Annotated in this window: 56 protein-coding genes and 2 tRNA genes (1 of these 58 only partly in view); 34 read left to right on the top strand and 24 right to left on the bottom strand. The window is 61.5% G+C overall.

Annotated features, from left to right (window positions below):
- Positions 1-50 carry the beginning of a co-chaperone GroES gene (locus IEG05_RS18235; protein ID WP_003294630.1) on the bottom strand. The gene continues 244 nt to the left of window position 1, outside the view, so only the first 50 of its 294 coding nucleotides appear in the window; its start codon is at positions 48-50; its stop codon lies beyond the left edge, outside the window.
- Between the two features lie 28 nt (positions 51-78).
- Between IEG05_RS18235 and IEG05_RS18230 the strand changes: the two genes are divergently transcribed.
- Entirely contained in the window at positions 79-291 is a 213-nt protein-coding gene (locus IEG05_RS18230) for a hypothetical protein (RefSeq protein ID WP_191122489.1), read from the top strand.
- 5 nt (positions 292-296) lie between these two features.
- Here IEG05_RS18230 and IEG05_RS18225 read toward each other — a convergent pair whose 3' ends face one another.
- Positions 297-755 carry an FxsA family protein gene (locus tag IEG05_RS18225; protein ID WP_014819374.1) on the bottom strand — a complete coding sequence of 153 codons (459 nt, stop codon included), beginning with the start codon at positions 753-755 and terminating at the stop codon, positions 297-299.
- 131 nt (positions 756-886) lie between these two features.
- Positions 887-1,594 (bottom strand): HugZ family pyridoxamine 5'-phosphate oxidase, encoded by a 708-nt coding sequence (locus IEG05_RS18220; protein WP_191122488.1) that lies wholly within the window; start codon positions 1,592-1,594, stop codon positions 887-889.
- 100 nt (positions 1,595-1,694) lie between these two features.
- Here IEG05_RS18220 and IEG05_RS18215 point away from each other — a divergent pair, with 100 nt between their 5' ends.
- Complete coding sequence (locus IEG05_RS18215; RefSeq protein WP_191122487.1) at positions 1,695-2,453, top strand: SDR family oxidoreductase; 759 nt, start codon at positions 1,695-1,697, stop codon at positions 2,451-2,453.
- Positions 2,454-2,529: 76 nt separating this feature from the next.
- Here IEG05_RS18215 and IEG05_RS18210 read toward each other — a convergent pair whose 3' ends face one another.
- Positions 2,530-3,534 carry a DUF481 domain-containing protein gene (locus tag IEG05_RS18210; protein ID WP_191122486.1) on the bottom strand — a complete coding sequence of 335 codons (1,005 nt, stop codon included), beginning with the start codon at positions 3,532-3,534 and terminating at the stop codon, positions 2,530-2,532.
- A gap of 135 nt (positions 3,535-3,669) precedes the next feature.
- Between IEG05_RS18210 and IEG05_RS18205 the strand changes: the two genes are divergently transcribed.
- Together IEG05_RS18205 and IEG05_RS18200 are read left to right on the top strand one after the other, a co-directional pair.
- Positions 3,670-4,029 (top strand): MGMT family protein, encoded by a 360-nt coding sequence (locus IEG05_RS18205; RefSeq protein WP_191122485.1) that lies wholly within the window; start codon positions 3,670-3,672, stop codon positions 4,027-4,029.
- Positions 4,030-4,068: 39 nt separating this feature from the next.
- Positions 4,069-5,769: an AmpG family muropeptide MFS transporter gene (locus IEG05_RS18200; RefSeq protein ID WP_014819369.1), complete on the top strand. Its 1,701-nt coding sequence runs from the start codon at positions 4,069-4,071 to the stop codon at positions 5,767-5,769.
- 60 nt (positions 5,770-5,829) lie between these two features.
- On the opposite strand, the gene IEG05_RS18195 is transcribed toward IEG05_RS18200, so the two are convergent.
- A complete protein-coding gene (locus IEG05_RS18195; RefSeq protein WP_041013118.1) occupies positions 5,830-6,654 on the bottom strand; it encodes a mechanosensitive ion channel family protein in 825 nt (274 codons plus the stop codon).
- Positions 6,655-6,743: 89 nt separating this feature from the next.
- A complete protein-coding gene (locus IEG05_RS18190; protein ID WP_125021009.1) occupies positions 6,744-7,223 on the bottom strand; it encodes a YajQ family cyclic di-GMP-binding protein in 480 nt (159 codons plus the stop codon).
- 157 nt (positions 7,224-7,380) lie between these two features.
- On the opposite strand from IEG05_RS18190, the gene IEG05_RS18185 reads away from it, so the two are divergent.
- The 5 genes from IEG05_RS18185 to IEG05_RS18165 are packed head-to-tail and all read left to right on the top strand — an operon-like array spanning position 7,381 to position 12,950.
- The gene (locus IEG05_RS18185) at positions 7,381-8,346 is read left to right on the top strand and encodes a response regulator (protein ID WP_191122484.1); all 966 of its coding nucleotides are present in this window, start codon (positions 7,381-7,383) and stop codon (positions 8,344-8,346) included.
- 2 nt (positions 8,347-8,348) lie between these two features.
- Positions 8,349-9,260: a putative 2-dehydropantoate 2-reductase gene (locus IEG05_RS18180; protein ID WP_191122483.1), complete on the top strand. Its 912-nt coding sequence runs from the start codon at positions 8,349-8,351 to the stop codon at positions 9,258-9,260.
- A 46-nt stretch (positions 9,261-9,306) separates the two neighbouring features.
- Positions 9,307-11,322 carry a sensor histidine kinase gene (locus tag IEG05_RS18175; RefSeq protein ID WP_191122482.1) on the top strand — a complete coding sequence of 672 codons (2,016 nt, stop codon included), beginning with the start codon at positions 9,307-9,309 and terminating at the stop codon, positions 11,320-11,322.
- 16 nt (positions 11,323-11,338) lie between these two features.
- Positions 11,339-11,929, top strand: a complete 591-nt coding sequence (locus IEG05_RS18170; RefSeq protein WP_191122481.1) for a cob(I)yrinic acid a,c-diamide adenosyltransferase — start codon at positions 11,339-11,341, stop codon at positions 11,927-11,929.
- Positions 11,922-12,950: an ion transporter gene (locus IEG05_RS18165; RefSeq protein ID WP_191122480.1), complete on the top strand. Its 1,029-nt coding sequence runs from the start codon at positions 11,922-11,924 to the stop codon at positions 12,948-12,950. The genes IEG05_RS18170 and IEG05_RS18165 overlap by 8 nt, the downstream gene beginning before the upstream one ends.
- A 63-nt stretch (positions 12,951-13,013) precedes the next feature.
- Here IEG05_RS18165 and IEG05_RS18160 read toward each other — a convergent pair whose 3' ends face one another.
- From IEG05_RS18160 to secA, 8 genes are all read right to left on the bottom strand, one after another.
- Complete coding sequence (locus IEG05_RS18160) at positions 13,014-13,790, bottom strand: alpha/beta hydrolase family protein (protein WP_101274572.1); 777 nt, start codon at positions 13,788-13,790, stop codon at positions 13,014-13,016.
- Complete coding sequence (locus tag IEG05_RS18155; RefSeq protein WP_191122490.1) at positions 13,777-14,904, bottom strand: DUF3182 family protein; 1,128 nt, start codon at positions 14,902-14,904, stop codon at positions 13,777-13,779. Before IEG05_RS18155 ends, IEG05_RS18160 begins: the two co-directional genes overlap by 14 nt.
- Before the next feature lie 152 nt (positions 14,905-15,056).
- A complete protein-coding gene (gene ahpF, locus IEG05_RS18150; RefSeq protein WP_191122479.1) occupies positions 15,057-16,619 on the bottom strand; it encodes an alkyl hydroperoxide reductase subunit F in 1,563 nt (520 codons plus the stop codon).
- Positions 16,620-16,739: 120 nt separating this feature from the next.
- Positions 16,740-17,303, bottom strand: a complete 564-nt coding sequence (ahpC, locus tag IEG05_RS18145; protein ID WP_003284760.1) for an alkyl hydroperoxide reductase subunit C — start codon at positions 17,301-17,303, stop codon at positions 16,740-16,742.
- Between the two features lie 169 nt (positions 17,304-17,472).
- Entirely contained in the window at positions 17,473-18,414 is a 942-nt protein-coding gene (locus tag IEG05_RS18140) for a Nudix family hydrolase (RefSeq protein ID WP_191122478.1), read from the bottom strand.
- Positions 18,411-19,043: a glutathione S-transferase family protein gene (locus IEG05_RS18135; protein ID WP_191122477.1), complete on the bottom strand. Its 633-nt coding sequence runs from the start codon at positions 19,041-19,043 to the stop codon at positions 18,411-18,413. The genes IEG05_RS18140 and IEG05_RS18135 overlap by 4 nt, the downstream gene beginning before the upstream one ends.
- Positions 19,044-19,165: 122 nt before the next feature.
- Positions 19,166-20,383: a bifunctional glutamate N-acetyltransferase/amino-acid acetyltransferase ArgJ gene (gene argJ / locus IEG05_RS18130; protein WP_191122476.1), complete on the bottom strand. Its 1,218-nt coding sequence runs from the start codon at positions 20,381-20,383 to the stop codon at positions 19,166-19,168.
- A gap of 114 nt (positions 20,384-20,497) precedes the next feature.
- Positions 20,498-23,236 (bottom strand): preprotein translocase subunit SecA, encoded by a 2,739-nt coding sequence (gene secA / locus IEG05_RS18125; RefSeq protein WP_023444087.1) that lies wholly within the window; start codon positions 23,234-23,236, stop codon positions 20,498-20,500.
- Between the two features lie 282 nt (positions 23,237-23,518).
- On the opposite strand from secA, the gene IEG05_RS18120 reads away from it, so the two are divergent.
- The 4 genes from IEG05_RS18120 to IEG05_RS18105 all read left to right on the top strand — a co-directional run bounded on the left by IEG05_RS18120 (position 23,519) and on the right by IEG05_RS18105 (position 25,303).
- Positions 23,519-23,974, top strand: a complete 456-nt coding sequence (locus IEG05_RS18120) for a DciA family protein (RefSeq protein WP_023444086.1) — start codon at positions 23,519-23,521, stop codon at positions 23,972-23,974.
- Between the two features lie 122 nt (positions 23,975-24,096).
- Complete coding sequence (locus IEG05_RS18115) at positions 24,097-24,561, top strand: multidrug transporter (RefSeq protein WP_191122475.1); 465 nt, start codon at positions 24,097-24,099, stop codon at positions 24,559-24,561.
- A 96-nt stretch (positions 24,562-24,657) separates the two neighbouring features.
- Positions 24,658-24,912, top strand: coding sequence for a YebG family protein (locus IEG05_RS18110; RefSeq protein WP_191122474.1), 255 nt, complete (start codon positions 24,658-24,660; stop codon positions 24,910-24,912).
- Positions 24,913-25,033: 121 nt separating this feature from the next.
- Positions 25,034-25,303, top strand: a complete 270-nt coding sequence (locus IEG05_RS18105) for a DUF3509 domain-containing protein (protein WP_042922310.1) — start codon at positions 25,034-25,036, stop codon at positions 25,301-25,303.
- Between the two features lie 170 nt (positions 25,304-25,473).
- On the opposite strand, the gene IEG05_RS18100 is transcribed toward IEG05_RS18105, so the two are convergent.
- The 4 genes from IEG05_RS18100 to IEG05_RS18085 form a co-directional block, all read right to left on the bottom strand.
- A complete protein-coding gene (locus IEG05_RS18100; RefSeq protein ID WP_191122473.1) occupies positions 25,474-28,095 on the bottom strand; it encodes a LuxR C-terminal-related transcriptional regulator in 2,622 nt (873 codons plus the stop codon).
- A 251-nt stretch (positions 28,096-28,346) separates the two neighbouring features.
- Positions 28,347-29,708, bottom strand: coding sequence for a DUF1329 domain-containing protein (locus IEG05_RS18095; RefSeq protein WP_191122472.1), 1,362 nt, complete (start codon positions 29,706-29,708; stop codon positions 28,347-28,349).
- 97 nt (positions 29,709-29,805) lie between these two features.
- Complete coding sequence (locus IEG05_RS18090) at positions 29,806-31,677, bottom strand: DUF1302 domain-containing protein (RefSeq protein ID WP_046621097.1); 1,872 nt, start codon at positions 31,675-31,677, stop codon at positions 29,806-29,808.
- 530 nt (positions 31,678-32,207) lie between these two features.
- Positions 32,208-32,765, bottom strand: coding sequence for a hypoxanthine-guanine phosphoribosyltransferase (locus IEG05_RS18085; RefSeq protein WP_046621100.1), 558 nt, complete (start codon positions 32,763-32,765; stop codon positions 32,208-32,210).
- A 259-nt stretch (positions 32,766-33,024) separates the two neighbouring features.
- On the opposite strand from IEG05_RS18085, the gene upp reads away from it, so the two are divergent.
- The 3 genes from upp to IEG05_RS18070 all read left to right on the top strand — a co-directional run bounded on the left by upp (position 33,025) and on the right by IEG05_RS18070 (position 35,319).
- Complete coding sequence (gene upp / locus IEG05_RS18080) at positions 33,025-33,663, top strand: uracil phosphoribosyltransferase (RefSeq protein ID WP_013983760.1); 639 nt, start codon at positions 33,025-33,027, stop codon at positions 33,661-33,663.
- Between the two features lie 2 nt (positions 33,664-33,665).
- On the top strand, positions 33,666-34,925 hold the full coding sequence (locus IEG05_RS18075) for a uracil-xanthine permease family protein (RefSeq protein WP_046621102.1): 1,260 nt from the start codon (positions 33,666-33,668) through the stop codon (positions 34,923-34,925).
- 82 nt (positions 34,926-35,007) lie between these two features.
- A complete protein-coding gene (locus tag IEG05_RS18070) occupies positions 35,008-35,319 on the top strand; it encodes a YkgJ family cysteine cluster protein (RefSeq protein WP_003284787.1) in 312 nt (103 codons plus the stop codon).
- A gap of 57 nt (positions 35,320-35,376) precedes the next feature.
- On the opposite strand, the gene IEG05_RS18065 is transcribed toward IEG05_RS18070, so the two are convergent.
- From IEG05_RS18065 to hemA, 6 genes are all read right to left on the bottom strand, one after another.
- Positions 35,377-35,895, bottom strand: coding sequence for an acyloxyacyl hydrolase (locus IEG05_RS18065; protein ID WP_046622418.1), 519 nt, complete (start codon positions 35,893-35,895; stop codon positions 35,377-35,379).
- 81 nt (positions 35,896-35,976) lie between these two features.
- Positions 35,977-36,771 (bottom strand): glutamate racemase, encoded by a 795-nt coding sequence (gene murI / locus IEG05_RS18060; RefSeq protein ID WP_046622416.1) that lies wholly within the window; start codon positions 36,769-36,771, stop codon positions 35,977-35,979.
- Complete coding sequence (locus tag IEG05_RS18055; protein ID WP_046622414.1) at positions 36,764-37,519, bottom strand: molybdopterin-synthase adenylyltransferase MoeB; 756 nt, start codon at positions 37,517-37,519, stop codon at positions 36,764-36,766. The genes murI and IEG05_RS18055 overlap by 8 nt, the downstream gene beginning before the upstream one ends.
- Before the next feature lie 22 nt (positions 37,520-37,541).
- Positions 37,542-38,369 (bottom strand): peptide chain release factor N(5)-glutamine methyltransferase, encoded by an 828-nt coding sequence (gene prmC / locus IEG05_RS18050; RefSeq protein ID WP_046622410.1) that lies wholly within the window; start codon positions 38,367-38,369, stop codon positions 37,542-37,544.
- 34 nt (positions 38,370-38,403) lie between these two features.
- Positions 38,404-39,486, bottom strand: a complete 1,083-nt coding sequence (prfA, locus tag IEG05_RS18045; protein WP_191122471.1) for a peptide chain release factor 1 — start codon at positions 39,484-39,486, stop codon at positions 38,404-38,406.
- A complete protein-coding gene (gene hemA, locus IEG05_RS18040) occupies positions 39,483-40,751 on the bottom strand; it encodes a glutamyl-tRNA reductase (protein WP_014819346.1) in 1,269 nt (422 codons plus the stop codon). Before hemA ends, prfA begins: the two co-directional genes overlap by 4 nt.
- A gap of 200 nt (positions 40,752-40,951) precedes the next feature.
- Here hemA and IEG05_RS18035 point away from each other — a divergent pair, with 200 nt between their 5' ends.
- The 18 genes from IEG05_RS18035 to IEG05_RS17955 all read left to right on the top strand — a co-directional run bounded on the left by IEG05_RS18035 (position 40,952) and on the right by IEG05_RS17955 (position 56,192).
- On the top strand, positions 40,952-42,679 hold the full coding sequence (locus IEG05_RS18035) for a tetratricopeptide repeat protein (RefSeq protein ID WP_046622419.1): 1,728 nt from the start codon (positions 40,952-40,954) through the stop codon (positions 42,677-42,679).
- A 3-nt stretch (positions 42,680-42,682) separates the two neighbouring features.
- The gene (gene lolB, locus IEG05_RS18030) at positions 42,683-43,303 is read left to right on the top strand and encodes a lipoprotein insertase outer membrane protein LolB (protein ID WP_023446925.1); all 621 of its coding nucleotides are present in this window, start codon (positions 42,683-42,685) and stop codon (positions 43,301-43,303) included.
- Positions 43,304-44,164 carry a 4-(cytidine 5'-diphospho)-2-C-methyl-D-erythritol kinase gene (ispE, locus tag IEG05_RS18025; protein ID WP_046622408.1) on the top strand — a complete coding sequence of 287 codons (861 nt, stop codon included), beginning with the start codon at positions 43,304-43,306 and terminating at the stop codon, positions 44,162-44,164.
- A 19-nt stretch (positions 44,165-44,183) separates the two neighbouring features.
- Positions 44,184-44,258 (top strand) — tRNA-Gln (locus IEG05_RS18020).
- A gap of 52 nt (positions 44,259-44,310) precedes the next feature.
- Positions 44,311-44,385: transfer RNA gene (locus IEG05_RS18015), tRNA-Gln, on the top strand.
- 78 nt (positions 44,386-44,463) lie between these two features.
- Positions 44,464-45,405, top strand: a complete 942-nt coding sequence (locus IEG05_RS18010) for a ribose-phosphate pyrophosphokinase (RefSeq protein WP_046622406.1) — start codon at positions 44,464-44,466, stop codon at positions 45,403-45,405.
- A 120-nt stretch (positions 45,406-45,525) separates the two neighbouring features.
- The gene (locus IEG05_RS18005; RefSeq protein WP_046622404.1) at positions 45,526-46,143 is read left to right on the top strand and encodes a 50S ribosomal protein L25/general stress protein Ctc; all 618 of its coding nucleotides are present in this window, start codon (positions 45,526-45,528) and stop codon (positions 46,141-46,143) included.
- Positions 46,144-46,176: 33 nt separating this feature from the next.
- Positions 46,177-46,761, top strand: a complete 585-nt coding sequence (gene pth / locus IEG05_RS18000) for an aminoacyl-tRNA hydrolase (RefSeq protein WP_046622402.1) — start codon at positions 46,177-46,179, stop codon at positions 46,759-46,761.
- 25 nt (positions 46,762-46,786) lie between these two features.
- Positions 46,787-47,887 carry a redox-regulated ATPase YchF gene (gene ychF, locus IEG05_RS17995; RefSeq protein ID WP_046622401.1) on the top strand — a complete coding sequence of 367 codons (1,101 nt, stop codon included), beginning with the start codon at positions 46,787-46,789 and terminating at the stop codon, positions 47,885-47,887.
- Positions 47,888-48,104: 217 nt separating this feature from the next.
- A complete protein-coding gene (locus tag IEG05_RS17990; RefSeq protein ID WP_191122470.1) occupies positions 48,105-49,283 on the top strand; it encodes a tyrosine-type recombinase/integrase in 1,179 nt (392 codons plus the stop codon).
- Positions 49,280-50,089: a hypothetical protein gene (locus IEG05_RS17985; protein ID WP_086248011.1), complete on the top strand. Its 810-nt coding sequence runs from the start codon at positions 49,280-49,282 to the stop codon at positions 50,087-50,089. The genes IEG05_RS17990 and IEG05_RS17985 overlap by 4 nt, the downstream gene beginning before the upstream one ends.
- 141 nt (positions 50,090-50,230) lie before the next feature.
- Positions 50,231-50,452: a helix-turn-helix transcriptional regulator gene (locus IEG05_RS17980; RefSeq protein WP_023446972.1), complete on the top strand. Its 222-nt coding sequence runs from the start codon at positions 50,231-50,233 to the stop codon at positions 50,450-50,452.
- Positions 50,449-51,351 carry a hypothetical protein gene (locus tag IEG05_RS17975; RefSeq protein ID WP_191122469.1) on the top strand — a complete coding sequence of 301 codons (903 nt, stop codon included), beginning with the start codon at positions 50,449-50,451 and terminating at the stop codon, positions 51,349-51,351. The genes IEG05_RS17980 and IEG05_RS17975 overlap by 4 nt, the downstream gene beginning before the upstream one ends.
- Positions 51,348-52,409 (top strand): site-specific integrase, encoded by a 1,062-nt coding sequence (locus IEG05_RS17970; protein ID WP_191122468.1) that lies wholly within the window; start codon positions 51,348-51,350, stop codon positions 52,407-52,409. The genes IEG05_RS17975 and IEG05_RS17970 overlap by 4 nt, the downstream gene beginning before the upstream one ends.
- A 66-nt stretch (positions 52,410-52,475) precedes the next feature.
- Positions 52,476-52,664 carry a ribbon-helix-helix domain-containing protein gene (locus IEG05_RS17965; RefSeq protein WP_081628574.1) on the top strand — a complete coding sequence of 63 codons (189 nt, stop codon included), beginning with the start codon at positions 52,476-52,478 and terminating at the stop codon, positions 52,662-52,664.
- A gap of 2 nt (positions 52,665-52,666) precedes the next feature.
- Positions 52,667-55,216, top strand: a complete 2,550-nt coding sequence (locus IEG05_RS17960) for a DEAD/DEAH box helicase family protein (RefSeq protein WP_191122467.1) — start codon at positions 52,667-52,669, stop codon at positions 55,214-55,216.
- Positions 55,217-55,260: 44 nt separating this feature from the next.
- The gene (locus tag IEG05_RS23365; protein ID WP_224742883.1) at positions 55,261-55,500 is read left to right on the top strand and encodes a hypothetical protein; all 240 of its coding nucleotides are present in this window, start codon (positions 55,261-55,263) and stop codon (positions 55,498-55,500) included.
- Between the two features lie 26 nt (positions 55,501-55,526).
- Positions 55,527-56,192 (top strand): HsdM family class I SAM-dependent methyltransferase, encoded by a 666-nt coding sequence (locus IEG05_RS17955; RefSeq protein WP_224742882.1) that lies wholly within the window; start codon positions 55,527-55,529, stop codon positions 56,190-56,192.
- Positions 56,193-56,301: the final 109 nt, after the last annotated feature.

Below are 56,301 nucleotides of genomic sequence, written 5' to 3'. Positions count from 1 at the left end.
TCTTCGCTGCGACGAATCACGACGCGGTCATGCAGAGGACGAAGCTTCATTGTCGATCTCTCCTAGTAGAGTTGTTCCATGCCGATGACCTTCATCGGCGGGTTGGGCAAATCCGGCGGTGCCGGTTGCGGCCCGCAATGCGAGCCGCAGAAGACGGACTGTCGAACACGACAGCGACCTTGCGGTGTCCGCTACATGCGGGCGTTCAAGTGCATTTCAAGGGGCGCAGATGAAATTTTCATGGCCACAAACGAAACCGGCATGCCTGATGGCATGCCGGTTGTCGGCTGAGCAGCTTAGCGGTCGCGGTCATTGCGCTCCCACTCGCCTTCGATCACGTTCGGCCGCTGCGGGTTGGAGCGCGCCTGCAGATCGTCGGCAAAAGCACGCTGGCGACGCACCTGCGCCTCGATCCGCCGATTGATCTGGCGGAACAGGAAGTTGCGTGTCGGTGGGAAAAGCACAACCAGCGCCAGCACATCGCTGATGAAACCGGGCAGGAACAGCAAGCCACCGCCAATGGCCATCATCAGCCCCTGCAGCATCTCGCGCTCGGGCAGTTCACCGCGCGCCAGACGTTCGCGGGCGCGCCAGGCGGTGGCGAAACCCGCCAGGCGCAGCAGCAGAATGCCGGCGATGCCACTGAGCACCAGCAGCAGGATGGTCGCCAGCGCGCCAATGGAGCCGCCGACCTTGATCAGCACATACAGCTCGGCCAGCGGAAACAACAGAAACAGTACAAAGAAGATTCGCATCGATGGTCCTTGACGGAAGATCAGCTTCCAGTCCTCTGTAGATGGCGGCAGGAGGGGTCTAATTCAACCCGGGTGACAATCGGCCTGTAACCGGATTATGCGCGACACGGCTGAAGCGAAACTGAATCCCCTCAACCTCGCGCCATGGCAACCAGCGCCTGGCGCACCGCCATTGGCGTTTCGCATGGCTCCGGAAACGCCAGCCAATGCAGTGCCTGGCCGATACGCAGATGGAAGCCCTCGCTATCGATCCCGACCATTTGCGCTGGCGCGCTCTGCGGCAGCCCCGCCTGTTCGACATAGCGGGCGATGGCAGCGGCGTGGTCATCGTTCATGTGCTCGACCATGCCCTGCTCCACCTCGCCGCTCTCGACCGCGAAGGGATTGGCCAGCGCGACGTGGTCCAGCCAGTGAATGGCGCCGAAGCCGCCGATGTAGCGCCAGCGCACCGGCTCCAGCACCCAGAAATCGAAGTCATGCACACGATGGTAGTCGCGCGACTCGGGAAAGTAGCGGTAGTAGCGCTGTGCCGCCGACTCGATTGCAGCGGGCTCGGCGAGCTGACGGGCTTCGGCAAGCAGCGTGAGTCGACCGGCCGCCTGCACATCCTCGGCGGCGCGTTCGCCGACCAGCAGCGAGCACCGCCCATCGGCCTTCAGATTGCGCGTGTGCTGGGCGATGCGGCTGATCAGGATCAGCGGCCAGCCATTGGCGTTCAGGCAGTAAGGCACTACCGAGCCGAACGGAAAGCCGGGCATGGCCTGGGAATGGGTGGAGAGCACGCCGCGGTATTCCTTGAGCAGGAGTTGTCGGGCATGCTTGCTGGCTTCGGCGCTCACCTGAGGCTCCTCGAGACGGGTCCGGATCGACGGGCGCTCAGCATAACGGTTTCCCCGGCGGGCGTCGTTCCCGCAGCAGAACGACCACATGGAGATAGGCATGCAGCTTCAAGACAAAGTCATCATCGTCACCGGCGGCGGCCAGGGCCTCGGCCGCGCCATGGGCGAGTACCTGGCGAGCAAGGGCGCGCGGCTGGCACTGGTGGACCTGAATCAGGAGCGTCTGGATGAGGCAGTCGCGGCCTGCAAGGCCGCTGGCGGTGACGCCCGCGCCTACCTGTGCAACGTCGCCAATGAAGAGCAGGTCAGCGATATGGTCACGCGCGTGGCCGAAGACTTCGGCGGCCTGCATGGCCTGGTGAACAATGCCGGCATCCTGCGCGACGGCCTGCTGCTCAAGGTCAAGGACGGCGAGATCAGCAAGATGAGCCTGGCGCAGTGGCAGGCGGTGATCGACGTCAACCTCACCGGCGTGTTCCTCTGCACCCGCGAAGTCGCGGCGAAGATGGTCGAATTGAAGAGCGAAGGCGCGATCATCAACATCTCGTCGATCTCCCGCGCCGGCAACATGGGCCAGACCAACTACTCCGCGGCCAAGGCCGGCGTGGCCTCGGCCACCGTGGTCTGGGCCAAGGAGCTGGCGCGCTACGGCATTCGCGTGGCAGGCGTGGCGCCCGGCTTCATCGAGACCGAGATGGTCGCCAGCATGAAGCCCGAAGCCCTGGAGAAAATGACGTCCGGCATTCCGCTCAAGCGCATGGGCAAGCCGGCGGAGATCGCCCACTCGGTGGCGTACATCTTCGAGAACGACTATTACACCGGCCGCATCCTCGAACTGGACGGCGGGCTGCGTCTCTGATCGGGGCGTCAGGGCCAAAGAAGAAAGGCAGCCAGATGGCTGCCTTTCTTATATATGCACACCGGATCGATAAGGCTTACCAGCCCACGCCGAAACCGATGCTGTAGCGGGTCAAGTCGAGATCGTTGTCGGCACCGCTGATGATGTCCTTCTCTGCCTTCATGTTCAGCGAAGCCCAGTCGGTCACCTTGTAACGCAGGCCGACCTCGGCATCGAGCGCGTAATCGGCCACGTTCTCCAGCGGCTTGCCGAGTTCGCCGGTACTGAACAGCTCGAAGGTCTTGCCCACCAGGTAGCGGTTGTAGTCCCACTTCATCACCGCCAGGTAGAAGTTCTCCTTTTCGCCGTCGGCAAACTCGTAGTCGCTACGGTTGATCAGCCCTGCCAGGGAGAAGGCGCCCAGCTCGTTGTCCCAGAACTGGTAACCGGGACCGGTACCGATGGTGCGCTGACGGCGCACGTCCTCGATCTGGTCGCGCTTGTAGCTCAACCGCCCCTGCCAGAACCAGTGCTGATCGAGGAAGCGGTCCAGCGCGTACTCGGCATCCCAGTTGTCGGTGACCGTCACACCGTCACGGTACTCACGGTTGTAGTTACCGGTGCCGTTGTGGCGCCAGAGCCCATGGCGCGCCTTGGTGTCGAAGGAAACGTCGTAGTCATCGGTGTCGGTTTCGGCACGCTTGTAATCCATAGCCACGTCGACATTGCCACTCCAGGTGAAATCCTGGATCAACGGCTTGGGGTGGATGATCTGCGTGATGCTCGCCAAATCCACCGTGCGTGGCGCGGCACCATTGGCGATGACAACCTTGCCCTCGTCGGCTGCCTGCAGCGACTGGGCGACCTCACCGGTCACGTCGTCCTGCTTGATCAGCAGCTTCTGGTCGCTTTCCAGCGTGGCGATCTTGCTCCACTTCAGCGGAATCGAACCGCCATACTCGGTTTCGATGAGCAGCTTGCCGCCGTCGAGCACACTGATCTTGCCGGTCAGGCGATCGCCATTCTTCAGCCATACGGTGTCGGCGAACGATGGCAGAGCCAGAGCGGAGAGGGTCACGCAAAGCAGGGTTCTGGGGAACATACGGGTATTGAAATCAGGTCTGGGTCGGTTGAAAGGCTGGCATTATCCCTATGCGTTTAACTACAGCAAGCAAAGACCGCCGAATGGAGCGCTAGTTCGGCGCGCAGTACGCCTGCCTGCACCGGAGCACCTGTCATGGCCGACCTTCCACCACTGCTGCCACCCGCTGCCGACGCCGATGCACGGCGTGCCGCTGTTTATCTGGTGATGTCGCAGATACCGCCGGGTAAGGTGGTGAGCTACGGCGAACTGGCCGCCATGGCCGGACTCGGTCGCGCGGCCCGCTGGGTTGGCCGGTTGATGTCTCAGCTGCCCGACGGCACCAGCCTGCCCTGGCACCGGGTGATCGCTGCCGGCGGACGGCTCAGCCTGCCGGCCGGTTCCCCTGCCGGGCTCGAGCAGCGCATGCGCCTGCGGGCCGAAGGGCTGACCATCATCAACGACCGGGTGGACATGCGTCGGCACGGCTGGCATTCGACGGAGCACAGCGGTTAGAGTGCGCGCTTCGTCCAAAACTGCACAGATCCTCGATGTATGTCCCGTGAAACCTGGCGCGATGCGCTAGCCGCCTACGCCAGCCCCGCTACGCTGGCCCTGCTGTTGCTGGGTTTCGCTGCGGGTCTTCCCGCCGTTCTGGTGTTCTCCACGCTGTCGGTCTGGCTGCGCGAAGCGGGCGTCTCGCGGGAAACTATCGGCTTTGCCAGCTGGATCAGCCTGGCGTATGCATTCAAATGGGTCTGGTCGCCGATGCTCGACCAGTGGCGACTGCCCTGGATCGGCGCGCTCGGGCGCAGACGCTCCTGGCTGGTGCTGTCGCAGGCGCTGATCGCCATCGGCCTGGTTGGCATGGCCCTGTGCAACCCGCAATACAACCTCACGATGCTCATCGCGCTGGCGGTGGTCGTGGCGTTTTCGTCGGCCACCCAGGACATCGCCATCGATGCGTATCGCCTGGAGATCGCCGAGGACAAGTTGCAGGCGACCCTGGCAGCCAGCTACATGACCGGCTATCGCATCGCCATGCTGCTCGCCAGCGCCGGCGCGCTCTTCCTCGCCGAATGGCTGGGCTCGAGCAGCCTCGACTACAACCAGGCAGCCTGGACCACGACCTATCTGGCCTTCGCCCTATTGATCCTTCCGGGGTTGATCACCAGCCTGGTGATCCGCGAGCCGGACGCCGCTGCGCCGCTGCCCAACGAGCCCTCGCGCTATAGCTTCAATCACCAGCTCGCTGCAGTCGGTCTGCTGCTGGTGCTGCTGATCTCGATACCGGCGATGATCAACGCACTGATCGCCCAGGCCTGGCCGCGAGCGACGCTGTATGCACTATTCATCCTCGGCAGCATTTCGCCGATGGGCCGGGCGCTGTTCGTGCCGGTGCGCCATATCTTCAGCCAAGCCAAGCAACGCCAGCGACCGGCGCGCTTCGACTTCGCCCACCAGGCGGTATCGGTGATCGTGCTGATCATCCTGATGGTATCCACCACCGGCATGTTCCAATCCTACTGGGGAGGTTACTGGCCGCGCGGCACCATGTACCTGCTGATCTGCTGGGGCTGCCTGTCGGCACCTGGGCGCATCCTGATGGGGCCGGTGCTGACGCCGATCACCGACTTCATCCTGCGCTACCGCTGGCAGGCGCTGCTGCTGTTGGGGCTGATCGCCACCTACCGAATGTCGGATACGGTGATGGGCGTGATGGCCAACGTGTTCTACATCGATCAGGGTTTTTCCAAGGACGAGATCGCCAGCGTCAGCAAGCTGTTTGGTCTGGTGATGACGCTGCTCGGCGCGGCCTTCGGCGGCTTGCTTATCGTGCGTTTCAGCATCCTGCCGATCCTGTTCATCGGCGGAGTCGCCTCGGCAGCGACCAACCTGATGTTCATGCTGCTGGTAGAGATGGGCGCGAATCTGAACATGTTGATCGTCACCATCTCCTGCGACAACTTCAGCGGCGGCCTCGCCTCCACCGCCTTCGTCGCCTATCTGTCCAGCCTGACCAACCTGAAGTTCTCGGCCACCCAATACGCCCTGCTGAGTTCGCTCATGCTGTTGCTGCCCCGTCTGCTGGGTGGCTACTCCGGGGTCATGGTGGAACACCTCGGCTACAGCGACTTCTTCCTGGTCACAGCGTTGCTCGGTGTACCGACGCTGATTCTGATCGTCTGGCAGTGGCGCAGAACCCGCCAGCAGCCGGACGACACGCCGCACGAAACAGCCTCCGAACATTCCTGAGGCGACAAGCAGAAACGACGAAGCCGGCAAATGCCGGCTTCGCTTCGTTCAGGCAAGACCTCAGCTCTGAACCAGGTGCACCACGCGCTGCGGAAACGGAATGCCGATCCCCGCCTCGTCGAAACGCTCCTTCACCAGTTCGGTGAAACCGAAGGTCACCGGCCAGAAATCACCGGTCGCGACCCAGACCCGCAACGACAGATTGACCGAGCTGTCCCCCAGTCCAGTGACGAATACCACCGGCTCGGGATCGCGCAACACGCGCTCGTCCTGCGCGATTTCCAGCAGTATCTGCCGCGCCAGCTTGATGTCCGCGCCGTAATCGATCCCGACGTTGATATCGGCACGACGCCGCGGTTCGCGGGAGTAGTTGGTGATATGACCGTTGGACAGACTGCCGTTGGGCACCACGATGGTCTTGTTGTCGGCAGACTTGAGCACCGTATGGAAGATCTGGATGGAATGCACGGTGCCAGCTACGCCCTGGGCTTCGATCCACTCGCCGACCCGAATCGGACGGAACAGCAGAATCAGCACGCCGCCAGCGAAGTTCGCCAGGCTGCCCTGCAACGCCAGACCGATGGCCAGGCCGGCGGCACCGATCACGGCGATGAACGAGGTGGTCTCCACGCCGATCATCGAGGCCACGCTGACCAGTAGCAGCACCTTGAGCACGATGCTGGCGAGGCTGCCGATGAAACCGTGCAGGGTCGGATCCACATGACGACGCTGCAGCAGGCTGGCGACCTTGCCGGTCAGGGTGTTGATCAACCACCAGCCGAACAGCAGGGTCAATATCGCCAGGGTCACCTGGGCACCGTATTGCAGCACCACAGGCAGCCAGGATTCGGAAAGATCGACCAGGTAGTCGACGCTCAGGTCCATGGATTACTCCTTGTGAAAATCGGTGCCCGCAGCGCGAGCACCGACGAAAAGCGGGGGATGAATGCACGCGCCGAGACGCGGAGGGAGAATCAGTCGCGGAAGTTGTTGAACTGCAGCGGCATGCCGAATTCGTGGCCACGCAGCAGGGCGATGGCCTCCTGCAGGTCGTCGCGCTTCTTGCCGGTGACGCGTACCTGCTCACCCTGGATGGCGGCCTGCACCTTGAGCTTGGCATCCTTGATGTAGGCGACGATCTTCTTCGCCAGCTCCTTGTCGATGCCCTCGCGCAGCACCACTTCCTGCTTGGTGCTCTTGCCGGAAGCGTAGGCGTCCTTGATCTCCAGGCACTGGATATCGATCTTGCGTTTGACCAGGCTCAACTTGAGGATCTCGAGCATCTGCTCCAATTGGAACTCGGCGTCCGCCGTCAGCTGCACGGTCAGATCCTTTTGCTCGAAGCTGCCTTTGCCGCGCAGATCATAACGACGATCCAGTTCCTTGATCGCGTTATCGACCGCGTTGGTGACTTCGTGCTTGTCCAGTTCGGACACCACGTCGAACGAGGGCATGGGGATTCCTCCACTGTATAGCGCGACTGGCCGCATGAGCCGAGCGCGTATGTCTTGACGGTTAAGAAAGCGCGGTCATTATAACGATTCGACGTGTCAGCGCCCGCCCTACGGCAAGGAGTGACAGGACGTCCCCATTCAATTGATTGAGCTTGCCATGCCCAACCCTCTCCTGAGCATTCTCGTCGTCGATGACGCCAAATTCTCCAGCGTCATGATCGGTCGCGCACTGAGCAAGGCCGGCTACCAGGATATCCGCTTTGCCAGCAGCGCCGCCGACGCACTGGTGCAGCATTCGCAACGCCCCGCGCATGTCCTGCTGGCGGACTGGCTGATGCCGGAAATGGACGGGCTCGAGCTGACCGGCCAGATTCGCCAGCGCGACGCCCAGAGCGGGCACTACAGCTACATCATCCTGCTCACCGGCCGTGACAGCGAGAACGCCCTGGGGCAGGCGTTCGACCACGGCGTTGACGACTTCATCAGCAAGTCGGCGATGAACGAGCAGCTGTTGCCGCGCATCTTTGCCGCCGACCGTCTCTGCGGCTCGCTGCAACGGCTCAAGCAGGAGAATCACCAGCTCGCAGAGAATGTCGCGAGCCTCGAAGGACAGAGCCTGCAGGACCCGCAGACCCATCTCGGCAACGCCCGCTACATGCACCAGCGCCTGGCGGCCAGCTTGCGCCAGATGGAGAACCGCGGCACAGCGCTGTACTACCTGCAGATCGGCCTGCCCGACGCCGATGCGCTGCGCGAGCGCCATGGCGATGCGGTCTACGCGGAGATACTCAGCGCCATCGGCACACGCCTGCAGCAGCTCGTCCGCCCACTGGATGTGGTGTGCCGAATCAATGAAAGCCAGTTCGGCCTGCTGGCCCTGGTCAACGATCTCAAGGGTTGTTCGCCGAGCAGTTTCAAGCGCCTGCATGAAGGCCTGAATCTCAGGGCGCTGAAGACCAGCGAGGGTTTCGTATCCATCAAGGCGGGCATCAGTCTGATCAGCCTCGACACTGATGCGCTGCCGATCGCGCCTGAAACCATCATCGAGCGCGCGGCCGCCCTGCTGCCGAGCGCCTACAGCACCGGCCGCATCGTGCCGTTGCGCCTGAAGCAGTCGGCCTGAGGGTGAGCTGGCACGTCCTCGGCGCAGGCGCACTCGGCAGCCTCTGGGCGGCCCGCCTGGCTGGAGCGGGCGCAACAGTACGGATAATCCTGCGCTCTGCCCAGCGCCTCGCCGATTACCAGCGCGCCGGCGGGCTCACGCTGACTGCCGACGATCTATCTCGGCTCTACGCTATCCCGGCAGAACTGCCCGATGCGAGCGAACCAATCCAGCGCCTGCTGGTTGCATGCAAGGCCTACGACGCCGAAGGCGCAATCGCTCAGGTGGCGTCGCGCCTCTCCTCTGGCTGCGAAATACTCCTGTTGCAGAACGGCCTCGGCAGCCAGCAGGCGATCGCCGAACGCTGGCCGCAGGCACGTTGCATCTTCGTGTCGAGTACCGAAGGAGCCTATCGAGAAGACGATTTCCATGTGGTGTTCGCCGGCCGCGGGCAGAACTGGCTGGGCGATCCGAACGGCGGCAGCGCGCCGGTCTGGCTGGACGAACTGAACCGAGCGGGCATCCCGCAAACCTGGTCCAGCGACATCTTGGCGCGGCTCTGGCGCAAGCTGGCGCTGAACTGCGCGATCAATCCGCTGACGGTGCTCCACGATTGCCGTAATGGCGAGCTGCTGCAGCATCGCGAGCAGCTCTCCGGGCTTTGCGAAGAACTCGTCGAACTGCTCGAAGCCGGCGGTCAGCCAGCCGCGGCCAGCGATCTGCAAGGCGAGGTGCTGCGGGTGATCGAGGCCACCGCGGCCAACTATTCATCGATGTATCAGGACGTTCGACTCGGCCGGCGCACCGAGATCGCCTACCTGCTCGGCCATGCCTGCCGCAGCGCCGACTCGCTGGGGCTCGCGCTACCCCGGCTGCACGAGCTGCACCGCCACCTGCGTGAACACCTGAGCCAGCGCGGATTGCCCACGGACTGAGCCGCGGCTACCCTGCAGAAACTCTCTGCTATGCCGTGTCCCGCCAATGATCCTGCGTCAGCGCCTCGAAAACCTTCCGGTCGGCCGCAAACTGCTGCTGGCCCTGCTCGTCCTGCTTGCCGCCGTTCTGCTGGTTTCCAACCTGACGTTCATCAGCGCGGCCTACTGGATTTCACGGCAGAGCGTTGCGCCGCAGGCCATGCACACCCTCGGCGAGCTGTTCGCTACCGAAGAACTGAGCGCGCGGGCGCTGTCTTCGCCGGAAGCCGCCAGCAAGCTGCTCAAACGCCTGGACGGCTATGCGCCGCTGCGAGCCGCGATGATCTACGACCGCGACGGCAACAGCCTCGCGCAACTCCAGCAAGGCGACCGATTGCGTCTGCCCGAACAGCTCAGCGATGTCGAGCATTGGCGTGCCAGCGAGATTCGCGCCAACCTGCTGGTCAGGCTGCCGCAAGCCGATGGCAGTGCCGGGCATCTGCTGATGGTCGCCAGCAGCGAGCTGCCCGGCGCCTTCTACACCGGTACGCTGACCGCCAGCCTGGCCATTCTCGTCGCCAGCCTGCTGCTCTGGGTGTTGGTCGCCCGGCAGATACGTCAACTCATCACCCGCCCGATTCGCGAACTCGAAGCATTGTCACGCCAGGTCACCCGCGAGGAGGACTATTCCCTGCGCGCCAAGCCCGGCAACCAGGACGAGATCGGCCGGTTGGCCGATGCCTTCAACACCATGCTGTCGCGCATGGAGGCTCGTGAGCAGCAGCTCAAGCGTGCCCGTGACGATGCCCAGGAGGCATTCGATCATGCCCAGGGCCTGGCCGAGGAAACCCGCCACTCCAACCGCAAGCTGGAGCTGGAAGTGCAGGTGCGCAGCAAGATCGAGCAGAAGCTGACCGGCTTTCAGAAGTACCTCAACAGCATCATCGATTCGATGCCCTCGGCGCTAATCGCACTCGACGAACAGCTCTACGTCACCCAATGGAACCAGGAAGCCAGTGCGCTCTCCGGAACGCCGCTGGATGACGCGCTCAACCAGCCGGTATTCGTCGCCTTCGAGCCGCTCAAGCCGTTTCTCGCGCAGATCCGCCGTACTTCGGAACAGCACGTGGTGGCGAAGATCGAGCGGGTGACCTGGATGCGCAACGACGAGCCGCACCACTATGCGCTGACCTGCTACCCACTGACCGGCGCTGGCGGCCGTGGCGTGGTGATCCGCATCGACGACATCACCCAGCGCATCAACATGGAAGAAATGATGGTGCAGTCGGAGAAGATGCTCTCGGTGGGCAGCCTGGCGGCCGGCATGGCCCACGAGATCAACAATCCTCTCGGCGCCATCCTGCACAACGCGCAGAACATCCGCCGCCGGCTCTCGCCCGAGCTCGAGCGCAATCGCGAGGCCGCAGAGGAAACCGGCGTGCGCCTGGAAGCGGTCAACCAGTACCTGCAGCGCCGCGAAGTGCCGCAGCTGCTCGATGGTATCCAGCAGGCCGGCTCGCGAGCGGCGAAGATCGTCAGCCACATGCTCAGCTTCAGCCGCATGAGCAACCGTCAGCTGGCGGACTGCCAGTTGCCCGTTCTGATCGATCAGGCACTGGAGATCGCCGGCAACGACTTCGCACTGATCGACGGTTTCGACTTCAAGGCCATCGATATTGTCCGTGACTTCGACCCGCGGATAGACCGCGTACCGTGCATCGGCAACGAGCTGGAGCAGGTCTTGCTCAACCTGCTGAAGAACGCCGCTCAGGCCATTCATACCCATCAGAGCGACGAGCCGGGACAGATCATCCTGCGCACGCGCCTGAATCCGCCGTGGGCGGAAATCCACGTCGAGGACAACGGTGGTGGCATCCCGGAGAATGTGCGCAAGCGCATCTTCGAGCCATTCTTCACCACCAAGGAAGTCGGCCAGGGAACCGGGCTGGGTCTTTCCGTCTCGTATTTCATCATCACCAACAACCATCAGGGGCAGATGGAGGTGCAGTGCCACACAGGCCACGGCACCACATTCACCCTGCGGTTGCCACTGAACTCGCCCGGCGAGCAGATGGCGACCTGAACCAAGGAACCGATACATGGGCAATCGACTGTCGAAAATCTACACCCGCACCGGCGATAGCGGCGAAACCGGCCTCGGCGACGGCCGTCGGGTTACCAAGGACCATCCTCGCGTGGAGGCCATGGGCGAGGTCGACACCCTTAACAGCCAGCTCGGCCTGCTGCTCGCCGAACTGGCCGATGCGCAGGTGCAGTGGCCAGCGCTCGACGAGCTGATCAGCGTTTTCGCACCTTGCCAGCATCGCTTGTTCGACCTCGGCGGCGAGCTGGCGATGCCCGACTATCAGGCGCTGCAGGACAACGAAATCGAGCGACTGGAACAGGCCATCGATCGCTGGAACCAGGAGCTTGGGCCGCTGAAGGAATTCATCCTGCCAGGCGGTTCCCGGCTGATCGCCCTCGCCCACCTGTGCCGCAGCATGACGCGCACTGCCGAGCGTCGTTGTCAGCAGCTCAATGCCAGCGAAACGGTACGCCCGGTGCTGCTGGCCTATCTGAACCGGCTCTCCGATGCGCTGTTCGTCGCCGCCCGCCTGATCGCTCGGCGCCAGGGTTGCGGTGAAATACTCTGGCAGCCAGCCGCTGCTTCACCTGCCGCGGATGACTGAGCCGGTCGTGGCGCGACAGGCCCGCCGTCGCGACCAGCTGCACGCCGCCTGGGAAGCCTTCATCGTTCTGTTGGTGTGCATCAACCTGTCGCTGATTCTGTTCGACAGCCTGTTCGCCCTGCAGCCTGTCAGCGCAGTGCTGGCGGACCTCGCGCCAGAGCTGCACGCGCGTTACCAGCAGAGTGTCCACGCCAACTTCCAGTACATCGACCTGGGCTTCGTCGCGATCTTCGTCCTCGACGTGCTGCTCGGCTGGACCGTGGCACTGTTCGAGCGCCGCTATGCACGCTGGTACTACTACCCGTTCGCGCACTGGTATGACGTGCTCGGCTGCATTCCCCTGGCCGGGCTGCGCTGGTTGCGCGTACTGCGTGTCGGCGCGCTGCTGATCCGCCTGCAGCGCCTGGGGCTGATCGACATGCGCGGCTGGGCCATCTACGGCCTTTTCAGCCGTTATTACTACCTGCTGATCGAGGAACTTTCCGACCGGGTGATGGTGCGCCTGTTCGGCCGCCTGCAGCAGGAGATCGGCGCCAGCGACGACCTTTCGCGCCGGCTGCTGCAGGAAGTGGTGCGGCCGCGCAAACAGCGCTTGCTCAACGACATCTCGCGGCGCCTGCAGGACATGCTGGAGACCGGCTACCGCGACAATCGCGGCGCCATCGAAGGTTATGTCAGCCAACTGATTCACCAGGCGCTGCAGAACAATCCCGAGATGCACAATCTGCGGCGCCTGCCGCTGGGCAACCGCCTGGCCAGCACGCTCGACGATGCACTCAGCGACATCGCCGCGCGGCTGCTGCAGGGCGCCGTGGAAGGCATGCGTGGCCCGCAGTTCCAGGCACTGGCCAGCAATCTCGCCGACGAGTTCTTCGATGCCTGGGTCTACCAGGACGAAAATACCGACCTGGCGCTGGAAGAACTGCTGGTCGACGTCATCGAAGTGCTCAAGCAGCAGGTGCTCGACCGCCGCTGGAGTCGTTTCGTCGGCCCCACGCCCCCACCGACACATCCCGAGTGAGCGGACTGACGCATTGCTCCCCGCTGCGCGCCCCAAGGGCCGTCGGAGGCGAGTGCTGACCTGCTACTCGTCGACCGCCTTGAAGCCCTCAGGGGATTTTTCGTCGAGACGCGCGCCGATGATCATCTCGGTCGCCCAGTTCACCAGAATCGAGGTGTAGGCCTCCTGGCAGCGCTCGTTGCTCAGCGCATGGTCGGCACCGTCGATGATGCGATGGGTGAGAGAGTGGGTGCCGTGGAAGGCGGCACGATAGCTCATGATGGTTTCGTGCGGGACGAAGGTATCGTGCTCGGATTCGACGATCAGCACGTCGCCGCGAAACGCCGCGCAGGCGGCCAACGCGCGGTTCTCGTCCGGTAGCACGCGCCGGCTGCGCAGCTGGTTGAGGATGTCGCGATCGAGCTGCCGCTTGGGCACCTGCCACTCCTCGTCGCGGTACAGCGCCGGCACGCGCAGGGCCAGCCACTTCACCGGACGCAGCGCAGTGAGAATCGCCGCGAGGTAGCCGCCATAGCTGGTGCCGACCACTGCAATCGCGGAGGGGTCGATGTGCGGGTGCTGGGCCAGCAGATCGTAAGCGGCGAGCAGATCATTGAGGTTCTGCTCCCGCGTCACGCTTTCCTGTTGCGCGCGGGTCTGCGCATGGCCGCGCAGATCGAACGACAGGCAGACGCAACCAAGCCCGGCGATACCGCGCGCGCGGTTCAGGTCGCGCTGCTGGCTACCGCCCCAACCGTGCACGAACAGCACGCCTGGCATCTTCTCCGGCGGTGAGAGGAAGGTCCCGGCGATATGCTCATCACCTACCAGGATGTTCACCATCTCGCTATGCGTCGCCATAATCCTCCACCGTTACACACTTGGTGATGAAACCCACATCGGCGTCCTCGTCCCGATACAGAACTTGCGCACCGGCCGGCACGCCCTGCTCGCGCCCATAGAACTCCAGCGAAGACGCCTTCACCGCGCGCGCCGAAGTGCCTTGCCTGAAGACTTCCAGGGCAGCCACTTCAGCGCTGCTGGCACCGCCGATACGCCAGGATTGCTCGAGCACGCCGGAACGTGACCGGCCCCGGCCATCGACGCCTTGAGCGATGTCGTAGTTGCGTCGCGAGGCGAAGAAATGCCGATAACAGGCCGAGGCTGCCTCGTCGTAGACCTGCGCCTGGCGCACGGCCAGACGTGTCGTCTCCGGCAGATCAAGGGCCATCAGCGCCTCGAAGTCGCCATCAACGACCACCAGATCCGAGCCGCCATACACCTCGTTGCCAGCGTTGTCCCGAGTCAGGCGCTGCGTACCGTAGTAACTGGCCAGACGGCCCCCGACACGTACCTGGCCGACACTGAAGGTGATGACGCGATCCAGATGCGCCTCCAGGACCAGGCCGTACTGGGCCAGCTCCTTTTCATCGAGCGCAAACAGCGCCTTATCGAGGGTATCGGCATCATCGACGCGCTGCTGCCCGCGGCCACCCGTGGCGCGTACCGGCTTGATCCGCACCGGCCCTTCGTGCAAAAGGCGCCGCCCGGCGTCACGCGCATCCTCGATGCTGAAGGCGCTGTAGCCGGCCAGCACGCTGCCCTTGACCTGGGTACTGAAGTCCCGCGACCAGCCGACCGGCGCCACGGCGTCCGGACGCACCAGCGGGTGGGTGATCGCTTTGGTTTCGACAAAGGCCTGCGGCACGACACCGCCAAACAGGTCACCCTCCTCGTTCAGCCCCAGCTCCTGGGCTTCGCGGAGGCCGACGACGGTGCCCGACGGTATCAGGTAGGGATGGGCGTCATAGCGACGCGTTGGATCGTACTCACCGCCGTAACTCGTCCCCAGCAAGGTCGCCAGGCGTTCGGCCAAGGCCGCGTGGACGACCTTCTCGTGCTGCGGCTCGCGTGGTCGGTTGGCATAGGTCAGCACGACCCGGCGTGAGCTCTGCAGCGTTTGCGCATTCATCATCGTTGTGGACAGCTCCATGGACTGCTCGGCATGTACGTCCTGAGACCCGGCGCGCCGGCAGGCGTTCGCTTCTGCCTGAGCGTCCCGCCGAGCGCCAGAAACGAAAAAGGGGAGCAACCTCGCGGCTGCTCCCCTTCTTTTTGCGCTTCGATTCAGGCCGTCGCAGACGACCGGATCAGGTGATCGAAGGCGCTCAGCGAGGCCTTGGCGCCTTCACCGACGGCGATCACGATCTGCTTGTACGGCACCGTGGTCACGTCGCCGGCAGCAAACACACCGGGAATGCTGGTCTGGCCCTTGGCATCGACGATGATCTCGCCGAAGCGCGACAGCTCCAGGGTGCCCTTGAGCCATTCGCTGTTGGGCAGCAGGCCGATCTGCACGAAGATGCCTTCCAGCTCGATGCTGTGCATTTCTTCGCTGGAGCGGTCCTTGTAGACCAGACCGGTGACCTTCTGGCCATCGCCCTTGACCTCGGTGGTCTGCGCCATCTTCAGCACGCGAACGTTGGACAGGCTGTTGAGCTTGCGCTGCAGCACGGCGTCGGCACGCAGTTCCTCGCCGAACTCGAGCAGGGTCACGTGGGCGACGATGCCGGCCAGGTCGATGGCCGCCTCCACGCCGGAGTTACCGCCACCGATCACCGCCACGCGCTTGCCCTTGAACAGCGGGCCGTCGCAGTGCGGGCAGTAGGCGACGCCACGGCCGCGGTATTCCTGCTCGCCGGGCACGTTCATTTCGCGCCAGCGCGCGCCGGTGGCGAGGATCAGGGTCTTGGCCTTGAGCTCGCCGCCGTTTTCGAACTGCACGCGATGCAGGCCGTCGTCGCCCGCCGGAATCAGCTGGCTGGCGCGCTGCAGGTTCATGATGTCGACCTCGTACTCGCGCACGTGCTCTTCCAACGCGCGGGCCAGTTTCGGGCCTTCGGTTTCCTTCACCGAGATGAAGTTCTCGATGGCCATGGTGTCGAGCACCTGACCGCCGAAGCGCTCGGCGGCGACACCGGTGCGGATGCCCTTGCGCGCCGCGTAGATGGCCGCTGCGGCGCCGGCGGGACCGCCGCCGACCACCAGCACGTCGAAGGCATCCTTGGCCTTGAGCTTCTCGGCGTCACGGGCGCTGGAGCCGGTGTCGAGCTTGGCGAGGATCTCTTCCTCACTCATGCGACCCTGGGTGAACAGCTCGCCGTTGAGGTAGATGCTCGGCACCGACATGATCTGACGGGCTTCGACTTCGTCCTGGAACAGTGCGCCGTCGATGGCGACGTGCTTGATGTTCGGGTTGAGCACCGCCATCAGGTTCAGCGCCTGAACCACGTCCGGGCAGTTCTGGCAGGACAGCGAGAAGTAGGTTTCGAAGCTGTAGTCGCCATCCAGCGCCCTGATCTGCTCGATCACTTCCGGTGCAGTCTTCGACGGATGACCGCCGACCTGCAGCTGGGCCAGGACCAGCGAGGTGAATTCGTGGCCCATGGGGATGCCGGCAAAACGCAGGCTGATGTTGCCGCCGATGCGGTTGAGCGAGAACGACGGCTTGCGTGCATCGTCACCGTCGGTCTTGAGGGTGATCTTTTCGCTGAGACCGGCGATGTCCTGCAACAGGCTCAGCATTTCCCGGGATTTCTCGCCGTCATCGAGGGACGCGACGATCTCGAAGGGCTGGGTGACCTTCTCCAGGTAGGCTTTCAACTGGGTCTTGAGATTGGTGTCCAACATTGGCAGCGGTACCCCGTTCGGAATTCTGGAAATAAAACGCCCGGACGGTTCGCGTCCAGGCGTTGGGTTGCCAGAGGGCTTTGAAAAGCCCTCCAGCACGCAGGGCAGATAGGCGAAGCCTTAGATCTTGCCGACCAGGTCCAGCGAAGGAGCCAGGGTCTTCTCGCCCTCTTTCCACTTGGCCGGGCAGACTTCACCCGGGTGAGCGGCGGTGTACTGAGCAGCTTTCAGCTTGCGCAGGGTTTCCGACACGTCACGAGCGATCTCGTTGGAGTGGATCTCGACGGTCTTGATCACGCCTTCCGGGTTGATCAGGAAGGTGCCGCGCAGGGCCAGACCTTCTTCTTCGATGTGCACACCGAACGCGCGGGTCAGCTGGTGAGTCGGATCGCCGATCAGCGGGAACTGCGCCTTGCCAACGGCAGGGGAAGTTTCGTGCCAGACCTTGTGCGAGAAGTGGGTATCGGTAGTGACGATGTAGACCTCGGTACCGGCCTTCTGGAACTCGGCGTAGCTGTTGGCAGCGTCTTCGATCTCGGTCGGGCAGTTGAAGGTGAAGGCAGCCGGCATGAAGATCAGCACGGACCACTTGCCCTTCAGGGATTCTTCGGTGACTTCGATGAACTTGCCATTGTGGAAGGCATTGACTTTGAAGGGTTGAACTTGAGTGTTGATCAGCGACATCTGCTAACTCCTTTAGGGGGTTCAGAAACTTTGACGGGGCCTACGATAACGCAGCCAGCAGCATACCGTTAATTGATTAAGGGAATGACCGCGATTGCTTTAATCTATCGAAGACACATTTATCGGGTTTACAGCAGCATCGCCAGTGACCTGCATCAGCGCCAGCCGTTCAATCCGGCCAGAACGCTCGAATCGCAGCGACACCCTGCGCACCTGCCTGGCGTGCCGGGGACAGGTCGGACGCCTGAAGTCCGCCCAGCAGGTAGGCCGGTCGGTCGAAGCCTAGCAGCAAATCCACGACCTGCGCCCAGCCCAACGGTGAGGCATCCGGATGGCTGGCGGTCGCCAGCACTGGCGACAACGTGACGAAATCTACTCCCAATGCGGCTGCCAGCGCCAGCTCCTCGGCATCGTGACAGGACGCCGCCAACCAGCGGTTCGCCGCGATCGGTCGTTCCCGCCCCGCATGCTCACGCAGCTGATCGGCGGTCAGATGCCAGCCAGCCTCGGGATAGTCGCATGCCCACTGTAGCGGGCCCTTGAGCATCAGCTGAGCCCGCCCCTCGCACAAGGGCAGCGCCCGCTCTGCCAACGCACGGTAGGCGGTAGGCGGTAGCGACGGCACACGCAGCTGGATCAGCCGAATGCCATCATCCAGCGCTCGCGCCAGTCCTTCGAGCAACCGTTGCGGGGCGAGGCCATCCGGCGTTATCAGATAGCGGTGCGGCAAGCACGCAGCCGCGACGATCGGCTGATTCGCAGCCGGGAAGCTGTAGTTCGTCAGCTGATCGGCCGTCACCCACATCAGCGGCTGGCCTTCCGCCCCGTGGGGTTCACCGGTAAACGCCTGCACCTCCCAGACATCGAGCAGCACCTGCTTATCCGGATAATTGTGGCGCACCTGGATCAACGGCTGCGCCGCGGTAACTACGATGCCCAGCTCCTCCAGCAACTCACGCGCCAGCGCCGCCTCGACGCGCTCACCAGCCTCGACCTTGCCGCCCGGAAATTCCCACAACCCACCCTGGTGCTTGTCGAGCGGGCGCTTGGCGATCAGTACGCGCCCGTCGGCACCACGAATGACGGCTGCGGCGACATGGATTCGTTTCACTTTCGCACTTCCTGCAGGGCACTCCGATGCCAGCGCTGAAAAGCCGGCCACTGATGGATCGTCTCGACGTAGCTTGCTGCGGCAGCTGGCAAGGCCACCTGATAACTGCGCAGGCGCGAAGCCACCGGCGCATAGAAGGCGTCGGCAATGCTTGGCTGGCCAAACAGATAATCACCACTCCGGCCAAAGCGCTCGCGGCAATCGCTCCAGATGGCGCAGATTCGCTCGATGTCTGCCTGCACTGCATCGGGAAGCTCGGGCAAGGCCTGGACGCGCGCCATATCCATCGGCAGATGGCTGCGCAGTGCCTGAAAGCCGCTGTGCATCTCCGCGCAGATACTTCGCGCCAATGCTCGCGCATAGCGCTCGCGCGGCCACAGGTTTGCATCAGGGAACTGCTCTGCCAGGTATTCGGCGATTGCCAGCGAATCCCACACCGGGCCGTCCTCGGTCAGAAGCACCGGCACCTTGCCGGTCGGCGAATAACCGAGCAGCCGGGCTCGGCTGTCTGGCCGATAGAGTGAGACCGGAACCTGTTCGCACGCAGCGCCGGACAGTTCCACTGCCAGCGCGGCGCGCAGTGACCAGGATGAATAGTTCTTGTCGCCGACTACCAGTTGCAGAGCCATGACCGATGCACCTCGAGTTGCCTTCGGAAGAGTCAGCGGACGTTAAAGCGCGGCAAGCGCAAATGGCAATTCCCGTTGCACATGGGGCCATGCACAACGGGATAGCTAAGGGCAGTATTCGATCAGGTCCGGTATTCGGCGTTGATCTTCACGTACTCGTGGGACAGGTCGGTGGTCCAGATGGTCTCGCTGCAGTCTCCACGTCCGAGTTCGATACGGATGGTGATTTCCTCACGGGCCATTACCGCCGCGCCCTGCTCTTCCGTGTAGCTGGGCGAGCGCCCGCCCTGGCTGGCGATGCAGACCTCGCCGAGGAACACATCGATCTTGCTCACGTCCAGGTCTGGCACGCCGGCGTAGCCGACCGCAGCGAGGATGCGGCCCCAGTTGGGGTCGGAGGCGAACAGCGCAGTCTTGATCAGCGGCGAATGCGCGACGGCGTAGGCGACGTCCAGGCACTCCTGATGATTGCCACCGCCGTTGACCCGAACAGTGACGAACTTGGTCGCGCCTTCGCCATCGCGAACGATGGCCTGAGCCACTTCCATGAAGACCTCCAGTACCGCCTGCCTGAGCTTGCCGAACAGCTCGCCGGAGGCGGAGGTGATCTCCGGCAGCGCCGCCTGGCCGGTGGCGATCAGCATGCAGCAATCGTTGGTGGAGGTATCACCGTCGATGGTGATGCGGTTGAAGGACTTGTTCGCCGCATCGCGCACCAGGTCCTGCAGCACACTGCCGGCAACCTTGGCGTCGGTGGCGATATAGCCAAGCATGGTCGCCATGTTCGGGCGGATCATGCCGGCACCCTTGCTGATGCCGGTGACGGTTACCGTCACGCCATCGTGCTGGAACTGACGGCTGGCGCCCTTGGGCAGCGTATCGGTGGTCATGATGCCGGTCGCGGCCTCGGCCCAGTGGTCCGGCGACAGATCGTCGAGTGCAGGCTGCAATGCCGACTCGATCTTCTGTACCGGCAGCGGCTCGCCGATCACGCCAGTCGAAAAGGGCAACACGGCCGTCTCGTCGATTCCGGTGATGGCCGCGAGGGCCGCACAGGTGTGGCGGGCGTCGGCAAGACCTTGCGGGCCGGTGCCGGCATTGGCGTTACCGGTGTTGGTCAGCAGGTAACGCACCGGCCCGTGCATGCGTTCGCGGGTGACGAGCACGGGGGCAGCGCAAAAGGCGTTGGTGGTGGTCACGCCGGCGACACGGGAGCCCTCGGCACAGCGCATGATCACTACGTCCTTACGCCCTGGTCGCTTGATGCCGGCCGAAGCGATGCCGAGTTCGAAACCGGGTACCGGGTGCAGAGTAGGTAAAGGACCAAGACCGACAGCCATGGATGCGCTCCTTCAGAACAATGGATGGCCAACAGGCCGAGAGAGGGGTTGCGACAAAAACGCCGCGAGCGGCAGAAGCCGGTCGCGGCGCGGAATCATCAGGCGAGGTCGGACTTACTGAACCTGCCCGTGGCAATGCTTGTACTTCTTGCCCGATCCGCACGGGCAAGGCTCGTTGCGACCGATCTTCGGTTCGGTACGCACCGGCGCCGCGGCGACGTCGGCCTGACCTTCGACCTCGGGCTCCTCCTCCGGCTGATCCAGCGCGGACACCTCGGCATGCTGGAACTGCATGCGCTTGGCCAGCTCCTCAGCTTCGCGGCGCAGACGGGCTTCTTCTTCGGCCGGATCTTCGCGACGAACCTGCACATGGGACAGCACGCGGATGCTGTCGCGCTTGATCGATTCAAGCAGATCCTGGAACAGCGTGAAGGACTCGCGCTTGTATTCCTGCTTCGGGTTCTTCTGCGCGTAGCCGCGCAGGTGGATGCCGTGACGCAGGTGGTCCATGGTGGAGAGGTGGTCTTTCCACAGATCATCCAGCACACGCAGCACGATCTGCTTCTCGAAGGAACGCAGTGCCTCGACGCCAGCCAGCTCTTCCTTCTCGTTGTAGGCGGCCAACAGCGCTTCGAGAATGCGCTCGCGCAGCGTTTCCTCGTAGAGTTTCTCGTCCTCGTCGAGCCACTGCTGGACCGGCAGACGCGTACCGAAATCGCTGTAGAGCACCGCTTCCAGGCCCGGGATATCCCACTGTTCCGGTAGCGACTGCGGCGGAATGTGCGCGCTGATCGCGGCGTCCAGCGCCTCCTGGCGGAATTCGGCGATGGTCTGGCCGATTTCATCGGCTGCGAGCAGGCTATTGCGCATGTGGTAGATCACCTTGCGCTGCTCGTTGGCCACGTCGTCGTACTCGAGCAGCTGCTTGCGCATGTCGAAGTTGCGGCCTTCAACCTTGCGCTGCGCCTTTTCAATGGCGTTGGTGACCATGCGGTGCTCGATGGCCTCGCCGGACTCCATGCCCAGCGCCTTCATGAAGTTCTTCACCCGATCAGAGGCGAAGATGCGCATCAGGCTGTCTTCCAGCGACAGATAGAAACGGCTCGAACCCGGGTCACCCTGACGACCTGCACGACCGCGCAACTGGTTGTCGATACGACGGGATTCATGACGCTCGGATGCAATCACGTGCAGGCCGCCCGCCTCGAGGACCTGCTGGTGACGCTTCTGCCAATCCGCCTTGATCTGCGCGACCTGTTCTTCGGTCGGGTTGTCCAGCGCCGCGACTTCCACTTCCCAGTTGCCGCCCAGCAGGATGTCGGTACCACGGCCGGCCATGTTGGTGGCGATGGTCACGGCACCGGGGCGCCCTGCCTGGGCGATGATCTCGGCTTCCTTGTCGTGGTGCTTGGCGTTGAGCACCTTGTGCTCGAAACCTTCGGCCTCCAGCAGGCGCGACACGTATTCGGAGGACTCGATGGTGGCTGTACCGACCAGCACCGGACGGCCCTGCTCCCGGCACTCCTTGATGTCGGAGATGATCGCGGCGAACTTCTCCTCCTGGGTTAGATAGACCAGGTCGTTGAAGTCCTTGCGCGCCAGCGGCCTATTGGTCGGGATGACCACCACCGGCAGGTTGTAGATCTGCTGGAATTCAAACGCTTCGGTGTCGGCGGTACCGGTCATGCCGGCCAGCTTCTTGTACAGGCGGAAGTAGTTCTGGAAGGTGGTCGAAGCCAGGGTCTGGCTCTCCGGCTGAATCTGCAGGCCTTCCTTCGCTTCGATGGCCTGGTGCAGGCCTTCGGAAAGACGACGGCCAGGCATGGTGCGGCCGGTGTGCTCGTCGATCAGCAGCACCTGGTTGTTCTGCACGATGTATTCGACGTTGCGATGGAACAGCTTGTGGGCGCGCAGGCCAGAATACACATGTGTCAGCAAACCGAGGTTATGCGCCGAATAGAGGCTTTCGCCCTCGGCCAGCAGACCGGCCTGGGTCAGAAGCTCCTCGATATACTGGTGACCCTGTTCGTTCAGCTCGACCTGGCGGGTTTTCTCATCGATGGAGAAATGCCCTTCCTGAGTAACGACTCCCTCCTCTTCCTCGATGTGCTGGGTAAGGCGTGGAATGAGCAGGTTGATCTGCTGGTACAGCTTGGAGCTGTCTTCAGCCTGGCCGGAAATGATCAGCGGCGTGCGCGCTTCGTCGATCAGGATGGAGTCGACTTCGTCGATCACAGCGAAGTTGAGTTCGCGCTGGTTCTTTTCCTGCAGGCTGAACGCCATGTTGTCACGCAGGTAGTCGAAGCCGAACTCGTTGTTGGTGCCATAGGTGATGTCGGCGGCGTAGGCTGCACGCTTTTCTTCAGGCGGCTGGAACGGGGTAACGATGCCGACCGAGAGGCCGAGGAATTCGTACAGCGGGCGCATCCAGTTGGCATCGCGTCGCGCCAGGTAGTCGTTGACCGTGACTACGTGCACACCTTTGCCGGCCAGCGCATTGAGGTAAACGGCCAGGGTAGCCACCAGGGTCTTGCCTTCACCGGTACGCATCTCGGCGATGCGCCCTTCGTGCAGGGTCATGCCACCGATCAACTGTACATCGAAGTGGCGCATGCCCATGACGCGCTTGCCCGCTTCGCGGCAGACGGCGAATGCTTCGGGGAGGATCTGATCGAGGGTTTCGCCTTTCTCGAGACGGGCCTTGAACTCTTCGGTCTTGCTGCGCAGTTGCTCGTCGGAGAGCGACAGCATCTGCTCTTCGAGGGCATTGACGGACTGCACCGCCTTGAGCATGCGTTTGACCTCACGCTCATTCTTGCTTCCAAAGAGTTTCTTCAATAAAGGCGCAAACATATCGACAAAGACTTCCATGCTGGGGATGGAGGCACGTCCGCGAGGTCACGGCTGCGTGCAAAGGGGCCATTCTACTCGGAAACGGCAGTGAGGAAAGGTGCCTGACTGCGCAGCGCCATGACGCAACGGACGCGCTACCGGGTACCTGTATATTCGCAGCTGGCAGGCGATAAACCCTCTAGGCTGGGCATTTGCGCAGCACGCCAAAGCCGGAGGCTGCAGGATATTCCCCTGACCGGCTTCTGCTACCATTCACGTTTCTACCAAGCATCTCGGACCATCATGGCCTTTCGCCCGTCGCCGGCTCGTGCTCCTGCCTCATTGTTGCGCGAAGCGAAGCCGCTCAGAGCTTTGTTCGGCGAAGCCCTTCGGCTCGATCGTCTGCAACAGCTGCTGGAGAGCCAGTTGCAGCCCGCAGCACGCGAACACTGCCGCGTGGCATCCTGGCGCGAAGGTTGTCTGCTGCTTATCGTCACTGACGGCCACTGGGCGACACGGCTGCGCTATCAGCAGCGGCGTCTGCAACGTCAACTGGAAGTGCTCGAAGAGTTCGCCGGCCTGACGCGTATCCAGTTCAAGGTACAGCCACCGCCCCCGCCCAGGCACACGCCGGCGCGTACGCAACCGCTTTCGAGCAACGCCGCCGACAGCATTCAGGCGGCAGCTGATGGCATCCGCGACCCCAAGCTTCGCGCTGCACTGGAACGTCTGGCCAGCCGCAGCAAAGTGGACGACTGACATCCTGCGACAAATGCTTGCCACTTCGTTGTTGCCCGGGGTCCGCCGCCACGGGTTAGCATGCCCCCATCGCAACGGAGAACGTTCATGCTGCCCAACCACCTGATCGTCGGTACTCGACCATGCTGATTGGCGCTCTGCTCATCCTGACCTGGCTGGTGCTGCTGATCCGATATCCATTCAGGGCCGTACCCATTTCACTGGGTGCCGTGCTCGGCCTTGCCTTGGTCGCTGGCTGGGTACTCTGGCAGGAGCATCGCGAAGAGCAGTTGCTCGCTCGTATCGAAATTCAGCTGACTCACGACCCTCGTCGCTGCGCCGGCGGGCAGCCGCTGCATGTGCGCCTGCACAATCACACCGACAAGAAGTTGCAGAGCCTGCAGTGGGAAGTCGCCGCCTATGCGCCGGGCTCGCGCACCAACCTGGCGCGACGCGCCTACGATGCACCGGACTACCAGGGGGGAGGTGGTCTGCAGCCCGGCGCAAGCTGGGAATCCTGCCTGCCGCTACCGCTGCTGCGCGCCGGTTACCGCGCCGCCACACTGGAGTTTCGGGCCGAGCGCGTGCAAGGCCGATTCGAGAACTGACGAAAGTCCGCTTCCTGCGCAGACTTTCAATCTTCGCCGCAGCCGCTTATGCTGTACAAATAAACAGTATCAATCTGCCAATGACCGAGGTGGTAAATGGCCGTCGAAGTGGTGTACCGCAGCAGTCGGGACCTGGAGCGCTTGTTCATGGATAAAGCCGAAGCCGATCGTCACGACAAGATGCTTGAGCTGGCAGAGGCGCTAGCTGCGGTGCTGCAGCAAGCTTCGCCGTCGCTGAGCGAACAGCAAGCCGAAGACATCGGCATCTACATGGCCAGGCACCGCGAGGTGTTTGCCAAGGCATTCAAGAGCAGCCCCGATGTTCTGACGGAGCTGACTGCGCAGGCATGAAATGAGATGAGATGGCAGGTATGCCCGCGACATTTTGCGGCGGTCAAGCCGTTGCGCCCGGGAAACTTGTCATCGCCTTGCCTGGTCCATTGCTGGCAACCCCTCACACAGGTATCCAGGCATGACGAGTCCATTTCAGAAGATCAGTGATGTGTTTCGTCCGCGCTACAACGTCAACTTCAGCATCGAGAAGCCCGATGGCAGCATTCTGCTGACATTGACGGGCTCGGAAGGCGTTGCAGTGAAGCGTTACATCAGTGCCGACCAATGGCGCGATCAACAGCAATTGCAGCGACTCATCACCAGCCTGCAAGTCAGTCTGGCCATCGAGCGCGGCGAGCAGTTACCACAACGGATGTCCCACGGAGGCTTGCAACCCGCACCAGTGTAATGTCATCAACCTGACTGCCTGCAGGTTGCGCCGCTCCGCCCCGAAACTTACCCAACAAAAACAAGAATCCATCTTCGTCTGACAGCCGCCAGGCTTGCAGCGAATCGGCGCTCCTGAACTTTGCTGTTTCAGGCGCGACGATGAATGACCCCTTGGATGACTGCTTGCTCTCAGAGCCAGGCCAGCGCTTTGGCCTTCGCCACCGCCTGAGTACGGCGCGCGACGCCCAGCTTCGTGTTGATCCTGCGCGCGTGGGTCTTCACGGTATGTAGGGATATGAACAGCTGTTCGGCAATCTCCTGGTTCGAGCACCCCTGGGCGATCAGCCGCAACACCGTCAGTTCGCGGTTGCTGAGCACCGTTTCATCCGCTGCCGGGAGCGTCATTTCCGGCTCACGCTCGTAGCTCAGCAGCCGCTGCCGAAGCGATTCGCCCTTCGCTGCGGGTAGCACTCGCGCCAGCCATTGCGGCTGCCGATACTGTAGTTCGTACAAGGGCTTGACCAGATGCTGACGCGCGGCCTCGCTGAGCGCCAGACGCAGCTCCAGCTCCGCCTCGGCGACCTGGTCATCGGCCTGTAACGCTTCCGCCAGACTGAAACGACACTCGCATGCCAGCCCCAGACGCTGGGCAAGCAGGTTCTGCTCGATCTGCTCACGCAAGGCTGTGATCGCTCGTGCTGGCTGTCCCTCGAGCACATCGATGACCGCCAGATAGCGCCGCACCCGAGGCAACAGCTCGTAAAATCCGGACGGCGACAGGTAACCCCGTCCTTCATACAGTTCCAGTACCTGATACAGCGCACCACGCGCCTTGCGCAGCTCGCCCTGATGCAGCCAGGCCACGCCGTTTATCAGCGGCAGGATGCCGCGGAATCTCGCCTCAGGTACATGTCGCCACTGAGACAGGCGCTCGGCGTCCCGCAGCCAGTGATAGGCGCAGGCAAACTCGTGACTGCGCGCGGCAAGCTCGGCAAGCCCGACATAACCGAAGAAACAGTAGGAATCACCACAGGTTTCGGTCTCCGCCTTACCGAGCTGATATGCCTCCTGCGCCGGCTCGTCGAGCCCCTGGTAAGCCAGCAGATGCCCCTGCAGCAGTTGCAGCCTGCCGATGAGAGGGCTGCGCCGGACGGAGTCACTCAACGCCTGGAGTGTCTCGTTGAGCACGCCGACCGCACGCTCGAACTCACCGGTGAGCTCAAGCAACTGGATTCGATCGACGCTGAGCATCACTTCGTAGAGCACGCTACCTTTCAGCCGTGCGAGTTTCATGCCTTCGCTGTTGTATTGCTGGGCAAGCTCGAGCTCACCTTCGGCCATCGCTTGCTGCGTAAGCACCTGATAACAGAGCACGCGCTGCGCCCAGGCGTGATCGGACAGTACCTCGAGCGCCTGCAGGCAGTTCTGGCGTGCCTCAGGCTCACCGCGCAGGCGGGCCAGAAACCCCCGAAGGGCCTGCCACTGAGCCAATAACTGGGCTTGCCGGCGCGCATCGGGTTGGGGGAAGAACTTGGCCAGCTCGGCCAGACAGTCATCCACTTCATCAAGTCGCGCCGAAATGATCAGCGCCCAGCCCTGCAAGACGATCAGGCGCGTGGTGCTGGCGAACAGGTCCTGTGGCAGCTCGCTTCGCCATTTCAGAAAGCGCGATACGTTATCGCCGATCAGCAGCTGTTCCTGTCCGTAACGCTGCAGGTAGTTGGCAGCGACCTCAGGCTGGCCGGCCCATAATGCATGCTCTACCGCCTCGCGCATCTCGCCGCGACTGGCGAACCACTGACAGGCACGCAGATGGGCCTGGGTCGGAGCGGTCGTTTCTGCGGAGCGCTGCAGCATCAGCGCCAGCGGCTTCCACAGGCGAAACCACTCACCGCAATTGTCGATCTGCCGAATGAAGAGCTGGAGCGTCTTGAGGATATCGAGGATTTCGCGACCAACACCGTCGAGCACATGGTCGCAGAGCTCTGCCGAGAAACGCGGCATACGCGCCAGTGCCAGCATGGCCCGCCGCACTTCATCGCTCAGTCCAGCCATGACCTCACGCTGGACGTAATCACGCAGCAATGGCGTTCCGGCAACCAGACGCTCACGCAACGCCTGCTCATCGGCGTGGAGCAACATCAGACAGACTCCAGCCGGCCACCCCTCCATCACACGATGCAATTGCTGAAAAGTCTCGGGCGAGAGCGTCAGACGATGGACGTTCAGGAGTTGCTCGAGCTCTTCGGCGGTGAACGCCAGCGCTTCCGCCTCCAGCTCCAGAAGGTGCCCTTGCAGCAGGAGCCGTGGAAGCTTCCACGCTGGCTGGCGGCGACTGGATACCCACCAACTGATTTGTGCCGGCCCCATGTCCAACAACATATCAATGCAAGCATCGAGTTCCGGGCTGTAATCACGCGGGTAGTCGTCGAGCATGATCCACAGCGGCTGCCGGACTTGTCGCAGCAGCGCCAGCATGCCGTTCTCGGAACGATCATCCTTGCCCGTCCGCTCCCCCAACGCATCGCTCAACTGGCCGTACAGCGCCTGAACCGTACATGCCCGCCCGCCGAGATCCAGCCACACCAGGCGTGTGCCCGGAGGCACCAAGCGCGCGCACTCGCTCATCAGCACGGTCTTGCCAAACCCGGCTGGGGCGCAGATCAGGCGCAGACGGCAATCGGTATCGAGCAGCGCACGAACCAGCCTGGGCCGGTCGATATGCAGCGGCGGCAGCCGAGGAATGGATGCGAGTTGCTCTACGGCACCTGCCTCTGCACTGAGCGCATCAGGAATGAAGCGTACGGACATGGCAAAGGTTCTCTTGTTCGAATCAGTCCATTGAAACACAGCGCGGTCTGTGCCAGGCATTGCGCTCGATCGTTACCACGGGCAGCCGAAACGCCAGCCTTGTCGTTGCACACGTCGCATATTGGGCTCGGTGTTCCAGCGATGCGATCGTCCTGACCTCGGGCACCGAATGGAAATTATCATCCACTGGTTCGCAGCAAAAAAAAAGGCGGCCACTTGGCCGCCTTATTCACAGGTTAAATGTCAGTCGATCAGCGCACCCCTGCGTTACGCAGGGCAGCCGGCGTGAAGTCCCGAGCGGACGCACGATAGCCAAATTCATGAGGTTTCTCCTCATTGCTCATGCCGTTGACGATGTATCTGCCAGAAATTACATCATAGAGCGCTTCGAATGCGAAAGCGGGAATCTTGTGTTGGTAGTACTGAACCATATGGCCTTCACCGACCCGCCACAGTTGCCCGCGGCCGTCATAGAGCTCCGATTGAACGATAGTCCAACTATCCTCATCTACGTAGAAGCGTCTTTTTCCGTAGATATTACGCTCACCTTGCTTTAGGGTCGCTTCGATTTCCCACACTCGATGCAACTCATAACGTGCTAAATCTTGATTTACATGCCCTGCACGAATCACGTCGGAGTATTTGAGATCGCTAGAGCTAATCTCAAAGCTGTTGTACGGGATGAATACTTCCTTCTTGCCGATTAGCTTCCAGTCGTAGCGATCAGGTGCGCCGCTGAACATATCAAAGTTATCGGTGGTACGCATGCCATCTGAAGCGGTACCCGGCCCGTCATATGCCACTTGAGGAGCGCGGCGTACACGGCGCTGGCCAGCGTTGTAGATCCATGCCTGACGAGGCTCCTTGACCTGATCCAGCGAGTCATGCACCAGCAGTACGTTACCTGCCAGACGAGATGGAGCTGTCACACGCTGTTTAAAAAACAACAGCGCGTTCTCTGCACGTTCTGCGTCCAAATCAGGCATATAACTTGGATAGGCGGCTTCATCCTCGAAGTGCACAAGATTGTAGCTTCCATCAACCTGGGGCGTGGCCTGAACGATATTTCGGCGGCCATTCTCACCGCGATATCGGGTAATGTGGTTCCAAACTATCTCCAAGCCGTTTTTTGGAATTGGGAATGCGTAGAAACGGCTTTCCGTGAAATTGCCTAAGCCATTGCCATTGGAAACCAGCTCCGTATTCAGCGCGCTTTTCTTAGCAGCCTCGTAGATTGCATCCGGAACTGCAGCAGTACGGTGAGTGGGGAATACACGAATCTTGTACGTTTCAGGATAACGCTTGAGCATAGCCATCTGACCTGCGGTCAGCTTGTCTTTGTACTGCTCGGCGTTCTGCGCGGTGATCACGAACTTGGGTTGTTCGTCCTTGAAGGGGTTGGTCAGATGACCATTCTTGAGCGGCGCGGCATCGGTTTTCAGGCCACCGGTCCACTCCGGAATGGTGCCGTCTGCGTTACCAGCCTTCTCCGCACCCAGCGGCGTGAGGGACGTTCCGAGCTTGGCGGCTTCTTCGGGGGAAACCGCGGCCATCACACTGCTGGCGAGCAGAGAGAAGGCCAAGACACTGAATAGCTTTCTTGTTGTTTTCATACGATTCCAGTTCCTCTTGATCTTGTTTACCGGAGGCCTTGCTTACCGTCGTAGTCCGGCCGACCTTCCTCATCGGCCGGACACAGCGCGGGTCTCCTTAGAAGTTCACGCCCACGCTGAACGCGAGGAAGTCGCGATCAACCAGCGTGTTGTAGTCGCCGCCGAAGAAGTCGGTGTAGGACAGGCTGGCGGTGTACATGTTTTGGTATTCGGCATCCAGACCAATGCTGACCGCTTTGGAGCCTTCGTTGAACAGGCCGTTCGGGCCATAACCGTCAACATCGTGGGAGAACGACAGGTTGGGCTTGAAGTTGATGCCGGCAAAGACGTTGTCGTAGTCCGCAATGGCGCGCAGGCGATAACCCCAGGAGTTGGCGGTTACGAAGCCATCATTCCCATACTCTGGCGTATCCAGACCATAAATGGAGTCACGACCGTAACGAAGCTCGCTCTTACTTTCCAGCCCACCAACATGTGCATAGCCGATCTCACCCACTACGGTGACTCGCTGAGCGCCCAAGACCTGATCGAAGAAGTGCGTAAACGTGGTCTGTAGCTGAGTGACTTCCTTGCGGTTATAGCCCCGATGTTCGATACCCGCCTGGCCGATCGCACCCGCGAAGTCACCGGTAGCAATGGAACCGCCGATGCCGGTAGCAAGCAATCCGGTGGTATATGTAGAGTTGAGAGCTACCGGAAGGTTTGGCCTATAGCTGATTTCACCAGACCACGCTGTGCCTGTTGGCAAGGTCGTAGAAAAGCTTGCGCCATACAAGCGGATATCTTCCGGATACTCGAGATAGTACTCGCCGTTGCTTAGCAAAGCGGCAGATGCCAGGCCGCTGAAGGCCGCCCCTGATGGAAGCGGACCGCCTGGAGACGGAGTACCGAGAAGCCCTAACAACGCCTGGATCTCAGCGGCGGATGCATTCTGGTAGCCGACGGTTGGCGTACGGCTGTGGTAGTTCATGAAATACAGACCGTATTCGGCCACGTCACCCAGCCACCGAAACGCAAATCCATACTGGCCGGAATCTCGAGCATCCCGGTCACCACCACGCGGAACTGTTACACCTTCAGGCCCCACGATAATGCCTAGATCGTCCAGGCCGGCATAATAGTCGGCACCGATCAATGCATTTAGCTGATCAATCGTAACCCCAGCACCAATGATAGCGTCGCGCTGAGCAGCAGATAGGACCGTGTAATTATCATCGCAACCATCGGCTGCAACGTCATTACTGGCGTAGAAGGTGCCGCAATTGTCGATGATCGTTTGATCCCACTCGAGCTGATAGAACGCCTCCATGCTGAGTCGATCAGTCAGACTCTGCGAGACGTAGAGCATATTGACAGGAATCAGGCCTTCCTTGATTTCAGCACCGGGGCGACGGAAAGCGGCCGCATCCAATGGGTTGATTGAGTTGATGCTGTTACCAATAAAAGTACTTTCACCCCAGCTCACTACTTGCTTTCCGAGACGCACGGTCCCCGGCAAATCACCAATCGCATAGTTGTGATAAAGAAACGCGTCCAGAATCTGCGCACCCGATGATTGAGCCGCCTCTTTCCGGTTGCTGTCGCTGATATCCTTGAACAGACGGTTTTCATCCTTCAGTTCGAAGTCATACCAGTACTTACCACGAATAAAGGCGCCGCTATCGCGATAACGAAGCTCAAGATCATGGACACCTTTGAAAATCTTGGAAAAGGTTTCGCCCTTCTTGAAGTTAAGCCGCCCATCATCCCCTGTCTGGGTATAGCCAGTTCCTCCATTGGCCAAGCCGACCAGATCCATGTCCCTGTCCGCCATGGACCAGCTGGCGCCCACAGACATGGACGAGTCGAACTGCCCCTCAAGCTCCCCGATATTGAAATTGACTGCGTAAGCCGGTGCAGCAGTGCCCAGCGCAACGGCAAGGGCCAGTGTCTTGGGCTGGAAGAATCCTTGCCTTGTTGTTTTTGTCATGAGGCGCTCCTGGTTGGTTCGAAGTGCGTCAACCCTACCCAGACGTAGAAGGAGGGTTAAGCGCACTAAGGTTTGATTTAGCTTGTAATCCTTTAGTATGAATAGCCTTTCCAGCAGTGGCTTTCAGCGTGATTTCGTTCGGCCATGCGTATTAAGGACGTTCTGAGCTTAGCCGTGAACGCTAGCAGCGCAAAGCCCGCCGCAGAGCCTTTCGTGCGGTTGGAATGGAGAAATGTCGGCTGGTTATCCGAAAGTAGTATTCATCACGCCGATAAGGCAGCCCAATCCGTCTGGATCAAGGCAGCCGGCATTGTGAACCACGAAAGGCAGCCAGCCCGACAACGAGCGGATCAGGCGTGGGCACACCGCCGCTGCGTTACTTTAGGAAGCGCAATGGGGCCAATCGAAACGTAACCGCTGTAGCTCCCAGATCGAAGCGCGCATGGCTGTCGCCGGGACGGCGAATCGTCGCGGCTACGTCGCTGCGCACCCATTGCGGGCGCGCATGACAATAAGCCCCGCCGAGACGCTTACATACCTTTTACGGCGTAGATACCCGGGGCGTTGCGCCAGTAGCCCTTGTAGTCCATCCCGTAACCAAAGATATAGCGGTCGATGCAGCTGAGCCCAACGTAGTCCGCTTTCAGATCCGGGCGCGCCTTGCGCTGGTGGTCCTTGTCAATCAGCACTGCGGTATGCACGGCGGCAGCCCCGGCATGACGGCAGAAATCGATGATTGCGCCCAGCGTGTGCCCCTCATCCAGGATGTCATCGATGATCAGCACGTCGCGATCGATGAAGGAAATCTCCGGCTTGGCCTTCCAGAACAGCTCGCCGCCGCTGGTCTCGTTGCGGTAACGGGTCGCATGCAGGTAGGACAACTCGAGGGGGAAGTTCAGCTTCGGCACCAATTTGCCGGAGAAGATCAGCCCGCCATTCATGACGCAGAACACCACCGGATTGCGCTCGGCCAGCTCGACGTTGATGGTTTCGGCAACCTTGGCGATCGCCGCTTCGACTTGCTCCTCGGTGTACAGACAGTCTGCCTCGGCCATGACTTGGCGGATATGTGCGAGATCGACGGACATGAAGCGATTCCCCCAGAGAGTTTAGTTGGGAGCACCAGCCGGGGCTGGCAGCTCGAGCGGTTGAATCGCCGTGATGCCAGGCGAACCCGGACAGCGAAAAACCTGACCAAACAGCCGATTTTCGGCCGTTCGCGAAAGGGCGGGGAAGATACCCACCCTCGCCGTGCGCAGCAAGTCTGCTGGCCGGATGACACGCGAATAGCCGCTGACCCGACGATGCTTTAATCTAAGCCGGTTTATTTGCCCGCCGGAGCCCACAATGCCCATTCGAGAGATCCGCCACCCGCTGATCCGCCACAAGCTCGGCCTGATGCGCCGTGCAGACATCAGCACCAAGAACTTCCGTGAACTGGCGCAGGAAGTGGGCTCGATCCTCACTTATGAAGCGACTTCGGATCTCCCGCTGGAACACTACAGCATCGACGGCTGGTGCGGCCCGGTGCAGGTGGAAAAGATCTCCGGCAAGAAGATTACCGTAGTACCGATTCTGCGGGCCGGCATCGGCATGCTCGATGGCGTGCTCAGCCTTATCCCCGGCGCCAAAGTCAGCGCGGTCGGCATCGCCCGCAATGAAGAGACGCTGCAGGCGCAGACCTATTTGGAAAAGCTGGTTCCGGAAATCGAACAGCGCCTGGCGATCATCATCGACCCGATGCTCGCTACCGGCGGTTCGATGGTCGCCACCATCGACATGCTGAAAAAGGCGGGCTGCAAGGAGATACGCGCCCTGGTCCTGGTCGCCGCACCGGAAGGCATCGCCGCCGTCGAGAAGGCGCACCCCGACGTGCTGATCTTCACCGCCTCCATCGACCAGCGCCTGGATGAGCACGGCTATATCGTTCCGGGCCTGGGCGATGCCGGTGACAAGATCTTCGGCACCAAGCAGAAGGACATCTGAGCATGTCGCATCCCGAGGAGCCGGTAGGCCGGCAGGTACTGGCCGGCGCGCAAATGCTGTTCGTCGCCTTCGGCGCACTGGTGCTGATGCCACTGATCACCGGCATGGACCCCAACGTCGCTCTGTTCACTGCCGGTCTCGGCACGCTTCTGTTCCAGCTGGTCACCAAGCGTCAAGTGCCAGTATTCCTTGCATCGAGCTTCGCCTTCATCGCCCCGATCATCGCTGCCAAGGGCGAGTTCGGCCTGCCTGCGGTCATGGGCGGCGTGATGGCTGCCGGGCTGGTGTACATCGTGCTCGGTTTCGCCGTGCGCCTGAAAGGCCCGGGCTTCATTGACCGCCTGTTGCCGCCCGTGGTCATCGCACCAGTGATCATTTCCATCGGTCTGGCACTGTCGCCGGTAGCAGTGAACATGGCCATGGGCAAGGCCGGCGACGGCAGTGCCCAGCTGATCCCCTATCAGACGGCGATGTTCATCTCGATGCCGGCGCTGGTCACCACCCTGCTCGTGGCAGTGTTGGGCAAGGGCTTGTTTCGGCTGGTACCGATTCTCGCCGGCGTCGCGGTCGGCTACGGGCTGTCGTTTGCTCTCGGCGTGGTGGATACCAGCGGTATCGCCGCAGCGCCCTGGCTGGCGATGCCGAACTTCGTCGCGCCGGAGTTCAATATCGGCGCCATTCTGTTCATGGTCCCGGTCGCCCTGGCACCGGCCATCGAGCACATCGGCGGCGTGGTGGCCATCGGCAGCGTGACCGGCAACAACTACGTCAAGAAGCCAGGCTTGCACCGCACGCTGCTGGGCGATGGCGTGGCCACCTCGGCAGCCGGCCTTTTCGGCGGCCCGCCGAATACCACCTATGCCGAAGTGACCGGCGCGGTGATGCTGACCAAGAACTACAACCCGAAGATCATGACCTGGGCAGCGGTCTTCGCCATCGCCCTGGCCTTCATTGGCAAATTCGGCGCCGGCTTGCTGAGCATTCCGGTTCCAGTGATGGGTGGCATTCTCTGCCTGCTGTTCGGCTCAATTGCCGTGGTGGGTCTGAGCACGTTGATTCGTCATCAGGTCGACCTGTCCGAGGCACGCAACCTGATCATCGTCTCGGTGACGCTGGTGTTCGGCATCGGTGGCATGGCATTCGGTTACGGCGAATTCACTCTGTCCGGCATCTCGCTGTGCGCGATCATTGCACTACTGCTCAACCTTCTGCTTCCCGGCGGGGACGGTTGGCGCAACAAGCAGCTGAACGAAGAGCTGTAAAAGTGTGGTACCGGCTTTGCTGGTGCCGCCGCTCGGCGCCCTGAGTGGGCGCCTGGTCGAGCGTATCGACTAGACTGGCGCGATGAACGATTCGACCATCCCCCACCAGCAACTCGAAGACACCAGCGTGAGCTGCGCCACCTGCGCGGCCTGCTGCTGCCGACTCGAAGTGTTGCTGTTCAGCGATACCGGCGTCCCGCAGCGCTACATCGACACCGATAGCTGGGGCGGCGAAGTCATGCTGCGCCTGGAGGACGGCTGGTGCGCGGCGCTTGATCGGGACAGCATGCGCTGCACGATCTACGAAAACCGGCCATTGATCTGCAGGGAGTTCGAACTGGGATCAGAGGATTGCCACGAAGAGCGCAAGGGCAGCGCCACGGCATATGGCTGAACGCTATGGGCAGTGCAGGGCTGGCGAAACGCCCTGCAGCACCTAGAGAAAACTCGCTTAGAACGCCATGCGGTAATGCAGGGCGTAGCTTTCGACACCATCGTTCGGCTTCTTGATGCCGGCGTTGGAATAGTGGATTGCGCGCACGCCCACTTCGTGGCCACCGGCGAAGCGCAGGCCCGCACCGATCCGATCCTCGAACTGGAAAGACGAACCGAGACCGTTGCCCTCAACCTCGGTGTTCTCGAACGCCGCGACGCCGATGCCTGCCTCGACATAGGGTTTGACCGATTCACCAGCGAACTCGTAGACGAAGACCGGGGCCAGCGAAATGCTGTGATTGCTCGACGACTCGTCGCCCTCCCAGTAGGTATAACCAGCATCCCAGTAGCCGGTCAGTCGGCCCACGCTGGTCTGGAACCAGCTGGTGCCGAAATCGAATTGCGCACCCAGGCGATAGGTCATGGTCGACTCGTCGGTCTGGCCGACCGCAACGGTAAAGTCTACGGCATGGGCAGCCGCCACCGAACCTACAGAGAGTGCCGCCACTGCAGCCAGGGAGAACAGTTTTTTCATGAGAACTTCCTTATCAAACACTGCATTTGTTTGGTTTTTTGGTGCCAGCATATTTGAGAAACCCCGCTGCGCTTGGAGTTCCTAGCGGGGGAAAAACTCGACTTTCGCGTTTTCGCCCCAAAGTATAGGCAACACGCTGGCCATTCGCCGCGGATCGCCGCTGCAATAGAAATGCTCGGAGGCCACCCCGCTGGCGAGCAGATGGCGCTCCGCCAGCAGATCGCGCAAGTGTCGCGCGACGGCTGCTCCGGTATCAATCAGGCGGACGTTTCCAGGCAGTAGCTCGCTGAGCAGCGGCCTTATAAAGGGGTAATGCGTGCAACCCAGAATCAGCGTGTCGCAGCCTTGTGCCAGCAGCGGCCCGACCCACGTCATCAGCATGGCGCGCGTTTCGGCACTGTTCAGATCGCCTGCCTCGATGCGCTCGACCAAACCGGGACACGGCTGAGTGATCACCCGTACATCTGCGGCAAAGCGATCGAGCAACGCGGCAAAGCGGGCGCTCTTCAGCGTTCCGGTGGTCGCCAGCACGCCGACGACACCACTTCGCGTGGCCTGGGCGGCGGGCTTGACGGCCGGTTCCATGGCGATGATCGGCAATTGCGGATACAGCTCGCGCAATTCGGTGACGCCAGCGGCGGTCGCAGTATTGCAGGCCACCACCAGCGCCTTCGCGCCCTTCTCGATAAAAAAGGCCGCAATGACACGGCAGCGCTCACGGATGTAGTCCGGGCTCTTTTCGCCATAGGGGACATGGGCGCTGTCGGCCAGATAGAGCAGCGACTCATGCGGCAGGCGCTGCCGGATCTCACGCAGCACCGAGAGCCCGCCTACTCCGGAGTCGAAGACGCCGACCGGTGCTGCGCAGTCAGCCATGGCTTGCGCCACACACCGCACAATGTGGATCGCGCTTGACCCGCAACTCACGGAAGCGACTGGACAGCGCATCGATCAGTAGCAGTCGACCAATCAGCGGCTCGCCGAAGCCAACCAGCAGCTTGAGCGCTTCCAACGCCTGCAGGCTGCCAACCATGCCCACCAGCGGCCCTACTACACCGGCTTCGCTGCAGGTCAGCTCGGCTTCGCTACCGTGCCCATAGAGGCAGTGGTAGCAGGGGCTCGTTTCGACTCGCGGATCGAACACCGAAAGCTGCCCCTCGAGACGGATCGCCGCACCGCTGACCAGCGGCTTTTTCGCTTTCACGCATGCGGCGTTGACCGCTTCGCGAATGGCGAAGTTGTCCGTGCAATCGAGCACCAGATCGACCCGCTCCACTGCCGCATCCAGGGAATCGGCGTCCAGCCCGCTGCGATACGGCACCAGCTGTACATGGGGGTTCAGCGCCCCCAGCCGGGCCATGGCCGAGTCGACCTTGTGCAGGCCAAGCGAGGGGGTGTCGTGAGCGATCTGCCGCTGCAGATTGGTCAGATCCAGCGCATCGAAGTCGGCCAGGTGCAGCTCACCGACACCAGCGGCCGCCAGATAGAGCGCTACCGGCGAGCCCAACCCGCCAAGCCCGACGATCAGCACTCGACTCTGTTTGAGGCGCAACTGGCCGTCGATATCGACCTGCTTGAGCAGGATCTGCCGGCTGTAGCGCAGCAGCTCTTCGTCACTCAGCATCCAAGCACCTCACAAAACGCAATCATGGCAGGCGGCCAAGGCTGATGCGCTCATGCCCACCCAGATCGAGCCGGCTTTGCACATCCTCGAAACCGCGGGAAAGCAAAAGCATGTGCACCGCCTCAGCCTGATCGTAACCGTGCTCCAGCAGCAACCAGCCACCCGACTGCAGGTGCGCCGCCGCCTGGGCGATGATCGTGCGGATGTCGTCCAGGCCATCCGCACCCGCGATCAGCGCACTCTGCGGCTCGAAGCGGACATCGCCCTGCAGCAGGTGCGGGTCGCTGGCCGGAATATAGGGTGGATTGCTGACGATCATCTGGAACCGCTCCCCGTTCAGACCGGCAAACCAGTCGCTCAGGGTGAACGCAGCGTTGTGCAGTCCGAGCCGCAGCCGGTTGCGCTCAGCCAGCCTCACGGCGGCCTCGATACGGTCCACACCGCAGACCTGCCACGCCGGCCGCTCGGTCGCCAGAGCCAGCGCAATCGCGCCGGTGCCAGTGCCCAGATCGAGCACCCGGGCCGGTGCAGCGGAGAGCAGTTGCAGCGCGGTCTCCACCAGCAGTTCGGTGTCAGGCCGGGGGATCAGCGTATCCGCTGCCACTTCAAGTTCCAGACTCCAGAAGCCCTGGCGCCCGAGAATGTAGGCGACCGGTTCACCCTGACGCCTCCGTGCGAGATCAGCAGCAAAGCGCGAGGCGCACTCTGCCGGCACCTCGCGCTCCGGCCAGGTGCGCAGATAGCTGGTCGACTTGTTCAGGGCGGCCGCGAGCAACCATTCGGCATCCAGCCTGGCGCTCGGCGAGTCCGGCAGATCGGCACTTTGCAGCAGGGACTCGATGGTTGGCATGAGGTGCTCTTAGCGCGGAGCGCAGCGAAAAGGATCAGTCGCCCAGCGCGGCCAGCTGGTCGGCCTGGTATTCCTGCAACAGCGGCTCGATGACCTGCTCCACGGCGCCGCCGATCACTTCGTTGAGCGAATACAGCGTCAGGTTGACGCGATGGTCGGTGACCCGGCCCTGGGGGAAATTGTAGGTACGGATACGTTCGGAGCGATCCCCGGAGCCGACCAGCAACTTGCGCGTCTCGGAGATTTCCTTGTGCGCCGCGGCGTCCTGGCGGTCCTGCAGCTTGGCGGCGAGCCAGGCCATGGCCTTGACGCGGTTCTTGTGCTGCGAACGCTCTTCCTGACACTCGACCACAATGCCAGTGGGCAGGTGCGTGATACGAATCGCCGAGTCGGTCTTGTTGACGTGCTGACCGCCGGCGCCGGAGGAGCGATAGGTGTCGATACGCAGCTCGGCCGGATTGATCTCCACCGCCGCCTGCTCATCCGGCTCCGGTAACACCGCCACGGTGCAGGCGGAGGTGTGAATGCGTCCCTGGGATTCGGTCTCCGGCACGCGCTGCACGCGGTGCGCGCCGGATTCGAACTTGAGCTTGGCGTAGACGTTGTCACCCTCGACGCGGGAAATCACTTCCTTGTAGCCGCCGTGCTCGCCCTCACTCTCGGAGAGGATCTCGACGCGCCAGCCCTGCTTCTCGGCATAGCGCGAATACATGCGGAACAGATCGCCGGCAAAGATCGCCGCCTCGTCGCCGCCGGTGCCGGCGCGGATCTCGAGGAACACGTTGCGCCCGTCGTTGGGGTCCTTGGGCAGCAGCATTCGCTGCAGGTTGGCTTCAAGCGTCTCGAGCTGGGCCTTGGCTTCGGCAACCTCCTCCTCGGCCATCTCGCGCATGTCGGGATCACTGTCCTTGAGCAGCGCCTGAGCGCCCTCGAGATCCTGCTGAACCTTGCACAGCTGGCGATAGGCGACGATCACCGGCTCGACTTCGGCGTACTCGCGGGAATAGGCGCGAAAACGGCTTTGATCGCTGATGACTTCGGCGTCGCCGAGCAGTGCGGTGAGTTCTTCGAAACGGTCCTGCAGGATGTCCAGCTTGTTCGGCAGCGAAGCTTTCATGGTTTTTCCGTGCCCTCGTGCAGGGCGAAGAGTTCCTGGGCCATGCTCAGCGCCTCGACGCGGCCCTCGGCTGAGAGTTTCTTCAGTTGCACGCTGGGTGCATGCAGCAGTTTGTTGGTCAGGCCACGGGCGAGCTGAACGAGAACCTCCTCGGCGCTGCCCCCATTGGCCAGCAGACGCTGAGCCTTGCTCAGCTCGTCGTCGCGAATGCGCTCGGCGTGCTGCCGGTAGGCCTTGAGCACATCAACTGCGGCCAGCTCGCGCAGGCGCTGCATGAAGTCCTCGGTGCCAGCCGCGACCAGCTCCTCGGCGGCCTGGGCCGCGCCCTGGCGACTCTTGAGGTTCTCCGCAACCACCTCATGCAGATCGTCGACCGTGTACAGATAGACGTCGTCCAGCTCGCCGACCTGCGATTCGATGTCCCGCGGCACGGCGATATCGACCATGAACATCGGCTTGTGCTTGCGTCGCTTCAGCGCCTGTTCGACCGCGCCCTTGCCGAGAATCGGCAACTGGCTGGCGGTGGAGCTGATGACGATGTCGCTGTTGTGCAACTCGTCCGGGATATCGGCAAGCAGGATCGCCTGCGCCCCTAGCTCGGCGGCCAGCGCGCTGGCCCGCTCGAGGGTGCGGTTGGCGACCACGATCTTCTTCACGCCCTGCTCGTGCAGATGGCGCGCGACCAGGGTGATGGTCTCACCGGCGCCGATCAGCAGGGCCTGGCTGCGTTGCAGATTGCTGAAGATCTGCCGCGCCAGACTGACCGCGGCAAACGCCACCGAAACCGGGTTCTCGCCGATGGCGGTGTCGGTGCGCACGGTCTTCGCGGTGCTGAACGTGGCCTGAAACAACCGGCCAAGCAGAGGCCCGACGCTGCCGGCCTCACGGGCGACCGCATAGGCCGACTTCATCTGCCCGAGAATCTGCGGTTCGCCCAGCACCAGCGAGTCGAGCCCGGAGGCAACGCGCATCATGTGGCGCACGGCCTGATCGTCGACATGCACATAGGCGCATGCCTTGAGCTCGTCGAGGCTGAGACGGTGATAATTGGCCAGCCAGGCGAGCACGGCATCGGCCTCGACCTGATCCTGTTGCAGATACAGCTCGCTGCGATTGCAGGTCGAGAGGATCGCCGCTTCGCGGGTCGGAGTGACGCGGCACAGTTGCCGCAAAGCCTCGACCATCTGGTCGGGCGTGAAGGCTACGCGCTCGCGGACGTCCACCGAAGCGGTCTTGTGATTAATGCCAAGCGCGAGGAAAGCCATGCAGAATCGCTGATTCGATAACAGAGCGCGCAATTCTCCTACTTCGTCAGATGGAGAACAACCATTGCCCTCGATTGTCGGATTCGATTGGTACTGCCAATCAGCTACCGAACCGGCCTGCGCGCCTCCCAGGGCCCATGGGCTTGACCTGCGGCTTGTGTCATCATGCCGCGACCGCACACCAGCCGTACATTTTCCCTATGAAAAAACTCGCCGCACTTGCCGCCCTGCTGTTCATCGGCGGCTGCCAGACCTTCACGCAGCAAGCCCCCGAAAGCAGTCCGCCGGTCGAGGACGCTGCCCAGGAGAGCTCCGCCAGCGACGCGGCAGAGTACGGCTCGTTCAGTCGCCAATCCCTCTATGCACTTCTGGTCGCAGAGCTTGCCGGCCAGCGCAACCGCTTCGACATTGCCCTGGGCAATTACGTACAGCAGGCGCATGCGACACAGGACGCCGGCGTCGCCGAACGCGGATTCCGTATCGCCGAATACCTTGGCGCAGACCAGGCGGCGCTGGATACCGCAATGATCTGGGCGCGCAACGCCCCTGACAGTCTCGACGCGCAGCGCGCCGCAGCCGTGCAGCTGGCCCGCGCCGGGCGTTACGAAGAATCGCTCGAGTTCATGGAGAAGGTTCTGCAGGGCCAGGGCGACACTCATTTCGATTTCCTCGCCCTTTCGGCCTCGGAAACCGACCCGGACACCCGCGCCGGCCTGCTGCAAAGCTTCGACAAGCTGTTGGTCAAACACCCCGACAATCCACAGCTCTCCTTCGGCAAGGCCGTGCTGCTGCAACAGGATGATCGCAGCGAGGAAGCACTGGCATTGCTGCAGAAGCAGCCGGACAAGGAGCGGCAGATCCCGTCGATCCTGCTCGAAGCACGCCTACTGCACAGCTTGCAACGCAGCGACGAAGCGATCCCGCTGCTCGAGCGAAGCCTGCGCCAGCACCCCGAGGACAAGCGTCTGCGCCTGACCTATGCACGCCTTCTGGTGGAACAGGAGCGCCTGGAAGACGCCAAGGGCGAGTTCGCCACTCTGGTCCAGCAGCACCCAACCGACGACGACCTGCGCTTCTCCATGGCGCTGGTCTGCATGGAGGCTGAGGCCTGGCGCGAAGCCACCGTGTACCTGGAAGAGCTGATCGAACGCGGCAGCCACGTTGACGCGGCTTACTTCAATCTTGGCCGTGCTTATCAGGCGATGGACAAGAACGCCAAGGCGCTCGACGCACTAGCTCATGTCGGCCCTGGCAACGAATACCTGCCAGCGAAACTGCTGCAGAGCCAGCTGCTCTATTCCGGCAATCGCGACCAGGAAGCGTCCGCGGTACTGGCCGACGCACGCCAGCAGCAGCCTGACTACGCCATCCAGCTGTACCTGATCGAGATCGAAGCGCTCTCCGAGCAGGGCCGCACCGAGCAAGGCTGGCAACTGGTGGAGCAGGCGCTTGCCGATTTCCCGGACGACCTCAACCTGCTGTACACCCGCGCCATGCTCGCCGAGAAGCGCGGCGATCTGGTGCAACTGGAACGCGACCTGCGCTTCATCATCGAGCGTGAGCCGGACAACGCCATGGCGCTCAACGCGCTCGGCTACACCCTGGCCGACCGTACTGATCGCCACAAGGAAGCGCTCCAGCTGATCGAGCAGGCCTACCAGCTCAACCCCGACGACCCGGCGATCCTCGACAGCCTCGGCTGGGTCAACTTCCGCCTGGGCAATCTGACCGAGGCCGAAGCGCTGCTGCGCAAGGCGCTGCAACGCTTTGCCGACCACGAAGTTGCCGCGCACCTGGGCGAGGTGCTTTGGGCCCAGGGTGAACGCAGCGAGGCCCGCGCGGTCTGGTCGAAGGCACTCAAACTACAACCGGACAGCCAGATCCTGCGCGAAACACTGAAACGGCTGACCGGATCGGAGAAGCCCTGACCCATGTCCCTGTTGAAAAACCTTCTTGCTCCCTGCCTGGCCCTCCTGCTTGCTGGCTGTGCCGGGCTTGGCCCCCGCGAATCGGTTGAAGGCCCCGGCAATGCCTCCGCCTGGAAAGAGCATCGCAGCCAGGTCGCGACGGTCGATGGCTGGCAGATCAGCGGCAAGATCGGCATTCGCGCACCGCAGGAATCCGGCAGCGGTACACTGTTCTGGCTGCAGCGTCAGGACTACTTCGACATTCGCCTGTCCGGCCCCCTGGGCCGAGGCGCCACCCGCCTGACCGGCCGCCCCGACGCCGTATCTCTGGAGGTCGCAGGCCAGGGCCGATTCGAAGCCGAATCCCCGGAGGCCCTGGTCGAAGCGCAGCTCGGCTGGCAGCTGCCGGTGTCGCACCTGCTCTGGTGGGTCCGTGGCTTGCCTGCGCCGGACAGCCGCAGCCGTCTGAGCCTGGACAGCGAGAGCCGCCTGGCACGACTGGAACAGGACGGCTGGCAGGTCGACTACCTGGCCTACGGCGAACACAACGGCTTCACGCTGCCCGAGCGCATCCGCCTGCAAGGCCATGACCTGCAGATCACCCTGGTGGTCAAGGACTGGCAAGCGCGCCAGCTGGGCCGCTGAATGCAGACGCTGACCCTGCCGGCACCGGCCAAACTCAATCTGATGCTGCATATCGTCGGCCGCCGCGCCGACGGCTATCACGAGCTGCAGACGCTGTTCCAGTTTCTCGACCATGGCGACGAACTCGGCTTCCGCCTGCGTGCTGACGGCGAGATTCGCCTGCATACCGAACTGCCGGGCGTCGATCACGACAGCAACCTGATCGTCCGTGCAGCGCGCCTGCTGCAGCGTGCCAGCAGCTGCTCGCTCGGCGCAGATATCACCCTGCTCAAACGTCTGCCCATGGGCGGCGGCATCGGCGGCGGCAGCTCCGACGCAGCGACCACCCTGCTCGGCCTCGACCACCTGTGGCAACTGCACCTGGGCGAAGACCAACTGGCCGCGCTGGGGCTGACCCTGGGCGCCGACGTACCGGTGTTCGTACGCGGCCGGGCAGCATTTGCCGAGGGGGTTGGCGAGCGCCTGCAACCGGTCGATTTGCCCGAACCATGGTTCCTCGTAATCGCGCCGCAAGTCTCTGTTAGTACAGCGGAAATATTTGCCGACCCAGAGTTGACACGTAATACCCCGGCCATTACAGTTCGCAGCCTTCTTGCAGGGGGCGGTCATAATGACTGTCAGCCAATAGTCGAGAAGCGTTATCCAGAAGTTCGTAACGCTTTGAGCTTGTTGAACAAATTCGTTCCGGCAAGCATGACTGGCACTGGAGCTTGTGTGTTTGGGAGCTTCCCAAACGAAGGCGAGGCTGATAAAGTCCGCCGCCAACTTCCAGACACTTTGCCAAGTTTCGTTGCCCACGGTCGTAACGTTTCGATGTTGCACCGAAGCCTTGAAAAACTGGCGCAGGAAGCGAGTGCGTAGCACACAGGTTGTACGATACAGGGGCGTCGCCAAGCGGTAAGGCACCAGGTTTTGATCCTGGCATGCGTTGGTTCGAATCCAGCCGCCCCTGCCATAACCTCCCAAGGTTCGTACGACTGCAACGGCACCAATGAAGTTGACCCTACAGGGGCGTCGCCAAGCGGTAAGGCACCAGGTTTTGATCCTGGCATGCGTTGGTTCGAATCCAGCCGCCCCTGCCATACACTTGAAGCTGTTCAGAAGCTTGCCTTTTGAACAGCTTTTTATTCATCGGACCCACCCTCAGGCAGGTACTGCGCGTGTCCAAGATGATGGTCTTCACGGGGAACGCCAACCCCGACCTGGCCCGGCGTGTCGTACGTCAGCTGCATATCCCCCTCGGTGATGCCTACGTCGGAAAGTTCTCCGACGGCGAAATCAGTGTCGAGATCAACGAGAACGTTCGCGGTAAGGACGTATTTCTGATCCAGCCGACCTGCGCTCCGACCAACGACAACCTGATGGAACTGGTGGTACTGGCCGACGCCTTCCGCCGCTCCTCGGCGTCGCGCATCACCGCAGTGATCCCCTACTTCGGTTATGCCCGCCAGGATCGTCGCCCGCGCTCTGCCCGTGTACCGATCAGCGCCAAGGTCGTGGCCGACATGCTCGACGTCGTTGGCGTCAACCGTGTACTGACCGTTGACCTGCACGCCGACCAGATCCAGGGCTTCTTCGACATGCCGGTGGACAACATCTACGGCTCGCCGGTCCTGGTCGACGATATCCAGGCTCAGCGCTTCGAGAACCTCATGATCGTCTCCCCGGACATCGGTGGTGTGGTCCGCGCCCGTGCCGTGGCCAAATCCCTCGGCGTCGACCTGGCGATCATCGACAAGCGTCGGCCGAAAGCCAACCAGTCCGAAGTGATGCACATCATCGGTGATATCGAAGGCCGTACCTGCATCCTCGTCGATGACATGGTCGATACCGCCGGCACCCTGTGCCATGCAGCCAAGGCGCTGAAGGATCATGGCGCCGCCAAGGTCTACGCCTACTGCACGCACCCGATCCTGTCCGGCCGCGCCATCGAGAACATCGACGGCTCCGTGCTCGACGAGCTGGTGGTGACCAACACCATCCCGCTGTCGGCTGCCGCACAGTCCTGCACCCGAATTCGCCAACTGGACATCGCGCCAGTGGTGGCTGAAGCGGTTCGCCGCATCAGCAATGCCGAATCGATCAGCGCGATGTTCCGCTAAGCGAAAAGCTTCGCGAATCGCACTGAACGTAATGTGCCCCGCCTCGTGCGGGGCTTTTTGCCCAACAGCCCGAGCGCTGGTCGCAAGCGCGACAGGTAATGTTGCTACTGGAGAATCACCATGAACGATTTCACTCTGAATGCCCAAGTGCGTTCCGACCTGGGGAAAGGTGCGAGCCGCCGCCTGCGTCGTAACGCCGCCCTGGTTCCGGCCGTCATCTACGGTGGCGACAAGGCCCCGCAGTCCATCAGCATCCTGGCCAAGGATTTCGCCAAGCTGCTGGAAAACGAAGCCTCCTTCAGCCACGTGCTGAACCTGAACGTCGACGGCCAGAACGAATCCGTTCTGATCAAGGCACTGCAGCGCCATCCGGCCAAGAGCTTTGTTCTGCACGCTGACTTCGTTCGCGTCGTTGCCGGCCACAAGCTGACCGCCACCGTTCCCCTGCACTTCATCAACCAGGAATCTTCCGTAGGCGTGAAGCAGCAAGGCGGCGAAATCCTGCACAACCTGAACGAAGTCGAAGTTTCCTGCCTGCCGCAAGACCTTCCGGAATTCATCGAAGTCGACATGTCCAACGTCGAAGTCGGCCAGGTTCTGCACATGACCGATCTCAAGCTGCCGAAAGGCGTTGAGCTGGTCGCCCTGGCCCACGGCAGCGACCTGCCGGTAGCCAACGTTCACGCTCCGCGCGTGAGCAAGGAAGACGCTCCGAAAGAAGAAGACGCTGCCGAGTAATTCACTCGCATAGTCGAAGAAGAGGCCCCCGTCGTGACTGCCGTAAAACTGATCGTCGGCCTGGGAAACCCAGGCCCTGAATACGACCAGACCCGGCACAACGCGGGGGCTCTTTTCGTTGAGCGTCTGGCTGCCCGTGAAGGCGTCTCGCTCAGCAACGATCGCAAGTACTTTGGCCTGGTCGGCAAGTTCAGCCATCAGGGTGAAGACATCCGCCTGCTTATCCCCACTACCTACATGAACCGCAGCGGTCAGGCGGTGGCGGCATTGGCCGGCTTTTTCCGAATTCCCCCCGAGTCCATCCTGGTCGCCCATGATGAGCTCGATATGCCCCCGGGCGTCGCCAAGCTCAAGCAGGGTGGCGGTCATGGCGGGCACAACGGGCTGCGCGACATCATCGCCAAGCTCGGCAATCAAAACAGCTTTCATCGCCTGCGCCTGGGTATCGGCCATCCGGGCCACGCCAGCCTGGTCAGCGGTTACGTGCTGGGGCGTGCGCCGCAAGCCGAGCGCGAAAAGCTCGACGCCAGCATCGACTTCGCGTTGGATGTTGTGCCGGAAATCCTGACCGGCGACTGGACTCGCGCCATGCAGCGCCTGCACAGCCAGAAGGCCTGAAACCTAACTCCGAGGCAAGATCACCATGGGATTCAACTGCGGCATCGTCGGTCTGCCCAACGTCGGCAAGTCCACCCTGTTCAACGCCCTGACCAAATCCGGCATCGCGGCGGAGAACTTCCCCTTCTGCACCATCGAGCCGAACAGCGGCATCGTGCCGATGCCCGACCCGCGCCTCGACGCGCTGGCGGCGATCGTCAAGCCGGAGCGGGTGATCCCGACCACCATGGAGTTCGTCGACATCGCCGGACTGGTGGCAGGCGCTTCGAAAGGTGAAGGGCTGGGCAACAAGTTCCTCGCCAACATCCGCGAGACCGACGCCATCGCCCACGTGGTGCGCTGCTTCGAAGACGAAAATGTCATCCACGTCGCCAACAGCGTCGACCCCAAGCGCGACATCGAGATCATCGACCTCGAACTCATCATGGCCGACCTCGACAGCTGCGAGAAGCAGCTGCAACGCGTCGCCCGTACCGCCAAGGGCGGCGACAAGGAAGCGGTTGCGCAGAAAGGTCTGCTGGAAAAGCTGATCCCGCACCTCACCGAAGGCAAGCCGGCACGCAGCCTGCTGAAGAACTTCAGTGACGAGGAAAAGCGTCTGACGAAGACCTTCCACCTGCTGACCACCAAGCCGGTAATGTACATCGCCAACGTCGCCGAAGACGGCTTCGAGAACAACCCGCACCTGGACGTGGTCAACGCCATTGCCGAGGAAGAAGGCGCCATCGTCGTGCCGGTCTGCAATAAGATCGAAGCTGAGATCGCCGAGCTGGACGATCTGGAAGAGATGCAGATGTTCCTCGAGACCATGGGCATGGACGAGCCGGGCCTGAACCGTGTGATCCGCGCCGGTTACGAGCTGCTCAATCTGCAGACCTACTTCACCGCCGGGGTGAAGGAAGTCCGCGCCTGGACCGTGCGCATCGGCGCCACCGCTCCGCAGGCGGCCGCGGTGATCCACACCGATTTCGAGAAAGGCTTCATCCGCGCCGAAGTCATCGCCTATGACGACTTCATCCAGTACAAGGGCGAAGCCGGCGCCAAGGAAGCCGGCAAGTGGCGCCTGGAAGGCAAGGAATACATCGTCAAGGACGGCGACGTAATGCATTTCCGCTTCAACGTCTGAGTCGCCAAGCCGTTTTCCTGATGTTTCATGAAACACCAGGAAAGCATGAAAATCCCAATAAAACCGCGCAGTTGCGCGGTTTTATTGTTTCATAGCGCTGCTTCAAGTTTCCCGAGCAGTCAATGCATGCCTGAGTACGCTAGCGAGTACAGCTCTTGGAGTATGAACGAATAAGTGAGTATAGTGCCGCTGTCGCCATGACAAGGAGTCAGCCACCATGCTTACCGACACGCACTGCCGCAACGCCAAGCCCAGAGAGAAGCTCTACCGCTTGAATGACCAGCGCGGGCTCTACCTCGAAGTCAAGCCCAACGGAGTCAAGGCTTGGCGATACCGCTTCACACTGGATGGCAAGGCCAGCATGTTTGCGCTTGGCGAATACCCTGCTGTTACGCTCTCTGAAGCCAGGGAACGCAGCGAGGCCGCACGCAAACTGGTCAAGCAAGGCATCAATCCCGCCCAGCAAAGGCAGCTCGACCGCATCCGGCAAGCCAGCGAAGCTAAGAACACCTTCGAGATCGTAGCCAAGGAGTGGCTGCAGACAAAGGACTGGGAAGATGTCACCAAAAACCGGCGTCTGGATATGCTGGAGCGCGTGGTGTTCCCCAGTATCGGCAATATGCCGGTTCGCGAAATAACGCCAGCCCATGTCCTGGACATCCTGCAGAAAACAGCAAAGCGTGGCGCCCCCACGGTCGCCGCCGAGGCGCGGCGCACCATGTCCGCCGTATTCGAGTTCGCCGTCGCCACCCTGCGAGCCGACAGCGACCCGGTTTGGCCGGTACGCAAGGCGCTACCAGCAAACAAGACCCAGCACAAACCGGCGCTGAGTAAAGAGCAGATCGGCAAACTGCTGAGCGACTTCGCAAACCACCGCTGCAGCTTTCAGGTAAGTCATTGCATGCAACTGATGTGGTGGACCCTGGCGCGACCGACCGAAGTGGCCGAGGCGGCCTGGGATGAGTTTGACCTTGAGAAGGCTGTTTGGCGTATCCCGGCGCAGCGCATGAAAGCACGCAAGGAGCACGTCGTGCCTCTGCCACGACAGGCAGTGGAGATGCTCAAAGGACTGCATGCCATTACCGGCAACCGCAAGCACTTGTTTCCTGGCCGAGATGATCGCAACGCCCCTATGTCCGCCGCATCACTTCGCCAGGCACTCAAGGTTTTGGGGTGGAGTGGCGCCTATAGCCCACATGCCACGCGGACCAGCGGCAGTACCCGTCTTAACGAGATGGGCTACCGTCCCGATGCCATCGAGGCGCAGCTTGCCCATGCCGACCAGAACAATGTGCGTCGCACCTACAATCACGCCACCTATTTCGATGAACGTCGCGCCATGATGCAGGAATGGGCGGACAGATTGGACGAATGGAAAGAGCAAGCACAGGCATGACCACAAAGATCATGGCTCCAGATATTCCCAACTCCGATGCCGTCGCCGAGCTGCGCACCAGAGCAGAGGCAACCTGCGACCGATATGGCGTTCAGCGCCGCGAGCAATGTGTAAATGCTTTTCTGCGGCTGGCAGAAAGTTTTCGTTGGCGTACGATGCCGCCCCCTGAAATTGAAGAAGGCACACTTGAGCAACTAAAAAGACTCCGAGATGCGGCGTCCCGGTTAAGCAAGGCGCTTCGAAGCCTGGACGAAGAGTCGGCAGCGCTATTACCCGAATTTCTGAGGAAGGACCTGCCTACCCATAAGCTGTTCTGCGAGTCGCTACACTCCGTGAGCAGGCAACTATCAGCGTCCGGAGCAAGCAGAGAACATGAGGCCAAGGAGCTGATCGCGAAGCAATTTATCGTCACCTGCCAGCAATTCAGAATTCCGATCAAGTGGAGCAAGGAGTTCGAGTACCACTCGGTGAACAGCAAGAACGAGCCATCCGCCTATCTCCTCGGCGCCATCTATGCTGCAGGCGGCATGAAGGCCGATGCTGATACCACGCCTGCTCATCGCGCCAATCACTATCTGGGGCGTTTCAGCAAAGGATTTACCGTCGCTATCGATGGAGTTGTAGTCCGGGTGCTGCTGAAGAAAACAGTGATAGAGCCCAATCTTTACATGTCCCAGATAATGAAAGCCGTCTCCGAGGGACGTGAACCAACCCTGCCCACAAGCAGCATCCTTACGGCATCTTGCCAAGGATACGAGCTTGGATTGTCTCGGCCATTTTGTGAAACATTCTACTGGCACAGCTGAGGCCACTGCTCGACACCGGTTAGCATGCTGGGTGATTTCAGGCCCGAGAATAGGGAGTGCAGGTGACAACCGTGCTCCCTGACTTCATAACCAGATCTTTTGCATGATCCCTTCGTGTTTCAACACGTTAAGAGGAACAGCATGCAAATCATCAAGACGCAGGATGTCTGCACGAAGATCTCGGTCAGCCGGACAACCCTCTGGCGACTTTGCCAGACTGAAGATTTTCCGAAGCCAGTTCGGCTAGGCCCTGGCGGCCGTTCGATTGGCTTTTTTGCCCACGAGATCGACGCGTGGCTTGAGACCCAGGCGGCGGAGCGTGAGCACGCCGGTTGTCTGGCTCGCCAGAGGGCGAAGTCATGAGCCGCATCCGCATTGATGACTCTGCGGAATATTGGTGGTCTCTGCCTTGCAGCCTGCTGCGCGATTCGCGGCTGAGCTATGAAGCGCGAGGCGTGGCTTGCCACTTGCTCTCGCTAGGCCGTAACTGGCAGTTGCGCGCTGTCGCACTGCCGCGCGTGCTGCACGATCAGTCGCGAGCGAAAGGCCATCTTGGGCGAGACCTTTGCCGCCGCATCCTGCGCGAACTGGAAGATGCCGGCTACCTGGCGCGGAGGAAGTTCCAGGACGAGGAAGGGCTTTGGCGATGGGAGTCCGTGTTGACACCCGTTTCGCAAAAGGTGCCACAGACATCCATGACCGGCTTGGCCGGCGACGGAGAAACCGTGGACGGCACATCCGTCGCCGGTCAGGGCGGTGATATAGGTGTAGGTGAATACAAGGAAGAAGTAGTAGTTAAAAATATAAAACCACTACTACAGGCCGGGGCTGTGGATAACTCTCCGCAAACTGGAGAGACTTCCGCGCCCTTGGACTTGTCGCACCCTTCCCTTCTACCCTACCTGCGCGTCATAAGCGACGTAACCCGCCGCTTCGGGCCCTCGCTCACGGCAGAACAAATACAGCTTGCCGCTGACGAATTGGCTGGCGTGCTATCGGCGGCCGGCAGTGGCAAGCATGTGGGCATCCGCTCCGTCCGCTCATGGTTGCTGGCCGTGATGAATAGCGCTGTCGCGGGGGAATTCATCCCTGAGTTCGCGCCGAATATCGCCCGCTGGCGAAAGAACCGACAGGAGGCGATGGAGGCAGTGCAATTGCGCGCCCCTGTGCAACAGTCAGAAGCCGAGCGTCAAAAAGCAAAGGCTGAACGCATAAAGGCCATCGCCGATTTGAAAGCGATGTTCCAGGGCCGGAAGCAATGATCGACGCGGATGAGATGGTTGCGCTGATCGAATCGTGCCGGCGCGAGATGCAAGCCATGCTTCCGGCCGATGAATTTGCCAGCTTGAGTAGCAAGACCAGGCAAGACTATCGCCAGCTCGGCCGAACGCTGCTGCAGCGTGCCCGCTACGCCGAAGGTGGGGTGGCCGAAGTCATGACGGCCACCCAGCGTCCGACAACCTTCTACAAACGCGTCGCAGCGCTTCGCTACTGCCTGTACGCCGATCTTGTCGAGCAGCTGAAAAGCCTGCGTTCCGCGCTCTCTGCTCGACCTATGGACAGGTTGCAAGTCATGGCCATCCAAGCCCAATTGCAACAACAGCGTACATTTCTGCGCGAGTTCGAGGTAGCCCGACAAAGCGGCCCTACCGATGAGCGCCGCAAGCGTGCCAGCAAGCGGCAAGCCTTGCGCGGCCTCCCCGGCGACTGGCGCGAGCGACTGTATCAGCGCGCTGCGAAAGGCAAGTATGCCGATGCGATTCTGGTCGTCGCGCTGACCGGCTGCCGCCCGGAAGAGCTCCGGCAAGGCGTGCACATTCGCCGGGTGAACAATCCGCGCAGCGGCATGGGCGAGATCAGATTCGAGATCGATGGCGCCAAGGTCAAGGCGCATCAAGGCCAGCCGCACCGCTTGATCGCCTATGGAGCACACGATCCTCATCCATTGCTGGAGGCTCTGCGCATCCGTCTAGCGGGGCGGCGGGAATTGCTCGTTTGCATTGACAGCCCGGTCAACTTTACCGTCGAAGTCCGTCGGCTAGCACGTAGCCTCTGGCCGAAGCACAAGCACGCTATCACGGCTTACTGCCTGCGCCACCAATGGGCGGCCGACCTGAAACGGCACGCGGCTGCGGACTCAGTCAGCCAGGGGCTGGGACATGCCAGCGCCAAGACACGGCGACACTACGGGCAAGCCAATCAGGCCAGCAGTCGGCGTGCCCTGCAACCCATCGTCATCGAGGCGGAGCGCCCTGTAAAGCCGACTACCGCTAAGGGGCCGCGTCATCGAGCAGCCTCAAGCACGGAATCCACGCCCTGAAGAGAATCATGGCGAGGTGGGGCAAAATGCAGTACATTTGCGTGACATCACTGACGAGACGCTGCCATGTCACGCCTGAAGGACGAAACCCTATCCATCCGCACCTCCGCTGAGATCAAGCAACTTCTGCGCTTGGCGGCTGATCGTGAGCGTCGCTCGGTGGCCTCAATGATCGAAATTCTGGTGTTGGAGTACGCTCGTACGCATGGCCTGAAACCAGATCCTCAAGGTGAGCCAGTAAAGGGAGGGGTCTGAGGATGGCGAATGCCAAGGAAGCGCAAGCGCGCATCAAGATCAACAAACTGCTGGAATCTGCTGGCTGGCGCTTCTTCGATGACGGCAAGGGCAAGGCCAACGTAGCGCTGGAGCCCAACGTCAAGCTCAGTCAGGCCCAGATCAATGACCTGGGCGAGAACTTCGAAGCGACCAAGAATGGCTTCGTCGATTTTCTGCTGCTGGACGAAAAGAGCTTCCCGCTGGTGGTACTGGAAGCCAAATCCGAAGACAAGAACCCGCTGGTCGGCAAGGAGCAGGCGCGTAAATACGCAAAGTCACTCGACTGCCGCTTCGTGATCCTCTCGAACGGCAATCTGCACTACTTCTGGGATTTACAGCAGGGCAACCCGCACATCATCACCGCGTTCCCGACTCCGGACTCTCTCAAGAGCTACCGGAAGTTCGAACCTGACCAGAGGCGCCTGATTACCGAAGCCGTCGGACGCGACTACATCGTCCAGACTCAGCTGCCGGGCTACGAGAGGGAAGCGGGTTGGCTCAATGCGGACGAGCGCCCAGCTTTCATCGCCAAGAACAAGCTGCGCTTCCTACGGGACTACCAGAAGAAGGCGCTCAATGCCATCCAGGACGCAGTGGCTGAAGGCTCGACACGCTTCCTGTTCGAAATGGCGACCGGCACCGGCAAGACCCTGACCTCTGCTGCCGTCATCAAGCTGTTTCTTCGCACGGGCAACGCCCGCCGCGTACTGTTCCTGGTGGATCGACTAGAGCTGGAGGATCAAGCAGCAAAGGCGTTCAAGGACTATCTGAAGAACGACTACGCTACAGTCATCTACAAAGAACGCCGTGACGATTGGCGCAAAGCCGAGATCGTGGTCACCACGGTGCAGTCGCTGCTGTTCAACAACAAGTACAAGCGCCTGTTCTCGCCCACCGACTTCGACTTGGTCATCTCGGACGAAGCCCACCGCTCTATTGGCGGCAATGCCCGAGCCGTCTTCGAGTATTTTGTCGGCTACAAGCTAGGCTTAACCGCAACGCCGCGCGACTATCTCAAGAGCTTTGACGCGAGCAAGCCCACCACCCGCGACCCGCGCGAGCAGGAGCGCCGCCTGCTGTTGGACACCTACCGCACCTTCGGTTGCGAATCCGGACAACCGACCTTCCGTTATTCGCTGCTGGATGGCGTCAAGGATGGCTTCCTGATCAACCCTGTGGTGGTTGATGCACGAACCGACATCACCACCAAGCTGCTATCCGAGCAGGGCTATGCCGTGATGGCCCCCGTCGGTGAAGACGGCCAGCAAGAACAGAGCTTTGTCTCCAAGGACTTCGAGAAGAAGTTTTTCTCCAAGGCGACCAATGAGCTTTTTTGCCAGACCTTCATCAAGAACGGTCTGCGTGATCCAGTGACCGGCGAGTTTGGCAAGGGCCTGGTATTCGCCGTCAGCCAGAACCATGCCGCCAAGCTCACGCAAATCCTGAACGAGCTTGCTGATGTGCTGTGGCCCGGCAAATACCAGTCCGACTTTGCGGTACAAGTTACCTCCAGCGTATCCGATGCCCAGCAATACACCATCAACTTCACCAACAACAACCTGCTGGGTTCGGCCAACTTCAATGCCCTGTACAAGACCAGCAAGGCGCGCGTGTGCGTGACAGTGGGCATGATGACCACCGGGTACGACTGCCCGGACATCTTGAACCTGGCATTGATGCGCCCGGTGTACTCGCCGTCCGATTTCGTGCAGATCAAAGGACGCGGCACGCGCAAGCACAACTTCCTTGAACAACTGTTCGATGACAATTTGAAGCCGTTGATCAACGAGCCAGAAAAGGCCCGCTTCAAATTCTTCGATTTCTTCGCCAACTGCGAATACTTCGAGGAAAAGTTCGACTACGACGAAGTGCTCAAGCTGCCGGCGCGCAGCAGCGAGGGAGAAGGTCAGGGTGAAGCGCCGCCACCACCGACGGGCGGGCTCTACGAGCACACGGGCGCCGATGCCATCTTCCACGTAGCCGAACAGCAAATCGGCTACGAAGGCATGAAGATCGACCGGATGTTCTTCGAGAAATTCGAGGATCAGGTCAAAGCCGACCCGATGCTGCAGCAGCAGGTTGAAAACGAGCAGTGGGAGCAGGCCATTGACTACGTGACCAGCCAGCTGTTCGACAAACCCAACGAGTACTTCAACCTGGAGAAGCTGCGCCGTGCCGCCGGGGTGGATCGACGGCTGAGCCTGAAGGAAATCCTGCAGAAGATTTTCGGCCTGATCCCGTACTTCAAGAGCAAGGATGAGCTGCTGGAGGATGAATTCCAGGAGTTCCTGCTCGCCAACCAGAGCAAGCTGGCCGAAGACCAGGGCATCGCTGTGCTGGCGATGAAGTACTTCTTCAAGGCGTATGCCACTGACGCAGCCCTGCGCGCGATCATTGACGACAAGCGCTTCGGCGAGCTGAACGTGAACCCGGCCTTTGGCGTGGGCGACCTGCGCGCCGTGCCGCCCGAGTGGCGCGAAGGTATTCCCGAGTACGTCAAAGACTACGTACCGCTCAACCAATTCATGTAAGTCATTCAAGGCCGCCCAAGCGGCCGAACGAGAAGAACAACACCATGCTGGATACCGACACCAAACGCCGAATCGACTCCTGCCGCGACATCCTCGTCGGCAAGGTCCCCGACCCAAAAAGTCAGGTCGAACAGATCACCATCGCGCTGATCTACAAGTTCATGGACGACATGGACGCCCAATCCGAGGAGTTCGGCGGCAAGCGCAGTTTCTTCGTCAATGGCTTCGAGAAATACAGCTGGAGCAAACTGCTGGCGCCCAGCATGGGGGGCAGGACACGCTGAACCTTTATTCCGAGGCCATTGGCAAGATGACCGAGAACACGCACCTGCCGGCGTTGTTCCGCGACATCTTCAAGAACGCCTACCTGCCTTACCGCGATCCGGAAACGCTAAAGGCATTTTTGAAGGAGATAGATGGCTTCTCCTACGATCATTCGGAGCGACTGGGCGACGCTTTCGAATACCTACTGTCGGTGCTGGGCAGTCAGGGCGATGCGGGCCAGTTCCGTACGCCGCGACACATCATTGATTTCGTGGTTCGAGCTGTTGCCCCCCAAAAAGGTGACAGGGTTTTGGACCCTGCTTGCGGCACCGCTGGGTTCCTAATTTCGGCCTACAAACACATTCTTAGAGAGAACTCGCCAATCGAAGAGCGAAATAACTGGCAATTACAGCAAGGTGCGTCAGTCGCTGAAACCTCAATTGAAAGTCCAATGCACTACAGCGGGGGTCTTTTGACCCCGATAGAGCGCCAAAGAATTCATGAAAACATTAGAGGATTTGATATTTCGCCGGACATGGTAAGGATTTCACTAGTAAATCTCTACCTGCACGGATTTCGCTCCCCATTGATCGAAGAGTATGACTCTTTAACTCAAGAAGATCACTGGCAAGAGAGTTATGACACGATCTTGGCCAATCCACCTTTTATGACGCCTAAGGGCGGAATTAAACCCGGCGGCGGCAAAAACTGAGTGCAACACCTGACCTTTCCGGTACGGTGCTGCCCCTATGTCTTATACCGAACTCAGCGTTGAAGAGCGCGCCACCATTCAAATCGGTCGTACCCAAGGCTTCAGCCTG

Origin of the sequence: Stutzerimonas kunmingensis, assembly GCF_014764705.1 — a bacterium.
In the GTDB taxonomy this organism is placed as follows: domain Bacteria; phylum Pseudomonadota; class Gammaproteobacteria; order Pseudomonadales; family Pseudomonadaceae; genus Stutzerimonas.
This window is presented reverse-complemented; position numbering and strand designations above follow the sequence as displayed.

Bases quoted from the DNA above. Each gene is read 5' to 3' on its own strand.
- IEG05_RS18230 (WP_191122489.1), top strand. From the start codon at position 79: ATGCCGATGACCTTCATCGGCGGGTTGGGCAAATCCGGCGGTGCCGGT.
- IEG05_RS18225 (WP_014819374.1), bottom strand. From the start codon at position 755: ATGCGAATCTTCTTTGTACTGTTTCTGTTGTTTCCGCTGGCCGAGCTG.
- IEG05_RS18215 (WP_191122487.1), top strand. From the start codon at position 1,695: ATGCAGCTTCAAGACAAAGTCATCATCGTCACCGGCGGCGGCCAGGGC.
- IEG05_RS18210 (WP_191122486.1), bottom strand. From the start codon at position 3,534: ATGTTCCCCAGAACCCTGCTTTGCGTGACCCTCTCCGCTCTGGCTCTG.
- IEG05_RS18205 (WP_191122485.1), top strand. From the start codon at position 3,670: ATGGCCGACCTTCCACCACTGCTGCCACCCGCTGCCGACGCCGATGCA.
- IEG05_RS18200 (WP_014819369.1), top strand. From the start codon at position 4,069: ATGTCCCGTGAAACCTGGCGCGATGCGCTAGCCGCCTACGCCAGCCCC.
- IEG05_RS18195 (WP_041013118.1), bottom strand. From the start codon at position 6,654: ATGGACCTGAGCGTCGACTACCTGGTCGATCTTTCCGAATCCTGGCTG.
- IEG05_RS18190 (WP_125021009.1), bottom strand. From the start codon at position 7,223: ATGCCCTCGTTCGACGTGGTGTCCGAACTGGACAAGCACGAAGTCACC.
- IEG05_RS18185 (WP_191122484.1), top strand. From the start codon at position 7,381: ATGCCCAACCCTCTCCTGAGCATTCTCGTCGTCGATGACGCCAAATTC.
- IEG05_RS18175 (WP_191122482.1), top strand. From the start codon at position 9,307: ATGATCCTGCGTCAGCGCCTCGAAAACCTTCCGGTCGGCCGCAAACTG.
- IEG05_RS18170 (WP_191122481.1), top strand. From the start codon at position 11,339: ATGGGCAATCGACTGTCGAAAATCTACACCCGCACCGGCGATAGCGGC.
- IEG05_RS18165 (WP_191122480.1), top strand. From the start codon at position 11,922: ATGACTGAGCCGGTCGTGGCGCGACAGGCCCGCCGTCGCGACCAGCTG.
- IEG05_RS18160 (WP_101274572.1), bottom strand. From the start codon at position 13,790: ATGGCGACGCATAGCGAGATGGTGAACATCCTGGTAGGTGATGAGCAT.
- IEG05_RS18155 (WP_191122490.1), bottom strand. From the start codon at position 14,904: ATGATGAATGCGCAAACGCTGCAGAGCTCACGCCGGGTCGTGCTGACC.
- ahpF (WP_191122479.1), bottom strand. From the start codon at position 16,619: ATGTTGGACACCAATCTCAAGACCCAGTTGAAAGCCTACCTGGAGAAG.
- ahpC (WP_003284760.1), bottom strand. From the start codon at position 17,303: ATGTCGCTGATCAACACTCAAGTTCAACCCTTCAAAGTCAATGCCTTC.
- IEG05_RS18135 (WP_191122477.1), bottom strand. From the start codon at position 19,043: ATGGCTCTGCAACTGGTAGTCGGCGACAAGAACTATTCATCCTGGTCA.
- argJ (WP_191122476.1), bottom strand. From the start codon at position 20,383: ATGGCTGTCGGTCTTGGTCCTTTACCTACTCTGCACCCGGTACCCGGT.
- secA (WP_023444087.1), bottom strand. From the start codon at position 23,236: ATGTTTGCGCCTTTATTGAAGAAACTCTTTGGAAGCAAGAATGAGCGT.
- IEG05_RS18120 (WP_023444086.1), top strand. From the start codon at position 23,519: ATGGCCTTTCGCCCGTCGCCGGCTCGTGCTCCTGCCTCATTGTTGCGC.
- IEG05_RS18115 (WP_191122475.1), top strand. From the start codon at position 24,097: ATGCTGATTGGCGCTCTGCTCATCCTGACCTGGCTGGTGCTGCTGATC.
- IEG05_RS18110 (WP_191122474.1), top strand. From the start codon at position 24,658: ATGGCCGTCGAAGTGGTGTACCGCAGCAGTCGGGACCTGGAGCGCTTG.
- IEG05_RS18105 (WP_042922310.1), top strand. From the start codon at position 25,034: ATGACGAGTCCATTTCAGAAGATCAGTGATGTGTTTCGTCCGCGCTAC.
- IEG05_RS18100 (WP_191122473.1), bottom strand. From the start codon at position 28,095: ATGTCCGTACGCTTCATTCCTGATGCGCTCAGTGCAGAGGCAGGTGCC.
- IEG05_RS18095 (WP_191122472.1), bottom strand. From the start codon at position 29,708: ATGAAAACAACAAGAAAGCTATTCAGTGTCTTGGCCTTCTCTCTGCTC.
- IEG05_RS18090 (WP_046621097.1), bottom strand. From the start codon at position 31,677: ATGACAAAAACAACAAGGCAAGGATTCTTCCAGCCCAAGACACTGGCC.
- IEG05_RS18085 (WP_046621100.1), bottom strand. From the start codon at position 32,765: ATGTCCGTCGATCTCGCACATATCCGCCAAGTCATGGCCGAGGCAGAC.
- upp (WP_013983760.1), top strand. From the start codon at position 33,025: ATGCCCATTCGAGAGATCCGCCACCCGCTGATCCGCCACAAGCTCGGC.
- IEG05_RS18075 (WP_046621102.1), top strand. From the start codon at position 33,666: ATGTCGCATCCCGAGGAGCCGGTAGGCCGGCAGGTACTGGCCGGCGCG.
- IEG05_RS18070 (WP_003284787.1), top strand. From the start codon at position 35,008: ATGAACGATTCGACCATCCCCCACCAGCAACTCGAAGACACCAGCGTG.
- IEG05_RS18065 (WP_046622418.1), bottom strand. From the start codon at position 35,895: ATGAAAAAACTGTTCTCCCTGGCTGCAGTGGCGGCACTCTCTGTAGGT.
- murI (WP_046622416.1), bottom strand. From the start codon at position 36,771: ATGGCTGACTGCGCAGCACCGGTCGGCGTCTTCGACTCCGGAGTAGGC.
- IEG05_RS18055 (WP_046622414.1), bottom strand. From the start codon at position 37,519: ATGCTGAGTGACGAAGAGCTGCTGCGCTACAGCCGGCAGATCCTGCTC.
- prmC (WP_046622410.1), bottom strand. From the start codon at position 38,369: ATGCCAACCATCGAGTCCCTGCTGCAAAGTGCCGATCTGCCGGACTCG.
- prfA (WP_191122471.1), bottom strand. From the start codon at position 39,486: ATGAAAGCTTCGCTGCCGAACAAGCTGGACATCCTGCAGGACCGTTTC.
- hemA (WP_014819346.1), bottom strand. From the start codon at position 40,751: ATGGCTTTCCTCGCGCTTGGCATTAATCACAAGACCGCTTCGGTGGAC.
- IEG05_RS18035 (WP_046622419.1), top strand. From the start codon at position 40,952: ATGAAAAAACTCGCCGCACTTGCCGCCCTGCTGTTCATCGGCGGCTGC.
- lolB (WP_023446925.1), top strand. From the start codon at position 42,683: ATGTCCCTGTTGAAAAACCTTCTTGCTCCCTGCCTGGCCCTCCTGCTT.
- ispE (WP_046622408.1), top strand. From the start codon at position 43,304: ATGCAGACGCTGACCCTGCCGGCACCGGCCAAACTCAATCTGATGCTG.
- IEG05_RS18005 (WP_046622404.1), top strand. From the start codon at position 45,526: ATGAACGATTTCACTCTGAATGCCCAAGTGCGTTCCGACCTGGGGAAA.
- ychF (WP_046622401.1), top strand. From the start codon at position 46,787: ATGGGATTCAACTGCGGCATCGTCGGTCTGCCCAACGTCGGCAAGTCC.
- IEG05_RS17990 (WP_191122470.1), top strand. From the start codon at position 48,105: ATGCTTACCGACACGCACTGCCGCAACGCCAAGCCCAGAGAGAAGCTC.
- IEG05_RS17985 (WP_086248011.1), top strand. From the start codon at position 49,280: ATGACCACAAAGATCATGGCTCCAGATATTCCCAACTCCGATGCCGTC.
- IEG05_RS17980 (WP_023446972.1), top strand. From the start codon at position 50,231: ATGCAAATCATCAAGACGCAGGATGTCTGCACGAAGATCTCGGTCAGC.
- IEG05_RS17975 (WP_191122469.1), top strand. From the start codon at position 50,449: ATGAGCCGCATCCGCATTGATGACTCTGCGGAATATTGGTGGTCTCTG.
- IEG05_RS17970 (WP_191122468.1), top strand. From the start codon at position 51,348: ATGATCGACGCGGATGAGATGGTTGCGCTGATCGAATCGTGCCGGCGC.
- IEG05_RS17965 (WP_081628574.1), top strand. From the start codon at position 52,476: ATGTCACGCCTGAAGGACGAAACCCTATCCATCCGCACCTCCGCTGAG.
- IEG05_RS17960 (WP_191122467.1), top strand. From the start codon at position 52,667: ATGGCGAATGCCAAGGAAGCGCAAGCGCGCATCAAGATCAACAAACTG.
- IEG05_RS23365 (WP_224742883.1), top strand. From the start codon at position 55,261: ATGCTGGATACCGACACCAAACGCCGAATCGACTCCTGCCGCGACATC.
- IEG05_RS17955 (WP_224742882.1), top strand. From the start codon at position 55,527: ATGACCGAGAACACGCACCTGCCGGCGTTGTTCCGCGACATCTTCAAG.